The sequence below is a fragment of the Gordonia amarae NBRC 15530 genome, assembly GCF_000241345.1.
Classification (GTDB): domain Bacteria; phylum Actinomycetota; class Actinomycetes; order Mycobacteriales; family Mycobacteriaceae; genus Gordonia; species Gordonia amarae.
The window spans coordinates 1-57671 of the sequence record NZ_BAED01000069.1 but is presented as its reverse complement, the minus strand read 5'-3'; the positions used below and the strand labels follow the sequence as shown (position 1 = coordinate 57671).

Sequence of the window (57671 nt, the reverse complement as noted above, 5' to 3'; positions counted from 1 at the left end):
GGTGTGCGGACTGAACGAGCCGTCGGGTTCGGCGGTGAACTGTGTGAGTCCGACGTTGGAGTCGGTGAAACCGCATCGCCGCATGAAGGTTCCGACGATCTGCCGGCTCATCACCCCGAGCTCGATCAAAGGCCGGTTGCGGTGCGTGCGCACCCCCAGGTTGACCTGCCCGATACCGCCCAGGCCGTACTTGTCGTAGGTGTCGATCAGCAGACCGATCTCCACGCCGTAGCCGGGCGCGAACGGCACCGACGACAGCAGTTCCCTGGTGCCCGCGTACTCGCCACCCAGCGGCTGCAGCACGGCCGTCAGGTCCGGCTTCTGTGACGCCAGCAGCGGACGCGCGACCAGTTCGGTGACCCGGCCACCGCCGTTGGGATCGGAGGAGCCGCCGGTCTTCAGCGGACGCCGGTAGTAGCCCTTCACCAGGTGGATATCGCGATTCATGAGCAGCGGCCCGAGCATCTTGGGCACGAACATCGGGTCGGGGTCAATCAGGTCGGAGTCGACGAAGGCGATCAGGTCGCCGCTGGTGACGGCGATCGAGCGCCACAGCACCTCACCCTTGCCCTTGACAGGTTCGAGTTCGGGAACCGCCTCCTCCCGGCTGATCACGCGAGCCCCGGCCGCCGTCGCCCGCTCCGCGGTGGCGTCCGTGGACCCGGAGTCGAGCACGATCACCTCGTCGACCAGATCCGGATACAGCGGCATGATCGAGGCGATCACGTCGGCGACCGTCTCCTCCTCGTTCAGTGCGGGCAGCACCACCGAGATGGTGCGGCCGTCCTTGGCGGCGACGAGCTCGTCGATCGTCCAGTCGGGCTGTTCCCAGGTGTGTGTGACGGTCCAGTCCCGTTTGGGCTGCCGGTGTCGGCCGGCGCCGGCCACATCGAGGTCTTGTCGCGGCTGCTGATGGCGGTCGGCTTGCGTCGCGCGGTACCACCCGGACGCTTTGCTGGCTTGGTCATGCGAGTCCCCTGACTGTTCGGGCGGGAGCTCTCGTTCCCGCTATGGCAGCGACCATGTCGACCACGCGCCGGGTGGCGGCAACCTCGTGTACGCGAAACATCCTGGCGCCGTCGGCGGCGGCCAGTGCTGTCGCTGCGAGGGTTCCCTCCAGCCGGTCTTGCAGGTCCACACCAAGAGTCTCCCCCACGAAATCCTTGTTGCTCAGCGCCATTAACACTGGCCAGCCCGTATTAACAAGATCTTTCACCCCCCGTAACAACGCCAATCCGTGGAAAGTGTTCTTGCCGAAATCGTGCGTCGGGTCGATAACGATCGAGTCACGGGCCACGCCCGCGGCGAGGGCGCGATCGGCGGCCGTGGTCACCTCGGCGAGCACATCGGCCACCACGTCGTCGTAGGCGACTCGGTGCGGCCGGGTCCGCACCCGCGCGCCGCCGGTGTGCGAACACACGATGCCCGCACCCATCGTCGCGGCCACCGACACCAGCTCCGGATCGGCGCCCGCCCACGTGTCGTTGATCAGGTCGGCGCCCTCGGCGCAGGCCTTGGCGGCCACCTCGGCCCGCCAGGTGTCGACGCTGATGAGGACGTCGGGGTACTGCTCGCGGATCCAGCCGATCATGCCGACCACCCGCTGTGCCTCGGTGGCGGCGTCGACCTCCTCGCCCGGCCCCGCCTTGACGCCGCCGATGTCGATGACGTCGGCGCCCTCGGCGACCACCCGGTGCACCCGCTCCTGCGCGGGTGCATCGGCAAAACTCGCACCCCGGTCGTAGAACGAGTCCGGGGTGCGGTTCACGATGGCCATGACGAGCGCGCGGTCGGTGGCCACCGGACGGCCACAGAGTGTGGGCAGGGTCATGCGCTCCACACTAACGGCACGAGGTGAGCATTCCCTTGGCCACGTCCCGCGGCCGGGGCCGTCAGCCGCGGGGAACCTTGGCGGCCGCGACGTCGGCGGCGTACCCGTCGTAGAACGGGACATATCCCGTGGCCCGGCCGGAAAGCACGAACACCGGATCGGTACCGGTCTCCCCGTACGCCTCGTTGCGCAACTCCACCTTGCGCGTCTTGAACGTGGAGGTGGACTCCAGTTCGTCGACGATCCGCACGAACAGCGGGATCGCGTACGACGGCAGCGCCTCGTAGAGGTGTGCGGCCAGCTTCACCGGATCCAGGCTCTGCCCGTCGCGCAGCTTGACCGCGACCATGCCGGCCTTGCCGTCGGTGCCGGGGATCGCCACACCGTAGGCGACGGCCTGCTCGACCTCCTCGACCAGGTCGACAGCACCCTCGACCTCGGTGGTGGCCACGTTCTCGCCCTTCCACCGGAAGGTGTCGCCGAGCCGGTCGACGAACGAGACATGCGAGAAGCCCTGATCGTGCACGAGGTCGCCGGAGTTGAAGTAGGCGTCGCCGTCCTTGAAGGCGTCGCGGATGACCTTTTTCTCGGTCTCCTTGGCATCGGTGTAGCCGTCGAGCGGGACGCGGTCGCTGATCTGCGCCAGCAGCAGGCCGGTGCCACCCTTGCCCACCTTGGTCAGGCGTCCCTTCGCGTCGCGCTTGGGGCTGCCGTCGTCGTTGTAGTCGACGATCACGTACGGCAGCGGGCAGAAGCCCGCGGTCTTGTCGACGCTGAAGGCGTTGATGAAGGCGATGTTGAGCTCGCTGGCACCGTAGAACTCGACGATCCGGTCGATGCCGAAGCGCTCGGCGAACTCGTCCCAGATGTCCGGGCGCATACCGTTGCCGACGATCAGGCGCACCGAGTGCTTGCGGTCGGTGTCCTTGGGCGGCTGCGCGGCCAGGTAGCGGCAGAGTTCGCCGATGTAGCAGAAGGCGGTGGCCCGGTTGAGGATGACGTCGTCCCAGAACCGGGACGCCGAGAACTTGCGGCCGATGGCGATGCACGCACCGCCGGCCAGGACCGAACCGAGCGACACCGACAGCGCGTTGTTGTGATAGAGCGGCAGCGCGACGTACATGGTGTCGTTGTGGTGCAGCCGCACGCCGAGTCCACCGATGCCCGAGAAGTTGGCCAGCCAGCGGTTGTGGCTCATGACGCTGGCCTTGGGCAGGCCGGTGGTGCCGGAGGTGAAGATGAAGAAGGCGTCGGTGGCGGCCGGCAGTTCCTTGGTGATCGCAGGATCGGTGTCGGGTTTGCCGTCGGCGGCCACGTCGAGCGCGGTGAAGTCGAAGGCCCGCGGCGGCAGCGATGCCGGCGACACCGAGTGGTAGACGTCGGCGCACTCGGGGTCGTACACGAGCACCTTCGCCTTGAGCAGCGACAGGCTGTGCTCGGCGACCTCGCCGAGCTGGTTGTAGTTCATCATTCCGGCGGTGGCGCCGAGCTTGACGGTGGCCAGGATGACGTACAGGTCCGTGGGGCAGTTCTTCGACAGGATCGCGACCACGTCACCGCGGCCGACACCGTTCTCGGTGAGCACAGCCGCGTAGCGGTTGACCAGGCTGTTGGCCTCGCCGTAGGTGGTGGTGGCGCCCTCGAACCGCACGAACGGGCGATCGGGATGGGCCTTCGCCAGGTTCTGGAAGATGTGACCGATGGTCTTCTTCATCTTCGGCGAGCGCAGGATGAGCCCCGGAGCGTGTTTGACGATGCCCGGCACGTCGGGGGCCATCTTCACCAGTCCGCGCGCCAAATCGGCGACCGTGACCGTCTTACGATCGTCCTTGCCCATGTATTTCCGATCTCCCCTAATCCAGGTGCACACTTGTACACCGGCCATCCTAGGACGTGCGCCACGAACCCCCGCACGGGAGTCCCAGGTCGCATCCGGCGCCTCGGCTCCGGTGGTGCAGCTCACCCTACCGGCCGGTAGCAAGCTCCAGCGCACCCACCACCGAATCGGTCACCAGCAGCCGGTCCATCGCGCGCTGCGAGACGAAACCGTCCCGCATCCGGGCGGTCAGCCAGTCCAGCAGGGGCGCGTAGAAACCCTCCGGATCGAGCAGGACCACCGGCTTGTCGTGCATGCCGAGAAAGCCGCCGGTCCATGTCTCGAACAGTTCCTCGAGTGTGCCGACTCCGCCCGGCAGGGTGATGAAGGCGTCGGCCCGCTCGTCCATGAGCTGCTTGCGCTGCCGCATCGTGTCGGTGACGATCAGCTCGTCGGCGCCGGTGTCGGCCACCTCCCGCTCCATCAGCGCGGTGGGGATGATGCCGACCGTGTGAGTACCTCCGGCGCGCGCCGCACGGGCGAGAGCGCCCATCATCGACACATTGCCGCCGCCGGAGATCAGGGTGTGTCCCCCGGCGGCGATTGCCGTGCCCACCTCTGCGGCCAGGTCGAGATAGCGCTGGTCCACCGGCCCCGACGCGCAGTACACGCAGATCGAGATCGGGGCACTCATCGGGTCAGCCGCCCGTCGTCGTCCTTGCCGCACGTCGGGCACGCCGACTTCACGATCTCGACGGCCTCCTCGGCCGTGTCGACGAGGTGCAGCAGATCGATGTCACCGTCGGAGATCATGCCCTCGCCGAGCAGCCGCTCGCGCAACCAGTCGATCAGCCCGCCCCAGTAGTCGCGTCCGACGAGCACGATCGGGAACCGTCCGACCTTCTTGGTCTGCACCAGGGTGAGTGCCTCGAAGAGTTCGTCGAGGGTGCCGAAACCGCCGGGCAGGCAGACGAAGGCCTGCGCGTACTTGACGAACATCGTCTTGCGGACGAAGAAGTACCGGAAGTTCATGCCCACATCGACCCACGGGTTGATGTGCTGTTCGAACGGCAGCTCGATGTTGAGGCCGATCGATTGCGCGCCGGTGTCGTAGGCGCCACGGTTGGCGGCCTCCATCGCCCCCGGACCGCCGCCGGTGATGACCGCGTACCCGGCCTCACCGAGCGCCTGACCGAGACGCACCGCAAGCCGATAGGCCTCGGTGCCGGGTTTGATGCGCGCCGAACCGAACACCGTGACGGCCTCGGCCACATCGCTCATCGCGTCGAAACCGGCGACGAACTCGGACTGGATGCGCAGCACCCGCCACGAGTCACGCACCGTGCGATCGACCCGCAGACCGGGGTCGCGCGGGTCGACCCACGCCAGCAGATGCCGGTCGGTGGTCTCCTCCGACGGATCGCGGCGGAACATGATCGGTCCCGCGTAGTTGGTGGACGTGTCCGGGGTGGGCGGCAGGTCTGGTTGGCTCACGCCGCAACGCTAGCAGCGCCCCCACGATCATCGAGGGCTGATGGAATACGGGCCGGCCGGATCAGGCCGACAGGTAGCCGCGCAGCAGGTCGGCGACCTCGCGGATCTGGCTCACCGGCACCCGCTCGTCGGCGCGGTGCGCCAGGCTCGGATCACCCGGGCCGAGGTTGACCGCGGGAATGCCGAGCGCGGAGAATCGGGACACGTCGGTCCAGCCGAACTTGGCCCGGAACCGGCCCGCCGCCGCCTCGACGAGGGCCGCGGCGGCCGGATGCGCCAGACCCGGCAGCGCGCCGGCCGCCGAGTCGGTGAGTTCGAGCGTGATCAGGCCCGAATCCAGTTGTTCGGCAAAGACTTCCCGCACATGCGCGAGGGCGGCGTCGATACTGCGGTCCGGGGCGAAGCGGAAGTTGACGTCGACGTGCGCGGCGTCGGGGATCACGTTGCCGGCGATCCCGCCGCCGATCGCCACCGCCGACAGGCCCTCGCGGTATTCGCAGCCGTCGATGTCGACGCGGCGCGGCTCGTAGGCGGCCAGCGTGGTGAGCACCCCGCCGAGTTTGTGAATGGCGTTCTCGCCCATCCACGATCGGGCCGAATGCGCGCGGGTTCCGGTGGCGGACAGGCGCACCCGCAGCGTGCCCTGGCAGCCCGCCTCGATCAGGCCCGACGTCGGCTCGCCCAGGATCGCGACGTCGGCGGCCAGCCAGTCCGGCAGGTCACGCTCGATATGCCCGAGGCCGTTGAACTCGGCGGCGATCTCCTCGCAGTCGTAGAACACCAGCGTCAGATCGTGCGCCGGGTTCTCCAGGGTCGCGGCCAGATGCAGGAACACCGCGTCGCCCGACTTCATGTCCGTGGTTCCGCAGCCGTGCAGGAAATCGTCGTCGATACCGTAGTGATCGTCGTGTCCGCTGCTGCGCCGGTGCGGCACATTGCCTGCGATCGGCACGGTGTCGAGATGGCCGGCGAGCAGCACCCGGGTGGGCAGGCCACGGTCGGTGCGGGCCAGGACGCAATTGCCGTGCCGGATCACCTCGAAACCGCTCGTCTGCTCCCGCAGCGCCGCCTCGACGGCGTCGGCGATCAGTGTCTCGTCCTTGGACACGCTCTCGATGTCGACGAGGGCCGCGGTCAGTTCGACGGGGTCGCTGCTCAGATCCAGCTGCGGGATGCTCACGCGTCCACGGTAGTCGTCCCCGGCGTCGCAAACCCCACCGCTGCGGGCCGGCATCGCGATTATTGTCGTGGCGGGGCGTATCGGTGGGGTTTGCGTCGACGACCAGGCCGTAAACTGCACCTCGTGACTGGAGCAATCGCAACTGGTATCGCCACCCTGACCGACGACGGCGCCGTCCTCGACACCTGGTTCCCCGAACCGGCACTCGATGACGAGGTCGCCACCACCGGCACCGAGGTCCTCGACCTCGCCGACATCCCCGCAGACCTCGAGCCGCTGGTCGGCACCGACGAGGCGCGCGGCGTCAAGATCGTCGCGGTGCGCACGTCCATCGCCGACCTCTCCGCCGCCCCCGTCGACGCCCATGACGTGTACCTGCGGCTGCACCTGCTCTCGCACCGGCTGGTGGCCCCGCACGGCATCAACCTCGACGGCCAGTTCGGACTGCTCACCAACGTCGTGTGGACCAACCACGGCCCGTGCGCGGTGGAGGGCTTCGAGAAGACCCGCCTGCGGCTGCGCGCCCGCGGACCGGTCACCGTCACCCACATCGACAAGTTCCCCCGCATGGTCGACTACGTGATTCCCACCGGTGTCCGCATCGGCGACGCCGACCGGGTCCGCCTCGGCGCACACCTGGCATCGGGCACCACCGTCATGCACGAGGGTTTCGTCAACTTCAACGCCGGAACCCTGGGTACCTCGATGGTCGAGGGCCGCATCTCCGCGGGCGTCGTCGTCGGCGACGGCTCTGACGTGGGCGGCGGTGCGTCGACGATGGGCACCCTTTCCGGTGGCGGCAAGGAGATCATCGCCCTCGGTGAGCGTTGCCTGCTCGGCGCCAACTCGGGCTGCGGTATCCCCCTTGGCGACGACTGCGTCATCGAGGCCGGACTGTACGTGACCGCGGGCACCAAGGTGACCGGTCCGGACGGCACCCGGGCCAGCGCCCGGGACTTCGCCGGCGCCTCCAACCTGCTGTTCCGACGCAACAGCGTCACCGGTGCCGTCGAGGTGCTGCCGTGGAAGGGCGACGGCATCGCGCTCAACCACATCCTGCACAAGAACGACTGACCCGCCGGCTGGTTGAGGTGCGCGACCTCGCACCTCAACCGGCGACGGGGCCTACAGGCGTGCTGCCGCCGCCGCGATGCGTTCGTCGGTGGCGGTGAGGGCGATGCGGACGTGCCTGGTGCCGGCCGGGCCGTAGAAGTCGCCGGGGGCGGCGAGAATGCCGCGCTCGGCCAGCCAGTTCTGGGTGGTCCGGGAGTCCTCGCCCCGGCTGGCCCACAGGTACAGACCGGCCTCGGAGTGGTCGACAGTGAATCCAGCCCCCTCGACAGCCGCCTTGAGCACATCGCGGCGGGCCCGATAGCGCTCACGCTGGGCGTCGACGTGCGTGTCGTCGTTCAGGGCTGCGGTCATCGCGGCCTGGATCGGGAACGGCAGCATCAGCCCGGAGTGCTTGCGGACGGCGAGCAATTCGGCGATGAGGTCGCGATCACCGGCGAAGAACCCGGCCCGGTAGGACGCCAGATTCGATACCTTCGACAGCGAGTGGATGGCGAGCAGATCCGTGTGGTCACCGTCGCAGACCCGCGGATCGAGGATCGAGTACGCCTCGCCCTCCCAGGTCAGGCCCAGGTAGCACTCGTCGGACGCGACGATCACATCGCGTGCGCGCGCCCACTCGACCACCTTGCGCAGGTGGTCGATACCCAGCACCTTGCCGGTGGGGTTGGACGGGGAGTTGATGAACAGCAGCGCCGGCCTGGCCGGACCCAGCTGCACCGTCGAATCTGCACGGACGGGGGTGGCGCCGGCCAGCAGCGCGCTCACCTCGTACGTGGGGTAGGCGACCTCTGGGATCACCACGGTGTCACCCGCGCCGAAGCCGAGGATCGACGTCAGGCCGGCGATGGCCTCCTTGGTCCCGATCACCGGCAGGATCTGGTCGGTTCCGAGCTCCGACGCCCCGTAGCGCCTGGTGAGCGCCGCCGCGGCCGCCTCCCGCAGCTCCGTGGTGCCGATCGTCGTGGGATATCCCGGGAACTCCGCTCCTGCGTCGAGGGCGCGGCGGATCAGCGGGTCGACGGGGTCGACCGGTGTGCCCACCGACAGGTCGACGATACCGTCGGGGTGCGCGGCGGCCGTCGCCTTCGCCCCGGCGATGGTGTCCCACGGAAAGTCGGGCAGCGTCGAGCTGACCTTGCGGCGTGAAGCGTTACCCACTGGTTCCCCATTCCCTCAGCCCACGGCGGCACGGGCCACCGGCGCGCCCTGCGACGCCGCTCTCACTCCTCGATCGGCGCGAGCGCGGCGATGAAAGGAGGATCGTAGTCGGTCTTGCCCACCTTGCTGGCGCCGCCCGGCGACCCGAGGTCGTCGAAGAAGTCGGCGTTGGCGCTGACGTACGGTTCCCACTCGTCGGGCACATCATCTTCGTAGAAGATCGCCTCGACCGGACACACCGGTTCGCAGGCACCACAGTCGACACATTCGTCGGGCTGGATGTACAGGCTCCGCCCGCCTTCGTAGATGCAGTCCACCGGGCACTCTTCGACGCAGGCCTTGTCCATGACATCGACGCAAGGCTCCGCGATGATGTAGGTCACCACTATCTCCTTCGCTGCACATTCGTGTCCGCCGCGTGGCGGAGCCGGATGTCCGCTGTGTGGACAGCACCGGTTCGACCGCGGCGGGAGGTGGTCCAAGGGCTGATCGCACCACCTGCGGGTCCTCGTGCGGGCACACCTGTGCCGCTCGAAAAGATCGCGCACCACAGTATCCGCCCTCGACCGGGTGTAAGAAAAACTGACCGTGCCCTAAGCGCCGAGTACCGGCGAGCTGACCAGCGATTTCCCGGATCTGATCGATGATTTCGGGCCGATAAGTAATGCGGATCACAGCGCCGGCGACTTTCGGTGCTTGCGATCAGGGCGCCGCAAACGGTGGCAGGGGCCGCTTCCGCCCGACACAGTGGAGGCCATGACGGCATCCGGAACGATTCGGGCGGGTCTGCCCGCCGTTGTCCGTGACCAGCGTCCGGCGGCAGCCGGAACGCTTCCGCGCGGCTCGCGACCGGCGACCCGGCATCTGCCCACCCGGTTGCGCCCGGCCGATCTGCTGCGCATCGCCGACCAGGGCGCCGCCGACATCCTCGACGGCCGCTACGACGCGCTGTTGCCGTCGCGGTGGGATCGGACCACCCGCTCGGCGACCCGCCTCGAGCGGCGCGACGATCTCGAACTGTGGCTCGTCAGCTGGGTCGACGACGGCCGGTCCGAACTGCACGACCACGCCGGATCTCTCGGCGCGCTCACCGTGATGTCCGGGTCGCTGCGCGAATACCACTGGACGGGCGATGACCTGCGGGTCCGCGTGCTGGGTGCGGGAGACCAGGCGGCCTTCCCGATCGGCTGGGTCCACGACCTGATGCGCGATCCACAGCCCGCCGGCACCGGACCCGGCCCCGCTCCGACCCTCACCGTGCAGGCGTACTCGCCGCCGCTGACGGCGCAGTCGTACTACGAGGTCACCGAACACGGCACGCTGCGGCGCACCCGTACCGAACTCAAGGAGTTACCCGAGTAGAGCTCGTACAGGAACGTCCGTGCACCGGCAGGTTCCGGGCCACCGGCCGGGTGTCGACGGCCAGACCGGTCACCGGATCGGCGAGCGCCTCGACGTGACCGGCGAGACCGTCGTCGATCCAGGTGCCACGATCGAGCACATACGGCGGTTCGGCGGTGATCCGCTCGGTCAGGGTGAACCCGCACCGCGCGGTCAGCTCGGCCAGCGTGTCGAGATTGGGCCACGGCCGTTCCGGGTTGACGTGGTCGGGCGTCAGCGGTGACACCCCGCCCCAGTCGGCGATGCCCGACGCGATCAGCGCCGCGCACTCCTCGTGCGAGACCAGGTTGGGCGGTGCCTGAATGGCCACATCGGGCCCCATCACCACGCGCGCCACGGCGACCGCCGCCAGGAACTCCGACATCTCCGCATCCGGGACGCCACGCATCGCCGTGTCCGGTTTGGCGCGGAAGTTCTGCACGATCACCTCCTGGATGTGCCCGTAGGTGCGGTGGATCTCTGCCATCGCCAGCAGCGATTCCGCTCGTTCCGTGAGGTTCTCACCGATCCCGACGAGGATGCCGGTGGTGAACGGCACCCTCGCCTCGCCGGCGTCGCGCAGCACCCGCAGCCGCACCAGCGGATCCTTGTCGGGGCTGCCGTGATGCGGTTGTCCCTTGTCGGTGAACAGCCGCCGCGCGGTGGTCTCCAACATCATGCCCATCGACGGCGCCACCGGCCGCAACCAGGTCAGCTCGTCGAGCGACATGACGCCCGGATTCAGATGCGGCAGCAGGCCGGTGCGTTCGAGCACCGCCACCGACGCCGCCCGCACGTAGTCGAGTGTCGACGAATATCCCCGCGCGGCAAGCCATTCCCCGGCCTCGGGCCAGCGGTCCTCCGGCCGGTCGCCGAGCGTGAACAGGGCCTCCTTGCAGCCGAGCGCCGCCCCCTGCTGCGCCAGCGCCACCACCTGGTCGAGTTCCAGGTACATGCCGTGGCCCTCGCGGCGCAGTTTGCCGGGAACGGTCACGAACGTGCAGTAGTGGCAGCGGTCCCGGCACAGCCGGGTCAGCGGGATGAACACCTTGCGCGAGTAGGTGATCCGCCCCGCGCGCCCCGCACTCACCAGGCCCTCGTCGCGCAGCCCGGCGGCCACGGACTGCAACTCGACGAGATCGTCACCGCGACACGACAACAGCGTCACCACATCATCGAGGTCCGGCAGCGCACCCGTCGCCGCGGCGTGCCTCGCCGCGGTCAACGCGGTCGTCACCGCCGACCGCGCGGTCACCGGGCACCACCGCCGGGGGTCGCCATCGGCTCACCGGACTCCCCATGGCGCACCGCATACGGCGCCGGGTCGAACGTGCCGTTGCGTTCCCGGAACGACACCGCCGTGCCCGGCCACAGGAGCGTGAGCCGGTTGCTGCGCGAATCGACATACCAGCTGTTACAGCCGGTCAGCCACACCGTCGGCGCGCTGCGCTCATCGATCTCCGCGGTATAGGCGGCCTCCGCCTCCGCGGTCACCTCGATCGACGAAATCGACTGCTCAGCAACATAGTCCAGGGCACCCAGGACATAGTCGAGTTGCGTCTCGATCATGTAGATCGCCGAATTGTGGCCGAGGGCGGCATTCGGGCCGTCCAGGACGAACATATTGGGGAAACCCGCCACCGTCGTCGAGGCGTACGACACCATGCCCGCGGACCAGTGGTCGTCGAGAACCTGACCGTCGCGGCCCCGCACCCGCACCGCCACCGGCGGACGTGTCGCCTCGAATCCCGTGGCCAGCACCAGAACATCGAGATCGTGGGTGGCCCCGCTCGCCGCGCACGCCTTGTTCTCGACGACCGACGTCAACGCGCTCGGCTCGTACACCACGTTCGGCCGTTCGAGCGCCGGAAAATAGTCGTCGCTGAGCAGGATCCGCTTGCAGCCGATCTCGTAGTCGGGTGTCAGTGCCTGTCGCAGCAGCGGATTGGACACCTGCGCGGCCAGATGGCCGAGGGCCAGATCCCGGATCTCATCGATGTCGGGTACCAGCCGCAACCGCTGCGCGAACGCGCGATCGGCGTCGAGGAGCAACTGCTCCCGCAAAGCCCGGGCGTTCCCGGCATCAAGCAACCGCGCCCGCTCCTCCGCGCTGAACTCCCGGTCTTCGCGTGGCACCACATAAGCCGGGGTCCGCGCGAACACGACCAGTTCCTCGGCCAGTTCGGCCAGATGCGGAATGATCTGCACCGCCGACGCGCCGGTGCCCACGACACCGATCCGCTCCCCGCCCGACACCACACCTGGATGCCACTGCGCGGTGTGCACCACCGTGCCCGAAAAGCCGTCCAGACCGTCGATCTCGGGGATATGCGGTTCGGACAGGCGCCCCACCGCCAGCACCAGCATCCGCGCCCGCACCGGACCGCGGTTCGTCGCCAACGACCACCGCGCCGCCTGGGCATCCCACCGCGCGTCGACCAGCTCGCAACCGAGCCTGATGAACGGCGTCAGCCCCTCCTCATCGACGGTGCGCTGCAGGTAGTCCCGGATTTCCGGGCCCCGGGGGAAGCGGGTCGCCCAATCGGCCGGCGGGCGGAACGAGAACGAATACAGATGCGCGGGAATATCACACGCGATTCCCGGGTACACATTGTCGCGCCACGTGCCACCGACCCCGTCGGCCCGTTCCAGCACGACGAACGAGTCCCGGCCGCGGCGCCGCAACTGCGTGGCCATACCGATACCCGCGAATCCGGCACCCACGATCGCCACATCGACGTCCGCCCCATCGATGGCCGCCCCATCGATGTCCGCCACAGTGGAAGCGTTGCCGGGCTTCACTTCCCGTGCACCTGGGGTATCGGTGTCAACAACGCCGCCGACGGGGCTCCGTAGCCGGTGGTGCGCTGCACGGGCGTACGGCCGACCCGGGCCGCGATATCGGCGACCTGCCGGGCCGTCATCACCCGGCCCGCCTCCTGACCGGCCGCCGGCATCAGGGCACCGTCGATCAGCAGCCCACCGATGTCGTCGGCACCGCCCTGCAGGACGTCGATGACGGTGTCCGGGCCGAGCTTGGTCCAGGCCACCTGCACATGCGCGAACCGGCCGAACGTGAGCAGCCGCGCCACCGCGTGCACGGCGCGCGTCTCACGCCGCGAGGCCATCCCGGCCGCCCCGAGGTGCGGCGGGGCCGCCGACGCCAGCATGGGCATCACGATCAGCTCGCTGAAACCGTTGGTGCGGTCCTGGATCTCACCCAGCAGCCGCAGATGCGCGACCACCTGCCGGGGTGTCTCGATATGCCCGTACAGCAGCGTCGACGTGGAGAACAGGCCCACATCGTGCGCGGCCTCGATGGACTCGATCCACTCGGCCACCGGTGGGGCCGTCCCGCCCGACAGGTGGGCTCGCAACTCGTCGTCGAGGATCTGGGCTGCGGTGCCGGGCACCGACCCGAGACCCGCGTCCCGGGCGATGCCGAGGAACTCCGGAATCGGTATGCCCATCCGCGTCGCCGCGTCCCGAACCTCCGGCGGCCGGAACGCGTGCAGGTGCATCTCCGGGGCGACGTCGTGAATCTGCTCGACCAGCCGCAGGTAGCCGTCGTCAGGGGCGTCGGCGGGGATGGGTCCCTGCATGCAGATCTCGGTGGCGCCGAGCTGCCACGCCTCGTCGACGAGCGCGGACAGCTCCGGCACACTGTCGGCACCGCTCGCGATCACCGAGGTGTCGAAGTTGCGGTTGACCACGAACGTCAGCGCAGCGGGGTCTGTGGCGGCCCGGCGCGCCGCGTCGGCGATCGCGCACAACTCGTCGAGTTCGGGGCCGTCGGCGCCGAGCAACGCCACCCACTCGTCGTCGGTGGGCGAAGACGGGTCGGCCGCCACACGGCGCAGCGCCGCACGAACATCCGCCGTCTCGGCCACCGTATCCCGAGCCCACTCACGTAGGACCATGATCACACTCTAGCGATCCGGAGTACCCGCCCCCGAACCCGGACGGGCCACCCCGGCCGACCGGCGGGGACCCGCGGAGACATCAGCCCTGCCTGGTGTTCAGGCGCCCCGACCACAGCGCCACCAAAGGCACCCCGGCACCCACGACCACCAGCAGGAACGTCGGCAGAATGTCCGTTCCGTCGAGCGGGAGCACCTCGTCGCGGCCGGGTCCGGCCATCGCCGCCACCATCAGCGTCAGCAGCCACGCGATGAGCGGTGCCACCCGGCCCGGGCCGCGGGAAAAGCCGGAGGCCAGCCACAGCAGGACCAGATTGGTGAGGCCGACGAGGACGGCCACAACAGGGATCTGCTCGCCGAAGAATCGTTGCGGGGCGAATCCCGCCGACAGCACGCCGACGGCGACCGCCGCGCACGTCAGCAACCCCACCATCACCCGGTCGAACACGACGCTGGGCATCGTCCACGCCTCGGCGACGACGGTCGCGATCCGCGCCGGCCGCACGTTCAGCCGGCCGAAGAAGGTATCCGTGTGTCCGGTGACCGGGCCGTCTGCGGGTGGGTTCGGTTCCGGTGTCCGCACCGCAGCGGCGCGGGGACGATTCTTCGCGGCGCTGCGCCGCTTCTTCTTCTTGGCAGCCACGCGCTCAGTCCAGCCCGGCGAACAGGTCCGTCTCGCGGCCCGGCACATCCGGCCGCGGACCGTCGACCTGCACAAAATGCTCGACAGCGCCGATCGGGGTGAGGATGTTGTTCGACAGCGCGTACTCGGTGCCCGACGGCGCGACGGTCACCTGGGTGGCGTGCGCGGCCAGCGCGGCCACCTTCCGCTCGTACACCGAGCTGACGTCAACCGCCGCGGTGATGACCTCGTCCGGGTAGCGGGGCAGCTCACCGTCGTGCGGCGGGCGCCAGCCCTCGGGCACCCGGCCGGAGGCGGCCGCCAGACCCGATTCCAGCGCGCTGTGCTCGGTCACCGACTCGTACACCTTGACGTCGGTGCCGAGGCGTTCCCGGGCGATCGGGAGGGCCGCCGCCGTCACCTGATGCACCATCACGTGGTCGGGATGGCCGTAGGTGCCGTCGCGGTCATAGGTGACGACGACCTGCGGCGCGAACTCGGTGAGGATGTCCGCCAGCAAGGCCACCGGCTCACCGAACGGCGCCTGCGCCAGCGCCCGCGGGTGTTCCGCCGACGGCGACCCGGCCATCCCCGAATCACGGAAATGCCCGGCACCGCCGAGGAAACGGGGCCGCAGCACCCGGCCGGGCTCACCGGGCGGACTCAGCGCCGCGAGCGCGGTGGTGAGTTCGAAGATGCGGAACCCGCCGAGCTGGTCGGCGCCGCCGTCGGCGACCAGCTGCGCCCACTCGTCCCCGATCACCTCGCCTTCCTCGCCGAGCGTGAACGTCACCACCAGCACCTGCGCTCCCTCGGCGAGGTATTTGGCGATGGTGCCGCCGGTCATGATCGTCTCGTCGTCGGGATGGGCGTGCACCAGCAGCAGCCTGCGTCCCGCCGTCACCGAATCCGCCACACTCGCACCTTCCGCACCGCTCACCGCACAACTCTCTCTGTCACTTCTGGTCCCACAGATCCGCGTCGCCGAAGATTCCCACCTGGATCGGTCCGGTCAACGGCACGCCGGTCACGTGATCGGTCACCCCGACCAGCGACATCTCCTGGTAGATCGGCAAGTACACCGACTGTGCGGCCAGCAGCGGCTCGGCCGTCTCCAGGATCGGCGCCGGGTCCTCCGCCGACAGCACCTCCCGTGCCAGCCGGATCAGCTCGTCATCGCACAGTCCTGAGGTATTGCTGATGTAGTCCGAGTCCGCGTTGCCCCCGGGTGCCCCAGATGAGGACGGCACAGATGAGGACGGGGCAGATGTGGACGGTCCCGGCGTCGGTGCCCCCGAACTCGCGGGTGCGGCCGAGTTGCTCGCAGACGCGGACGCCGACGATGAGGAGGTTTCCGCCGACCCGGACTTGGGTGGGCCGCAATCGACCTGGGAGGCGAACGCAGCGGCCGGCGGCACCCCGACGGCCATCCAGCCGACCACCAGGTCGACCTCCGACTTGGTGAGCGCGGGCCCGTACAGCTCATTGCCCGACAGCAGGCGCGTCCCGGCACGGATACCCATCGCACGCAGCTGATCGACGATGTTCGCGGCCGCCGATGTCGCACGCGGATCACCGGAGATCGCACCGACGCGGATCGTCAGATCTCGACCGTCCTTCTGGAAGGGCGCCACCCCGACCGGCACCGATGCCATGTCCGAGTCGTCGCGTTCGGTGCTGCCGGCGGTCCCCGAAGGCGACGCTCCCGACGGGGAGGCCGGGTCTCCCGACGAAGGCGCCGGTGTTCCGGTAGTCGGCTGTGCCGGGCGTGTCGTGGCCGGGTGTGTGGTCGCCGGGGTCCGCCCGCTCGAACCGGGACTCTGCGACTCCGGAACCTCCGACGACTCGCTTGTCTCCGCCCCGGACTCCTCCTCCGATTCCTCGGTGACCACCGGACCACGCCGGTATCCGGCGCCCACCAGCAACGACTCTATGCGGGCGTTGTCCAGCCGCGGCCTGTCGACCGGTTTGTACCCGGCGTCGGTAGGCGCGTAGACGGTGTTGGCGAATCGGGTGACCACCTCGTCGCCGGCCGCCGCGAAGGTGACGAGCTGCCGGTCGATGGCACCGAGGACCGCCGACCGCACCGGGGTCTCCCGCATCGCCGGGGTCCGCGTGTTGGCGGTGACGGTGAGCGCGCGCGGCACCGGGTTGCGCGAGGTGCGGGTGCCGGGCACCGCCGACAGCTCCGCCTGCGTAGCCGGTCCGCTGGAGAAGTTCACGATCGCCGAGTCGTGGGCACGCACCGACCCGACCATCTGCGGCACTGTCCCGGCCCGGCGCAGCACGATCTGGTCCAGGACCGACGGTGTGGCCCAGTACCGGTCGTTGCGGATCAGCCGCACCTCGTCGCGGGTCTGGTCGATCGAGCGGATGAGGAACGGTCCGGCCGACACCGGCATCCCGCTGTCCATGCCGGTCTCGAAACCGGACGGGGTGCCGCGCAGGACGTGGCTGGGCAGCAGGTCGGTGAACAGTTCACGCCACGCGGGGTAGGCGGCGGCGAAACGCACCTCCACCGTCTTGCCGCCCGAGCTGGTGGCCACAGAGTCGATGAGCCGGTAGCCGGCGGGGGCGACCGCGTTGGGCCTGCGCGCCATCTGCTGCCACAGGTAGCTGAAATCGTCACCGGTCACCGGCAGACCGTCGGACCACTGCGCGTTCTTGTGAATCCGGTAGGTGACGGTGAACGGCTCGGTCTTGGTGACCTCGGCCGAGGTGACGAAATCCTTCTGCAGTTCCCACCGGACGCCGGTGGGCGACTGGACGGGAGCGAACGGGCTCGGCAGCGTCATCGCCGCGATCGCCGTGGTCACCACCCCCTGGTCGGCGGCCAGGTGCGGGTTGAACCCGGCCCCGATCGAGCCGGTGGCGATATAGATGGTCTTGTCGTCGGGATAGGGCACCGGGGTGGCCGGCGGCGCCGTCTCACGGACGGGCGGCGGCGGGTCGGCACTGCATCCGGCCGCCAGCAGCAGCACGGCCGCGAGAGCAGGTAGCACCGCTTTGCGTCGTTCACGCACCCGTCGCTTCTCCTTCGGCGTCATCGGTTCGCACGTGGGCCCAGACCACGTCATCTGACCACTGTGGTGGATCCGGACGCCCATCGCGCCCTGATCCACCACAGTAGGCCGTGCTCACCCCGGAGCCGTCAGCTCACCGACTGGTCACGCGCCTTGGCACGGGAACGCTCACGGGCTCGAGTCGACGAATCCAGGTGCACCTTGCGCACGCGCACCACCTCGGGCGTGACCTCGACGCACTCGTCGGCGGCGCAGAACTCCATCGCGCCCTCGAGGTCGAGTTGCATCGGCTTGGCGAGGGTCTCCATCACGTCGGCCGACGACTGCCGCATGTTGGTGAGCTTCTTCTCCCGGCACACGTTGATGTCGAGGTCCTCGGCGCGCGGGTTGATGCCCACGACGTGGCCCTCGTAACTGTCGTCGCCCGGGTTGACGAAGAAGGTGCCACGGTCGGCGAGCTGGATCATCGCGTACGGGGTGACGCTGCCGGCACGGTCGGACACCAGCGAACCGGTGTGCCGGGCCCGGATCTCGCCGGCCCAGGCGTCGTAGCCGTGGAAGACGGCGTTGGCGATGCCGGTGCCGCGGGTCTCGGTGAGGAAGTCGGTGCGGAAACCGATCAGGCCACGCGAGGGCACGATGAACTCCAGGCGCACCCAGCCGGTGCCGTGGTTGTTCATCTGCTCCATCCGGCCCTTGCGGGCGGCCAGCAGCTGGGTGACCGCGCCCAGGTACTCCTCGGGGACGTCGACGGTCAGGTGCTCGAACGGCTCGTGCACCTTGCCGTCGACCTTGCGGGTGACCACCTGCGGCTTGCCGACGGTCAGCTCGAAACCTTCGCGGCGCATCTGCTCGACGAGGATGGCCAGCGCCAGCTCGCCGCGGCCCTGCACCTCCCACGCGTCGGGTCGGCCGATGTCGAGCACGCGCAGCGAGACGTTGCCGATGAGCTCGGAGTCCAGGCGGCTCTTGACCATGCGTGCGGTCAGCTTGTGCCCGGACACCCGGCCCGCCAGCGGCGAGCTGTTGGTGCCGATGGTCACCGAGATCGCCGGCTCGTCGACGGTGATGCGCGGCAGCGGAACCGGGTTCTCCAGGTCGGCGAGGGTGTCGCCGATCATGATGTCGGGCATGCCGGCGACGGCGACGATGTCACCGGCCACGGCCGATTCGGCGGGCGCGCGGTCGACTCCCACGGTGGCGAGCAGTTCGGTGATCTTGGCGCGCTCGACGACGGCCTCACCGTCGACCTCACGGCACCACGACACCTGCTGGCCCTTGCGCAGCGTCCCGTTGTGGATACGCACCAGCGCGAGCCGGCCCAGGAACGCCGACGCGTCGAGGTTGGTGACGTGCGCCTGCAGCGGTGCCTCGGGATCGCCCTTGGGCGCCGGGACGTATTCCAGCAGCACGTCGAAGAACGGGTCGAGGTTCTCCCCCGCCGGGACGTCGCCGTTGGCGGGCTGTTCGGTGCTGGCGATGCCGGCGCGGCCGGAGGCGTAGAGAACAGGCAGTTCGAGGGCCAGTTCGGCGGCCTCGGCAGCCTCGTCGTCGAGGTCGGAGGCCAGGTCGAGCAGCAGGTCCTGGCTCTCGTCGACGACCTCCTGGATACGGGCGTCGGGACGGTCGGTCTTGTTGACCACCAGGATCACCGGCAGCGACGCGGCCAGTGCCTTGCGCAGCACGAACCGGGTCTGCGGCAGCGGTCCCTCGGAGGCGTCCACCAGCAGGACTACGCCGTCGACCATCGACAGGCCGCGTTCGACCTCGCCGCCGAAGTCGGCGTGGCCGGGCGTGTCGATGACGTTGATGACGAATTCGGTGCCGTCGGGCTGGCGGCGATGCACGGCGGTGTTCTTGGCGAGAATGGTGATGCCCTTCTCGCGTTCGAGGTCACCGGAGTCCATCACCCGGTCGACGAGTTCGGCTCGCTCGCCGAAAACCCCGGACTGGCGGAGCATCGCGTCGACCAGCGTGGTCTTACCATGGTCGACGTGCGCGACGATCGCGACGTTACGGAAGTTGGGGGCAGGGCTCACTGACTCTCTTTCCAGGTGTTGGGCAGTACTGAACCCGCCGGGTGCGGCAGGTCAACCGGCCCATGGTACCGCTTCGGCGTGCTGAGACGCCGCTCACAGGGCAATAGGCAGCCCTCAGTAAGGTAGTGCTAACCTCGATTCATGGGCAAGGTCAACCCCGCCAAGGTCGCGGACCTGAAGGCGAAAAAGAAGTGCTGCCGCAAGAAGACGCGGTGTGTGCGTTGCCCCGTCGTCATCCACAAGATGGGCAAGCTCGACACCCGGCACATGTCCAAGAAGGAACTGAGCCACGCCCTGAAGAAGGCCCGCGCCGCCTGAGTTCAGGCCAGCAGTTCCAGCAGGTCCTCCAGCCAGGTGGTGTCGGCGGGCACCAGCTCACCCGCATCGGCCATCGCCCGTAACCCCGCCGCGTCCACCCACCGCAGAGCCGCATGATCGAGCGCCCGCGGCGCGCCTCCCACCGGCCGGGCTCGCAGCGCCACCAGTTCCAGTTCCACCGACAGCCCGACCGCCGCACCGAACTGCTGCCCGGCCTCGATCGTCATGCCGAGTTCCTCGGCGATCTCCCGTTCCAGCGCGGCCTGCCAGGTCTCCCCGTCCTCCACCTTGCCTCCGGGCAGCTCCCACAGACCGGCAACCTCCGGCGGGTAATTGCGTTGCGCGAGAAGCAGTTTCGCGGACATCTCGTCGATGATCGCCGCCGCCACCACGATCCGGGTCATCGCGGCACCCCCGCGCCGGACTCCCGGCCGGCCCGCTGACCCAGGACCGCCACGCGGCCGGCATGCAGCCGCAACCGCACCGTGGCGCCGGCGACGATCCCGTCCGAGGGCGCCGTCGCCGCGATCACACCGATCTCCCCGGGCAGGTCCGGCCGCACGTCCAGCCGCACCCCGCCGGGCAGCACCGCGGCGTGCAGCACCCGCCCAGTCACCGATCCGTTCCCGATATCGTGTGAGAGCGGTTCCACGACAACAGATTCCGGACGCAGACCCAGCCTGACCCGACCGTCGGGAACGTCGACGGCCACCCGGCCCAGCACACAATCGGCCACATCACCGGCCACCGTGGCATCGAGAACCGTTGTCACACCGAGGAACCGGGCGGCCTCCTCGTCAACGGGCCGGAGCCACAGGCGCGCCGATGTGTCGGTCTGCACGATCTGCCCGTCACGCATCACCGACACCCGGTCGGCCATCAACGCGGCTTCGGTGTGATCGTGGGTGACGATCACCGTAGGCGTGGAGGTTTCACGCACGATCTCGGCGATGTCGACGGCGAGCCGGTCGCGCAGCAGTTTGTCGAGCGCGGCAAGCGGCTCGTCGAGCAGCAGCAGCCGCGGCCGCGGCGCCAGCGCCCGGGCGAGCGCGACCCGCTGCGCCTGCCCGCCGGAGATCTCCCGCACCGAACGCCCCCCGTAGCCGGCGAGCCCGACCAGCTCCAGCATCTCCTCGACCCGGGCCGCGATCTCGCGCCTGCCCCACCGGCGCATCTTCAGCCCGTAGGCGACGTTCGCGGCCACCGAACGACCGTCGAACAACTGCCCGTCCTGGAACACGACCCCGAAGTCGCGCCGGTGCGCGGGCACCCTGGCCAGGTCCTGGCCGTCAAAGCCGATCGTGCCGGCCACCAGCGGTTCGAGTCCGGCGACGGCCCGCAGCAGGGTGGACTTGCCACAGCCCGACGGTCCGAGCAGCGCCGCCACCGGGGCCTGCGGACCGACCGACCAGCTCAGGCCGTCGATCACCACGTCAGCGCCGTAGCGCACCGTGATCGTGTCGATCTCCAGCATCAGATCACCGCCTGCATCTCACGGCTGTCCTTTCCCGCTGCCCGGCGCGTGCGGGTGCCGAGCAGTTCGATAACAGTGACCGCGAGGGCCGTCACCGCGACCAGCAACATCGCCGACGCCATCGCGGTGGCCAGGTTGTCGGCGCCGGGCCGATTGAGGCCCGAGCCGATGAGCACCGGCAGCGTGGTGGTATCGGCCTGCGCCAGGAATCCGGTCGCACCGAACTCACCGAGCGCCATCACGAACGCGAACCCGCCGGCAGCCCCGAGTGACCGCCCGATCGTCGGCAGGTCGACGGTCCAGAACACCCGCCACGGCGACGCCCCGCACACCACCGCCGCCTGCCGCAGCCGGGCCGGCACCGACTCCAACGCCGGCAGCACAACCCGGATCACGAACGGGACGGCGATCAGCGCCTGCACGCACGGGATGACCAGTGGGGACGCGGACACCTCCGCGGGCAGCTCGGCCAGCGCGATCAGATACCCGAACCCCAGCGTCACCGCGCTGACGCCGAGCGGGATCATCGCCAGCACAGTGCCGATCACCGCGAACGGTCCCGACGCCCGGTGCAGCGCGATCGCCCCGAGCGTGCCCACGACCACCGCGATCGCCGTCGCCGACGCGGCGGTGGTCAGCGAGTAGCCGAGCGTGTCCAGGGGACTGATCCCGTTCACCTGCTCACCGAGGCCGCGGTAGCCGCGCAGCGTCCAGTCACCGCCGGCGGTGGGCCGGACCGAACGGATCGCCAGCACCAGCAACGGCCCGACCATCAGCACCAGCGTGTACCCGATCGCCGCGGCCACCGGCAGCCACATCCACCCGTTCGGGCGTCTGCGCCGCGCCGGTGAGCCGGCCGCCCCGGATGCGGCCGGGTCCGAGAAGATCCTGGTCAGCAGCAGCGCACCGATCACGACGACGATCTGCAGCATCGACAGTGCCACCGCCTCCGGGATCCGGAAGTAGCCGATGGCCTGCTGGTAGATCTCGGTCTCCAGCGTCCGCAGCCGGCCGTCACCGAGGATGATGATCACACCGAAACTGGTGGAACAGAACAGGAAGACCAGCGAGGCCGCCGCCCCGACCGCGGGCAGCAGGGGCGGCAGCGACACCGTGACGAACGCCCGCAGCGGACCGGCACCCAGGCAGCGCGCGGCCTCGGCGGCACGGCCTGCCTGCGATCGCAGCGCCGCTCCGACAACCCGGACGAACACCGCGACGTTGAGGAACACGTGGGCCACGAGCACCGCCCAGAATCCCGTTTCGATGCCGAGCCCGGCGAGCGGCCCGCCGAGAACGGCCCGGAACACGATGCCCACCACGACGGTCGGCAACACGAACGGCACCGTCACCGCCACCATCAGCAGCCGCGAACCCGGCAGGTCGACGCGGGCGACGAGCCACACGATCGGTATCGACACGACGGTGACCAGCAGCGTCGAGGCCAGCGCCTGACCGAGGGTGATGCCGAGCAAGCCGACCGCGTCGGTGTTGCGCAGCAGCCCGACGATGCCGGTGCCGTCGGAGGTGCGGGTGGCCCGGTTGATCAGCGCCACGACCGGCCAGCCGAAGAACACCGCGACGAACAGGACCGGGACAAGGGTGATCACCCCGAATCCCCGGCCGCCCGGACCGGGCCGCACCGTCAGCGACCGACGGCGTCTCGCCATTGCTGCAGCCACTGCTCGCGGTTCTTGGCGATGACGGCCGGCGGGATCTTCACCGTCCACGACGGGACGGGCGCGCGGTCCTGCCAGCCGTCGGGCAGCGGTGTGTCCTTCTGCACCGGGTACACGTACATCGACGACGGCAGCTCGCGCTGCACCGTCTGGCTCAGCATGAAGTCGACAACCTTGCGAGCGCCGGCGATGTTCTTGGCGCCCTTGAGGACGCCGACGTATTCGACCTGCCCGAAGCAACTGTCGAGGAGCGCGGAGGTGCCGGGTGTGGCAGCCGGCGACGACGCGTACGACAGCACGATCGGCTTCTGCCCGCGTCCCTCACCCGCCGAGAACAGCTGGTTGTAGGCGATCTCCCAGCCCGAGACGATGGTCGCCTTGTTGGCCACCAGCTTCTTCCAGTACTCTTGCCAGCCCCGCGGATCGGCGTTGACGGTGGTGAGCAGGAATGCCATGCCGGGCGACGAGGTGCCCGGGTCGAGCAGCGCCGACAGATTCGAGTACGTGGGGTCGGTCAGGTCGCGGAAGCTCTTGGGCGGCTCGACGTCGTGCTTCTCGAACCACGAATCGTCGAGGTTGAGGCACACGTCGCCGCGGGTGACGGCGGTCAGCTCGTCCTTCGAGTCCGGGACGGCATAGGTGTCAGCCCCGTCCTTGGCCGCGGGCGACTCGTACGGCTCGAGCGCGCCGTTCTCGATGGGCCGCGAGGCGAAGGTGTTGTCGATGCCGAAGACCACGTCGGCCTTGGGTTTGCCGGGGGTCAGCGAGATGGTGGACGCGAGCGCTCCCGCGTCGCCGGACTTGATCACCTTGAGCGTGATCCCGGTTTCTTTCTTGAAGGTGTCGTACACCGTTTCGGGGAGTTCGAACGAGTCGTGCGTGAGCATCGTGACCTCACCACCGCCGCTGCCGTCGGACGATCCGTCGTCACCGCACGCCGTGAGCCCCGTCCCGACCACCACGCAGACGGCGGCCATCGCCGCCATGGTGACCGTCCGGGACCTGCCGGCTCCCCTGCCCCGCTGCCTTACGCCCAGCCTGCTGCTGACACTCACTGATGTGGTCCTCACGGTCTCTTTTTCACGCCTGACGACTCGCCCGCATCGGCGAGCACATCCGATCTAACCAGGGGAAAGTCGGCCTCCGCGTGTCGCCCGTACGACACCACGCCCACCTTGGAGCATCATCAGTCGCATAAGATAACAATTTTAACACCATTACCATGAGTAACTAAGATGCTGAGGTAGCCTCCTGACTAGTCATCAACCTACGCATGCGTAGAATGTGCGGCGACCTGCCTCGCTCACACCGACCGTTAGGACTCAACACGTGCGCTTGCCAGCCCACCCGTCCCCGCGCAGCCCTCGGCGCGCGGCTCGCCTGGTTCTTGCGGCAACTGCCATCGCGGCCGCAACGTCGCTGACCGTGCCGGCGGCACACGCCGCACCCACCCCCAAGTCGGCGAACAAAATCGACAAGCGGGTCCTGAATTCGATGGGTGTATTCGCACCCGCGATCATCGGCGCCGTGACCACCCCCGGCCCCGACGGCCGCGTCAACGCCGGTCTCATCCGGCAGGCCCGGGCCCTGGCCACCGCGCCGGGCGTGCCCGCCGACGCCGCCAAGATGTGGAACACGGTGATGGACTTCGTCGGCAAGCCCGGCGAGCAGCGGCTGATCGCGGAGCAGAAGCTGGCCGCCAAGAAGGTCGTCCCGGCCCCCGGGACCGACCTGAAGAAGTACGCCAAGAAAAAGGCCGAGAGCGACCCGGTGATCCCGACCGGACCGAACGCCCCGAAGATCCAGGAGTTCCTGTACCCCACCATCGGCATCGGCTGCATGGGCACCTCCGACGGGTTCACCGCGTCCCTGGGCCGTGCGCTCACCACCGCGGGCCCGCAGGAGGCACCCGCGCCCGGACCCAAGACCGGTGAGGCCGGCTACGTGTACACCGCACTCGGCACCGGCCCCGCGGTCAAGAACCCGGCCCAGAAGCTGTGGGTGAGCTGGCTCAACATCGACACCGGACGCAACGGCCGGACCGAGCTCACGCGCAACGAGAAGATCAACGTCGCCGACGGCCCCGGAACGTTCACCGGTATCGCCCGTACCGGCAAGGGCCGCGTGATCTCGACGATCCACGGCACGGTGACCACCAAGAGCAAGGGCAAGGTCGCTTCCTGCGGCATCGCCCCGACGATCGGCCTGGCCATCATCTGACCGGTCCCTGAGACCTCAACGCCGACCACCCCCGGCACTCGCCGGGGGTGGTCGGCGTCTTACGGGACCCGCTCGGTGTTCGAACGCTCCGGGCCGGGGGCGAACACAACGTCGCAAGATCGTCACGGCGCACCGACGGTGGGTTACCACACCGGACGGACGGTGATTCTGTAACATCACTAGTCACATCAGTACCATCGGTAACGCCTGTTACATGTGTGGGCATCCCACGCCCAGACATCCAGGCATGCCACCGTGGGATCGAACGCCGAGGAGAACGCATGTCCGGGCTGCACACACACCGCCACATCCACGCGGTACGCGCCGCGGCGGCCGCCCTCGCCGTGGCTGCGGTAACCGCATTCGCAGTGGTGCCCGCGGGCGCGGCCCACGCGGCACCCCCGGGAACCACGGCCAAGACCACAGCGTCACCGACACTGCCGACCGTGCCCACGAACGCGCGGAAGCAGACCGCCAAGAAGCCCACCTCACCCGGCGCTCGACGGAGTGCGCTGCCCACCCCCGAGGAGATCCAGTCGATCGCGGTGCCGCTCGACCGTGAGCTCGCCGGTGCGGTGCGCATGCTCAAGGCCGCGGGCATCGATCAGATGGCCTTGCAGGCCGCCCAGGTGATCCTCGCCAGCAACGGGCAGCTCACAGCCGAGTCGCTCAACAAAGCGGCGATGAGTGTGTACAACAACATAGGCACATCACGCAGTGGCTACGCGGGCGAACCCGGCAGGCGGCAGGTCCCGGTCCTGCCCACGGTCAAGACGGTCAAGAACACCGGGGCACCGCGCACGACCGGGCAGAACGTGGCCCTGCGCACCCTCACCCCCAAGTCGTCGCCGCTGTGCACCCGGCCCACTTCCGACAACCCGCTCGGACTCGCCACGCCCGTCGGTCAGCCGAGCGGTCTGTGGCCTGTCACCGAATCCCCGCGCACCCTGACCGCCGCCCAGAAGAACTCATCCCTGCCCCGGCTGTCCCTGCCCGCGGGGATCGATCCGCGGCTCATCAACACCGGTGAGGTCGCGTTCGCGCTGATCCCACCCGCGTCCCCGCGGCAGGCGGCCGGAACCCGGACCTCCGTAAAGGCAGGCCCCGTCCAGAAGCTCGTCACCCCGAAGGCCCCCTCCGGACCCGCGAAGACACCGGCCCCGGCGACCGGTCCGCTGCGGATTGCCTGGCTCAACACGACGACGCTGCAGGGCGGCTTCGCCGACCTGGTCACCGACTCGCGCACCGGATCCTGGCTGCGCGCCCTGGCCTCCTCCCACGGCCTCCGGCTGGCCCCCGTGAAGTCGCGGTACGGCACCGAACTCGCCGTCGTCTCACGCGCCGCCGGCGGTGACGAACGCAGTTGCTCATTCGTTCCTGCGGTCAACCTGACCGGCGTGTGAGATCGTCACCCTCCATGGCCCCTTCTTTCCGGAAACCCTCACGCACCACTGTCACCGCCGGAATCTACGCGCTGACCGCCGCCGCTGCCACGGCCGCCGGGGCGAGCGGTAACCGCACGCTCGCCGCGTGGACCAAACCGCTGCCGATGCTGGTGCTCGGTGCGGCCACGGTGCCCGCAGTCCGCGAGCACGGCACAGCACCGGCAGACGCTGCCTTGTTGGCCGGGGCGATCGGATTCTCGGCGGCCGGGGACCGGGCGATGCTGCTGGAGGAGTTCGGTACCGACGACGCCGCGAAGGAACGGCATCTGGCGATCGGCGCCGGCCTGTTCGCGGGTGCGCAGGCGAGCCTGTGCGGATTGCTGGCCCGGCGCGGTGCCCGCGTCCGCGCGAAGACTCTCACCCCGCGGATGGTGCTGCTCGGTGAGTCCGCAGCGATCCTGGCCGTCAAGAACCGGCCCGCGCTCACCGTGCTCGGCCCCTACGGCAACTCGCTCGCCGTCATGTCCGCACTCGCCTCGGACGCCCCGAACCCACAGCCCGCACTGCGCGCCGGCGGCCTGCTGTTCGTGCTCTCCGACCTCGCCATCATCAACCGCCGGTACCTGCTCACCGGCAGGCGCTCGCGGACTGCTGCCGAGGCGTGGGTGCTCGGCTCCTACTTCGCCGCGCAGTGGCTGCTGGTCACGTCGCTGAGCAAGCCGCTGCGCTGACACGCGGATCTGCGGGGTCATTACGATGAGTCCATGGCTGAACCGCACACCGCCCCGCAACTCCACATCGCGCAGGACCCGGTGGCCGACGAGCTGCTGTCCACCGACGCGTTCGCGCTGCTGACCGGGATGCTGCTCGATCAGCAGTTCCCGATGGAACGCGCCTTCGCGGGCCCGGCGAAGATCAAGGAACGTTTCGGCACACTCGACCCGGAGGCGATCGCCGCGGCCGATCCCGAGGCGTTCGCCGATCTCTGCGCCACCCCACCGGCCGTCCATCGGTACGGCAGGTCGATGGCCGGCCGCGTGCAGGCCCTGGCGGCGGCCGTGGTCGCCGACTACGACGGCGACGCCGCGAACATCTGGACGCGGGCCCGCGACGGCCGCGACCTGTTCGCGAGGGTGCACGCGCTGCCCGGCTTCGGCGAGCAGAAGGCCAAGATCTTCGTGGCGCTGCTGGCCAAGCAGCTCGGCGTCAAGCCCTCCGGATGGACGACGGTGACAGGCGACTACAGCAAGAAGGGTTTCCGCTCGGTCGCCGACGTCACCGACCCCGATTCGCTGCAGAAGGTCCGCGACTTCAAGAAGGCGGCGAAGGCCGCGGCCAAGGCCTGAGCATCCTGATCCCGGCGCCCATTCGCGGCGCTCGCGAACGGCGCGCCAGGGTTCCCGGACCGTTTTTGCCGAGCCTCGCGCATCGCCCGCACGGCGTGGCCTAGGGTTTGGTGCTATGGATCTGATTCCCGCCGGCGCCTCCCCACGCACGATCGTCGAACTGCCTTTCCGCATGGGTTTCGCCATCACCGGTGTCGTCTTGACCGCTTCCGAGTCCGCGGTCAACATCGCCCGCGTCACTGCCGACAGTGTGCAGCACGAGATCAATCACTCGCTCGGGTTCGAGGACACCGACGAGCTGGGCGCCGCCCGCACCCCGCTGGCGGTGCTGGCCCAGCTCGCCGAGCTCCTCGGCCCTGACCGCGCGTTCGGGCGCATCCTGGGTCCCGGCGGACCGCTGGAGCGGCTCCTCGTCCACGGCGGTGTGGTCGACCGGCTCGTCGCCAAAGACGGCCTGCTGGAGAAGGCCACCGCCAAGGGCGGTCTGCTCGACCAGCTGACCGAGGAGAACGGCATCCTGATGCGGGTCGCCGCACAGGGCGGTCCCATCGACAGGCTCACCCGCGAGGGCGGCGTGATCGATCAGATCACCGACAACGAGGGCATCCTGGAACGCCTGACCACCGCGGGCGGTGTGCTGGACAAGCTCACCGCCCCCGACGGCGTGCTCGACAAGATCAGCGCCCCCGGCGGCATCCTGGACCGGATGGTCGAGGACGACGGCCTGCTCGAGCAACTCGTCGGCGAGGGCGGCGCGGTCGAACGCGCGATCGCCCCCGGCGGCCCGCTCGACCGGATCGCCGAGCTCACCGAGATGATCGGTCAGCTCGCGCCCACGCTCATCGCCATGCAGGACACCGTCCACGAACTGTCGGAGACCGTCGAGCTTCTCACCGCCAGCGTCGCCCCGCTCGGCGGTCTGGCCGAACGGCTGCCCAAGCGGCTCATGGCCAAACCCCGCACCACCGTCGGCGGAGCGGCCGGTCACGACCACCCCCGGGCCCTGGGCACATCCGCCGCCACCGAAGACGATCATCGGCACTGACCGGGCCCGGTTGCCCGGTCCCCGGCTGCATCGGGCCGGACATCCACGGTCACCCTCGGGACGGCACCTCCGCGGCGATCCGGTCCACCGCCCGGCGCAGCATCGGTACGTAGTTGTCCACGTCGATGATCTCCGGTGATGTGATGACCGACAGCATCACCATCGGTCCCACGCCGATCACGCCGTGGCCGAGCCCCATGTACTCGACCAGGTAGGGAAAACCCGCGCCGAACCGGACCCGGCCGCCGGCCAGGGCCAACTCGGGACGGCTGCCACTCAGCGGCAGTTCGGCCGATTCCGCGTTCACCGAGGACACGACGGTGACGCCGGCAACCCTCTCCGGCCGCGTATGTCTGTCCTGCCGCCGGATCGCCCGATGTACCAACGACGGCGGGAACGCCGCTTCGGCCCGCAACGCGGCCTCAACCATCGGGCCGGGCGTGGTCAGCCGCTTTTGTATTGCGGTCAGGTCCCGGGCGATCAGCACGAGCCGCTCCCCCACATCTTCGGTCTCCGGATGCAGATCGATCGAGGCGTTGCAGCAGTTGTTGTGCGAGCCCGGCCGCGGCGGCAACCCGATCGGGACCACGGCCGTCCGCTCATGGGCGGGGCCGAGCAACTCGTCGAGCGCGAACGAGATCGCGGTCAATGCGGCCGCGGTGGCGCTATACCCGATGGGCAACCACCGGCGGTCCAGTACCAGCACCCGCAGTGTTCGCTCGGGCCCGGGGGAACGGTTGACCTCCGTGGGCACAACACCCACCGGTCCGCTGTTGCCTGAACCGCGCCGGAGCGCCTTGCGGTATTCGCTGAACCACCTCAGCCCCCACCATGCCGACATGGCTGCCAATACCGGAAGCCTCGCCACACCACCGGCCGCCAGCCGCCATCCCGTCAGCCGCGCCCGTCGGGCAGGCCCGGTGCCGCGCGGCGGATCCGTGTGCGCCGCCGGTGCGAACAACCCCAGACAGATCGCCGCGATTGCGCGTCCGTCCGCCAGGGCATGGCTGATCTGCAACGCCAGCACGACCGCATCGCCGTCTTCGTCCGCGTACCCTCGCGGCGCTCCGGAGAGCGGTCCGAAAAGATGTATCCGCCAAGGACATTCGGCCGGATCGACCTGTTCGCCGGTCAGCTCGCCGAGCCTGTCGAGGCATTCCTGCCAGGTACGCACCGGATGCACGGCGAATGCGCCGGGCCCGATGTCGGCACTCACCCAGTGCGGACGGTCGAGATCGCCGGGAACAGTCAGCACCCGCAGACGCAGGTCCGCGACGCCCTGCGCCCGTTCGCGCAACTCGCGAACCACCGCGTCCATCGATACCGGGGCCTCAGGCGCGTCGAAGCAGAGAAGGGTAAAGATGTCGCTCTGTTGCACCTCCGACACCCAATACTCGATGGCGTCGGTCGACGATAATCTCCGCACCGGCGGAAGCTACCACACGACTGCGCACAGCAGAGGTCCGGCATCCGACGCAAATCTGGCGGCACACGCCGTCAGGGATGCAACGGACAGTCGGTCGCGATCCGGTCCAACGCACGGCGCAGCATCCCGAGGTAGGAGTCGGCGTCGACGATCTCCGGTGACGTGGTCACCGAGATCGCCACGGCACGGCCGATGCCGTGCACGCCATGGGTCAATCCCTGCGCCGGGGAGAGCGCCGGAAATCCGGTGGTGAACAGCACCTGCCCGCCGGCCAGGGTGAGGTCGGCGGGGCCCCGATTGACCGATGAGACCACCGTGGCCCCGGTGACCGTGGCGGGCCGGGTCCGCACGTCGAGTTGCCGGACACCCCAGTGCGCGAGGAACGCCGGCGTGGCCGACTCGGCACGGCCGGCGGCTTCGGCCACAGGATCGGGCGCCGACGCCGCCCGCTGCGCGGTGGCCACCTCGTCGGCGATAAGGGCCATCCGCTCCTCCACGTCATCGGTCTCGACATGCAGATCGACGGCCACGTTCCTGAAGTTGTTGCGCACCCCGGGCCGGACGGGTGTGCCGACGGTCAGCTCGGCCGCCCGGTGCGGCGCCGCCCCGAGCAGTTCGTCGAGCGCGAACGAGATCGCGGTCAGCGCAGCGACGGTCACGCTGTGCCCGGCGGGCAAGGACCGGCGATCGAGCACGATGGTCCGCAGCGAGCGCTGCCGGCCCGGTCGCCGGTTGAGATCGGTGACCGGCTGCGGCACAGCGCTTTCCGACGCACTCTCGGTCGCTTCGGCTTTCTGGTATTCGGCGAACGATCGCATACCTTGCCACACCATCGTGCCGACCGACCTCGGCAGGCGCGCCGCACCCAGCGCGGCCAGCCCCCAACCGGACAGAAACGCAACACCTTTCGCAACGCCACGATCATCGCGCGACTCCCCACCGGGCCCGGCGCCGAACAATGCCCGGCCGATGTCCGCGGTGCCGCGCCCGTCGGCGAGAGCGTGACAGATCTGCAGCACGGCCACCACCGCGTGACCACCGGCGGCCTCCGGCAACCGCGGTACACCCGAGACCGGACCGAAAAGGTGTATCCGCCATGCATACTCGGCGGGATCGAGCTGATCGCCGATGAGACCGGCGATGGAGTCCAGGCATCCCTGCCACGTGGCCGCCCGATGCAGGACGATCGACTCCGGACCGGGATCCGCCCGCATCCAGTGCGGACGGTCCAGGTCTCCGGGAATGGCCAGCACCCGCAGCCGCAGGTCATCGACGGCCCGCACCCGGTCCCGCAGTTCGGCGGCGGCCACCGCCAACGGATCCGCCCCCGGCCCCACGCCGAACACATAGACGACGAACTGGTCGCTGGGCAGGATCGCCGATCGCCAGTAGGTGGCAGCGTCGATCGCCGACATCCGCTCCATCAGCCGTCCCTCCCCATCGCCACGGCGCGATTACGAGCTCAGGCTACCGACCCGGTACCTGCGGCGTCCCACCGGAGGATCGTGCGATCACGACGGTCTTGCCGGGTACGGCCTGGAGCCCAGGTCCCACCTGCTGGTCGCCCGCCGGTCCCGGAGCCGCCTGCTGTGGCGGCACCGACTGGGGCGGCATCGGTTGGGGCGGCCCCTGCGGTGGTGCCGGAACCCTCACCTGGACGGTCGGCTGCACCTGTACCGGCGACGGTGCCCCCGGCACCGACTGCGGCCGGGTGCCGTTCAGGACCTGCGGGCCGGCCTGACCCCGCCAGAGGGGCGTCGGCAGCTGTCCCGCCGCGGGTCCGGCCGATGCGGCCGCGGGCGGCTGGGCGCGAATGGCACCCGTACCGCCCTGCCACGGCCCGGGTCCCATGCCACCGCCCGGCATGGCGATAGAAACCCCTTGCGGCATAACCGAACCGGCGGCCACCGCAGGAGGATGTACCGGCTGCGACCGTGCGGCCCGCGCGTGCGCCGAGGCGGGCACGGCGCCGGGCCACGGCACGTGCCCCACGGTCCCGTGCGGATGCTGCCCGTACGGATTCTGGGGTTGCAGCGGCGGCGCCCCGATCGGCATCCCCGGAACCACCGGCGTATTCCGCCGGCGTCGGCGGCGCAGCCACAAAGCCACCAGCACCAGCACGATGACGGCGGCGAGCGCACCCAGCACGGGCCCCAGCCAGATCCACACCGACCGTTGTTCACGCTTTTCCGGTTGCGCCAGAACAACACTGTGCGAGGACAGATAGTCACGCAGGGCCAGATTGTCGGTGATGAAGTTGAAGCTGTCGTTCTCGTCCGGCAGAGAGGTGCCCGACGAGTTGGTGCCGATCACCTCGCCCGCGGAGTTGACGGTGGGGCCGCCGGACATACCGCTGCCCATCGTCGCCGAGACCTCGGTCCGCGTGACCCCGGAATCATCGACCTGCCGCGACGAGACGGTTCCCGTCTTGTAGGACGGCTGCGGAACCTGCCCGTCACCGGCGTTCGACTGCACCGCGCCGGGGAAGCCGACGCTGGTCACAGGGTCACCCGGGGTCGGCGTCTCACCGGACACCACCAGTGCGGGGATCTCCCGCACCGGGGAAATCTTGAGCACGGCATTGTCGCCGGCCTTGAACTCCTGATAGCTCACCACGTCGGCATCGGTCCAGGAGGGCAGGACCTGGGAGTCGCCGGCCGGTTGCCGGACCGACACCTCCACAATCGGCTCGGAGATGGTCTCGCTCCCGCGTACCGGCCAGCTCTCGGCCACCGACTGGCGGTACGCCTGCCTCACCCAGTCCGTGGACTTGCCAAACCTCGCCCCGGCTTCGGTGACCATCTTCAGCCGTAGGGCATTGAGAATCTCCGAATCGGTCCCGTTGACACAATGTCCGGCGGTGGCGATGAACCCCCGGGGATCGACGACATAGCCGGTGCACTGTCCGGTGACGATCACGGTGTCCCACCACACCGTCGGCCGGTCGGGGTCGGTCACCCCGACCTGGCCCATGAACCGGGTCCGGATGAAGACCAGCGACGCACCCACCTTCTCGACGACCGCGGCGTTGCCCTCATCCGCCCGGGCCTCCGAAGCGGCCGGTACGAAGCCCGGTACGGCGAGGCCGGCGAACACCAGCCCCGAGACGACGACCAACTCCACGATCCTGCGCAGCACGCAGCCCCCTCATCCCCGCGCCGATCGGGCGACGCCTCCCCCGGTTACCCCGCAGACACAAGTACGCGACTCGCGCATACCCGGCCCCATTGGCAACAGACCGTACCCGACGGTCTGTCACCTGTCAGCAGCCGACACGACCGCCTGTGGAAAACCACTCGGGGAGATGACCGGAGGCCGCGGGGTCATAGCGGTTGGGGTTTGCCCTTGTCCTCCTCGTCGAGGGCGCTGACCGCGATGCCGTACGGCAGGAAACGCACCTTGCGCTGCGGGTCGGTATTGCGGGCGTTGGCGCGCAGGGCGTCGAGTTCGGTGGCGAACACCTGCTCGACACGGGCACCGCCGTCCTCGTCGACGACGAACACCGCCCACACTCCCGAGCCGGTCTCACCGGCTGTCTCGGGCGCAGGTGCCGGACGCGGACCCCGGGGCGCGAAGCCGGACTCGAACATCGCCGACCACGCCGCGGGTGCGCCCTTGCTCTCGAACAGCCGCCCGACCACCTCGCGCAGCCCCTCGCCCGCCTCACGGGCGAAGCGATCGAAGTCCTCGGGGTCGAATCCGAACGGCCCGTTGTTCCAGTTGTTGCCGGCCATCGCCGCACCTCCTCTGTCGGCCCGATTCTTGCCATCGGCCCAGACCACCAGTGTCCACACCGCGGCGACATACCGCCACCGTCAACGAACCGGGCGCTCTTGCCCGTCGGCGAGACCACCTTCGACCAGGCGCCTGGAATCGTCGATATGCGCGGCCAGCGAGGCCCGTGCGGCGGCCAGATCACCGGCCAGCAGTGCCTCGGCGATCGCCACATGTTCGGCGGTGATCATCTCCGCCCGGCCGGGCGTCGGGTAGTCCAGGAACCACGCGGCCCGGACCTTCTTCTGGATCACCGCCAGCGCCTCGGCGAGCGCCGCGTTTCCCGACGCCGTCAGCAGCGCCCGGTGAAAGGCCTCATCTGCGAGGGCGAAGTCGATGTCGGCGGCGACCGGCACCTCCCGCATCCCCGCCCACCGCTCCAGCTCCGGCCCGAGCACCACCGGGTCGTGTCCGGCCGCCTGCCCGCCACGAACCCGGTCGATCCCCGCGATCTCGATGAGCGCCCGGGCATCGTAGTACTCCGCCAGCCCGTCCAGACGCGGCCGCACGGGATACAGGATGTTGCCGCGCCGCTCGATCAGTCCGTCGGAGATCAGCCGGGCCAGCGCCTCACGCACCGGGGTGCGCGAGGCGCGGTAACGCTCGGCGAGGCGCTCCTCTCCGAGTTTGGTCCCCGGGTCGAACTCCCCCGCTGCGAGATCCCGTCGCATCTCACGATAGATTCGCTGCGACAACGGTTCTCGACGTTGAATCTGATATCTGTCCATGGTCCCCGACATGACGCCCGCCTTTGGAAATCGTCCCCCGAACTCAGATGGCCTGATCAGAAGATCGACCGTTCAGATGGTCATCGCCTCTCGCACCTTCGCCTCGGCGCCGGCACCGCCGGCACCTGTCGACGTGACCCGCCCGCTTTCCAGGACGTAGTACTGTCCGGCGGCACCGAGGGCGAACCCGATGTGCTGCTCCACGAGGAGCACGCCCAGACCGCCCCGCTCGGTCAGCGAGGTGATCGTATGCTCGATCTCCGCCACCACCGACGGCTGAATGCCCTCGGTCGGTTCGTCGAGGATCAGCATCTTCGGTTCGGTGATCAACGCCCGGGCGATGGCGAGTTGTTGCCGCTGGCCACCCGAAAGCAGACCGGCCCGGCGCCCGAGCAGATCCTTGAGCGCCGGAAACAGGTCGAGCATCTCGTCCACCAGTTCCTTGCCACGCTTGCGGCCGTCGGCCACCACCTGCAGATTCTCGGCGGTGGTCAACTGCGGGAAGCTCTGCTGCCCCTGCGGGACATACGCGATCCCGCGCCGGACCCGGCCGCTGGGCCGTAGCGACGAGATATCCTCACCGTCGAACAGGATCTTGCCCGAGGTCGTCTTCACCAGACCGACCGCCGCCCGCAGCAGGGTGGTCTTGCCGGCCCCGTTGTGGCCCATCACCGCGACCACCCCGTCGTCCGGGACCTCCAGGCTCACACCGTGAATCACCTCGGTACGGCCGTATCCGGCCCGCACGTCCTCCAGTACCAGCATGACTACTCCCCTTCCTGAGCGACGTCGACGGCCGAAGCGGTACCGAGGTAGACCTCCTGCACCTTCGGGTTGGCCTGCACCTGTGCGACCGACCCCTCTGCGATCACCTTGCCGCGGGCCAGCACCGACACCGAGGTGGCGAACGAGCGCATGAAGTCCATATCGTGTTCGACGACGACCACCGTCCGCTCACCGCCGATACGGCGCAGCAACTGGCCGGTCTCCTCGCGTTCCTCGCCGCTCATACCGGCCACCGGCTCGTCGAGCAGCAGCACGGAGGCGTTCTGCACCAACAGCATTCCGATCTCCAGCCATTGCTTCTGACCGTGTGCGAGCACCCCTGCCTTGGTCTCGCGGTGGTCGGCCAGGCCGATCGTGTCGAGCACCTCGAGGATGTCGTCGCCGATCTCGGCGGGCCGGCGGCGCAGCATCGTCCAGATCGAACGACCCGCACCCGCGGCGATGTCGAGATTCTGCAACACGGTCAGTTCCTCGAAGACGCTGGCCGTCTGAAATGTCCGGCCGATTCCCAGCCGGGCGATCTGGTGGACCTTCTTGCCCACCAGTTCCACACCCGACTTCTGGATGGAGCCGGTGGATTTCACCAGGCCGGTGATCGCGTCGATGATGGTGGTCTTGCCGGCGCCGTTGGGTCCGATAAGAAAGCGCAGATCGCCCTGCATCAGGGTCAGGTCCACACCGTCGACGGCGTGGAAACCGTCGAATTGCACTCGCAGGTCACGGATCTGCAGGTACTCACTGCTCATGCCGGCGTTGCCGCCCGCCACGGGCTCCGCCTCGGCGGTCTTGGTCACATCGGCGGTCTTGGTCACATCGGCTGCCGGGCTCATAGCGCTTTGGCTCCTTCTGTGGTGGTGGTGCCGGAGTCTGCGGCGACGGTGGCGATGTCGGTGGTGGCCGACGGCGGCTCGGACTTCTTGCGCCGGCGGATCAGCGCACCGAGACCGGCCAGGCCGGCCGGGAAGAATCCGACGACCAGGATGAAGATGAGGCCCTGTGCGTAGGTCCAGCCGGACGGGAAGTTCTCCGACAGGCTCGTCTGCGCCCACGCCACCGCGATGGCGCCCAGCACCGGGCCGAGCAGTGTGGTGCGGCCACCGATGGCCACACCGATGAGGAAGGCGATCGACGGAACGACGCCGATGTCGTTGGGCGAGACGATGCCGACGATCGGCACGAACAGCGCACCCGCGATCGAGGCGAACAACGCGGCCACCGCGTAGGCGATCACCTTGACGTTGGCCGGGTCGTAGCCGAGGAAGCGGACCCGCTCCTCCTGATCACGCACCGCCACCAGCAGTTCCCCGTAGCGGCTGTACATGATCTGCCGGGTGACGGCCACGATCACCAGCAGGGTTCCGGCGGTGATGAAGAACAGCAGTCTGCGGTTGGCCGGGTCATTGAGCGCGAGGCCGAAGAAGCTCCGGAAGTAGTTGAGGCCGTTGCTGCCGCCGGTGGTCTTCTGCTGGCCGACCAACAGGATCGCGAAGGCCGCCACCAGCGCCTGCGACAGGATCGCGAAGTAGGCGCCCTTGACCTTGCGTTTGAACACGCCCAGACCCAGCACCACGGCCACCAGGACCGGTATCACCACGATGCCCACGATCGTCACCACCGGCGAACTGAACGGCACCCAGTAACCGGGCAGCTTGGTCAGACCCGCCGTCTGCATGAAGTCGGGCACGTCCTGCCCGCGCAGCTCGGCGTCGGCGATCTTCAGGTGCATCGCCATCATGTAGGCGCCGAGACCGAAGAACACGCCCTGTCCGAGGGTGAGCATTCCGCCGCGCCCCCAGGCCAGACCGATACCGACGGCGACGATGCCGAAGCACAGGTATTTGCCCAGCTGATTGAGCCGGAAATCCGAGAGCAGCGCGGGGGCGATCGCAAAGAGCACGATCGCGGCGATCGCGAAGCCCGCGTACACCTTCCAGCTTTGTGCCAGATTGTTCCTCACACCAGACTCCTCGTCCGGACCGTGAACAGGCCCTGCGGTTTGATCTGCAACGCGATCACGATGATCACGAACACGATGACCTTGGCCACCGACGCCGTGGTGCTGTACTCGATGAACGAATTGAGCAGGCCCAGAACGAATGCCGCGATTACCGCACCCTTGATCTGGCCGAGTCCGCCAAGAACCACCACCAGGAAGGCATCCACCAGGTAGGTGGTGCCGGTGTTGGCGCTCGTCGAGCCGATCAAGGTGAGCGCCACGCCTGCCACGCCGGCCAGGCCCGACCCCACGAAGAAGGTGGTGATGTCGGTGGTGCGGCTCGAGATGCCGCTCGTCTCAGCGAGATCGCGATGCTGGACCACGGCCCGGATACGGCGGCCGGCCGCGGTGTACTTCATCGCCGCGGCGACGGCGCACACGCAGACCACGGCCAGCAGCATGATGAAGATGCGGGTCTTGGGCACGACGGCGCCGAAGATGTCGTACGAGCCGTCGAGCCAGCCGGGTGCGTCAACGTACACCGCCGGCGCCCCGAAGATGTCGCGGGCGAGCTGTTGCAGCACCAGCCCCACACCGAAGGTCACCAGCAGCGTGTCCAGTGGCCGGTCGTACATGCGCCGGATGAGCGCGACCTCCAGCAGCACACCCATCAGGCCGGCGACGATGAACCCGATGATCAGCGAAACAATCAGCGATACATCGGCATTGGAGACGATGTGCTCCTGCACGGTGTACGCGGTGTATGACCCGGCCATGATGAAGGCGCCGTGCGCCATGTTGATCACGCCCATCTGGCCGAAGGTGAGCGTCAGGCCCAGCGCCGCGAGCAGCAGGATGGATCCGAGGCTCAGACCGGTGAACGTCTGACCTATCAGCGTTTCCACTCCTCTTCCTCTCTACGTCAGTCGCCCGGAGGGCGAACACGGATCGACGGACTCACCCGCCGGAAATGGTTCGGGCCGGCGTGCCACCGGCGCGCCGGCCCGAAGTCCTACGGGTGTTTGCGGGTTATCCCAGGCCCTTGGCCCAGTCGTAGCCCTTGAGGTAGGGATCCGGCTCGATCGGCTTGCCGGAGTCCCACACGGTGTAGATCAGGCCGTCTTTGCGGATCTCACCGATCCGGGCGGTCTTGGTGATGTGGTTGTTCTCCGCGTTGATCGTCACCGTTCCCTCGGGCGCGTCGAAGCTGACGCCACCGGCGGCCTTCTGCACGTCCGGCACCGCGAACGAGTTGGCCTTCTCCACCGACTTCTTCCACAGGAAAACCGAGGTGTACGCGGCTTCCATCGGGTCGGAGGTGGGCTTGCCGGCGCCGTACTTGGCCTTGTACGCCTGGACGAACGCCTTGTTGGCGGGGGTGTCGACGGTCTGGTAGTAGTTCCACGCCGTCAGTTGGCCCTCGATGTTCTGCACACCGATGCCGCCGACCTCTTCCTCGGCGATCGACACCGAGACGACCGGCATCTTCGCGGCGGTCAGTCCGACGTTCTTGTACTCGCGGAAGAAGGCGACGTTGGAGTCGCCGTTGAGCGTGTTGAACACGGCCCCGGCGCCCGACGCGCGCACCTTGTTGACAATGGTGGAGAAGTCGGTCGAGCCGAGCGGGGTGTAGTCCTCGCCCTTGATCTCGATTCCGTTCGCCTTGGCGTATGCCTTGATGATGCGGTTCGCGGTTTGCGGGAAAACATAGTCGCTGCCCACGAGGTACATGGACTTGATTCCCTTTTCCTTCAGGTAATCGAGGGCCGGAACAATCTGCTGATTGGTGGTGGCGCCGGTATAGAAAATATTCTTCGACGATTCCAGGCCCTCATACTGCACGGGGTAGTACAGCAGGGCGTTCTTGTCCTCGAACACCGGCAGCATCGCCTTGCGGCTCGAGGAGGTCCAGCCACCGAACACCGCGGCCACGCAGTCACCGCTGATCAGCTTCTCGGCCTTCTCCGCGAACACCGTCGGCTCCGACGCGCCGTCCTCACCGATCAGGTCGATCTGCTTGCCCAGCACACCACCGGAGGCATTGATCTGATCCACCGCGAGTTTGATCGAATCACGCACTGTGACTTCGGAAATCGCCATCGTTCCCGACAGCGAGTTGAGCGATCCGACTTTGACCTTGGGGCCGGAGGTGTTCACGCACGAGGATGCCGACGTCGAGTTGTCCTCGTCCGCGGAGGCACCGCAGGCGCTCAGCGCCACAGCCACCACCGACAGCGCGGCCGGCAGGGCCAGGGCGAGTCGGCGCGGGTTTCGACGGCGGGACGATGCAGTCCCCGTCGGGAAGTCTGACGGCATAGGGAAGCCTTTCTTGAGCATCACTGATGACACCGGGCATGCGGCGGCCAAAGCAGCGATAAAGAATCTGCCGGCGCCACAAGATCATCGTCGAACACCCGGGGCGGTAAACCGCGTATACAAGGTTTGTATACAAGAGAGAAAGATAGGGGCGGCGTGTTACTGCCATGTGAATCAGGATCAACAACCGGTTTCCGGATCGTTACCAGCAGAATTTCTCGATAGTGCAGAGTATTGGCAATAAAGAGAGGATCCGCCGGCGTTGACACCGGCGGATCCTCTCCAGCACTCCCGCGACGGGCGGACCCGATGCCGTCAGACCTCCCGGCGCCCGGGACAGTCTCACCTGGTCATCGGTCAGTCCATACAGGCTGCCGTTTCCCGAGGAACGCGGCGATGCCCTCCTGCGCGTCGCAGGTGACGGCGTTGCCGGCCATCGTCTCCGACATCATCGTGTAGGCGTCGGGCTCGGCGACGTCGATCTGGGCGTAGAAGGCCCTCTTGCCGATGGACACCGTCGACCGGCTCGACCCCGCGATCCGCAGCGCCAGCTCCCGCACCGCACCCGCCAGCTCCCCCGGTTCGACGACATCGTTGACCAGCCCCCAGTCGGCGGCGGTGGCCGCGTCGATGGCATCACCTGTCAGGAGCATCTTCATCGCACGTTTGCGACCCACCGCCCGGGTGAGCGCCACCATCGGAGTGGAACAGAACAGCCCGATCCGCACGCCAGGAGTACTGAAGGTGGCCTCGGTGGAGGCGATGGCGAGGTCGCAGGTGGCCACGAGCTGACATCCGGCGGCGAACGCGGCGCCGGCCACCTCGGCGATCACCGGACGATCGAGCTCATGGACCGCGGTCATCATCTCCACGCACGTATCGAAGACGGCGCGCTCGTCCTCCAGGGTGCGATCACGCAGTTCCGCCAGGTCGTGCCCGGCGGAGAAGGCCGGCCCGTGCGCACGCACGATCACCACGCGCACGTCGTCGTTCTCCCCCAGCTCACGCAACGCCGAGGTCAGGGCCGTCATCGTGGCCGTCGACAGCGGGTTGCGCCTGCGCGGTGCGTCGAGGGTGATGATGCCGAGCGGCGCCTCGACGACGACCCCGACGGGTTCCGGGGTGACCGCCGCCATACTCACGGGTTCGTTCAACTGCGCCTGGGTGTGATCCACGTTCCATATACCTTTCACCGGTGACTCCGATAACCCCAGTCAACAGGGTATGCACACGGATTACACCTGCCCAGATCGACAGTTTTCCGCCAGATCGCCTATCCGTACCCGAATGCAGAGAAGGCAATCAGTGAAGAATCTGTGAATAAAAACCGGAAATTTGAGTGATTGGATTCACAATTTGATAGTGTTATGCGTCACATTTTGATTTTCAATCCGCATTTACAATCATTGGCAAATATGCGGGATACGCAGGCGATTTACCGAATACCACGGTTGTTATCTGGCTGTTATCAGCCCTCCGCAGGTCACGAACGTGACGTGACCTAGCCGTTATCAACCTCTAATGTCGTCATCGGTCCGAGAATCGCACCGCCCAGCATGGGGCGGACGACAGGAGGAAACGATGACGACCACCATGAAGAAGTTCGCCGCCCGAGCCGGCATCATCGGCGCACTGGCTGCGGTGCCCTTCGGTCTGGCGACCGCCAACGCATCTGCCGCCGGCCACAACTGGGATGCTGTTGCTGCTTGCGAGAGCGGTGGCAACTGGGCGATCAACACCGGTAACGGTTACTACGGCGGCCTGCAGTTCTCGCCGTCGACCTGGGCCGCCAACGGCGGCTACGGCATGGCGAACGAGGCTTCGCGCGAAGAGCAGATCCGCGTCGCCGAGAATGTCCTGCTGAGCCAGGGCCCCGGCGCATGGCCGGTGTGCGGCGCTTACCTGTAAACCACACGCGTTTACCGAGGGAGCATCCGGACGTCCGACGTCCGGGTGCAGCAACCCTCACAGCCACCGGAGGGCGGCCCCGTCATGGGGCCGCCCTCCGGCGTTCTCCGGCCTCTTCCTCGATCAGGCCGGTTGCACCTGCGCCGTCTTGAGCGCCCGCAGCGCGGTCCGCAGCCCCCTGCGCTCACCGGTCACCGGGTCCACCCCGAACTGTGCAGCCGTACCCTTGAGCACGTTGAAGCGCAGCTCAGACGAGGTTTCGGGCGCGTCGTCCGATGTCGCCTTGAGCATGCTGTTGGGCAGCGACAGCTTGAGGATCGTGCGGAATGTCAGCGCGTACTGACTCACGATCGACCCCGTCGTGTACGGCAGGTCGTACTTCTCACACAATGCGCGCACCCGCACACCGATCTCCTCGTACCGGCTGCTCGGCAGGTCCGGATACATGTGATGCTCGATCTGGTGGCTCAGGTTGCCGCTCATGAATCGCATCACCGGCCCCGCGGTGAAATTGGCCGAACCCAGCATCTGCCGCAGATACCAGCGCGCCTGATCCTCATTCTCGTACTCCTCGACGGTGAACTTCTCCGCACCGTCCGGGAAGTGACCGCAGAAGATCACCATGTACGCCCAGTAGTTCCTGATCAGATTGGCGGTGAAGTTCGCCGTGAGGGTGCTGCGCCAGTTCTTCAGCGACAGCGCCGGGAAGATCAGATAGTCCTTGGCGGCCTGCTTACCCACCTTCTTGCCGATGAGCCGCAGGTCCTTGGCCGCCTGAGCGTACGTTTTCTCCTTGTTGCGCAGTTTCTCCGTTTCGAGGTGGTGTAGTGCCACCCCTACCTCGAAGAATGTGCCGAGCAGGAAGTTGTAGATCGGGTTGCCCAGGTGCCGCGGCGCCCATTCCTGGTCGCGGGTCACCCGCAGGATGCCGTAGCCCACGTCATCGTCCATCCCGACGACGTTGGTGAACTTGTGGTGGACGAAGTTGTGCGAATGCTTCCACTGCACCGACGGGCAGGTGTTGTCCCATTCCCAGGTGGTCGAGTGCACCTCGGGATCGTTGAGCCAGTCCCACTGGCCGTGCATCACGTTGTGCCCGAGTTCCATGTTCTCAATGATCTTGCCCGCACCGAGCAGTGCGGTCCCGAGCAGCCAGAGTGGTCTGCGGTTGCTCAGCAGCAGCACCACTCGCCCACCGGCCACCAGTGACCGCTGGATGGTGATGGCCCGGCGGATGTAGCGCGCGTCTTCCTCCCCGCGTGCTGCTTCGATGTCCCGGCGGATCGCGTCGAACTCGGCACCGAGGGTCTCGACGTCGGCTTCCGTCAGGTGTGCGTAGGCGTCGATGTCTGTGATGGCCATAGTTGTCCTAGAGGTCGATCGTGCAGGCGCCGGCGACGGCGCTCACGCAGGTCTGGATGCGGTCACCTTCGCGATGTTCCTCGCCGGTGCGCAGGTCACGGGTGTATCCGGCGGTCAGCTGCACCACGCAGGTCTGGCAGATGCCCATCCGGCAGCCGAACGGCATCTGCACCCCGAGATCCTCGCCGGCTTCGAGCAGCGTCGTGGCACCGTCGAGTTCGGCGGTCCGCCCGGACTTGCCGAAGGTGACGGTGCCGCCCTCCCCACCGTGATCGGTGCGGGCGATGGCGAAACGCTCGATGTGCAGCAGACCCCTCAGACCGTTGCTCTCATAGTGCTTCTCCATGTCGTCGAGCAGGGTGACCGGGCCGCACGACCAGCATTGCCGTTCCCGCCAGTCGGGCACGTGTGCGTCGAGGGCGGCCAGATCGAACTTGCCGTCGGAGCGGGTGGCCTGCAATCGCAGGTGATAGCCGTCGACACCGCTCTGCATCCGCTCGAGTTCGTCCCGGAAGATGACGTCGTCGAGTGTGGGAGCCGAATGGATATGGACGACGTCGGGCATCTGCGACCGCTTGGCCAGGGACCGCAGCATCGACATGACCGGCGTGATGCCACTGCCGGCGGTGACGAACAGGATCTTCGACGGCAGTGGTTCGGGGAGGAAGAAGTCACCCTTGGGTGCGGCCAGCCGGATGATGGTGCCCGGGGTCACGCCCTCGACGAGGTGCGTCGAGAGGAATCCGTCCGGGGTCGCCTTGACGGTGATCGAGATCGTCTTGGCGGTGGTCTCGCCGATGGAGGTCAGCGAGTACGAACGCCAGTGCCACCGGCCGCCGACCTGCAGCCCGATGCCGACGTACTGCCCCGGTTTGTAGGTTTCGGGGAATCCCCACCCGGTCTGGATCCGGACCGTGGCGGTGTCCTCGGTCTCCCGTTTGACCGCGACCACCCGGCCCCGCAGCTCGCGGGCCGACCACAACGGGTTGATCAGGTGCAGGTAGTCGTCGGGGAGCAGCGGCGTGGTCGCGCGCGCCACGAGGCCCCGCACGATGTTGTGCTCGGGGCGCTTGGCGTCGACACCGACCGCAGGTCGCTGGCTCCATTTCAGCAGGTTCACACGGGCGTCCTCACTATCCGGGGCTGCGGATAGTTCAGGACCGTACACCGCAAATGTGCGATACGTCACATATTGCAGAATCCCAACTCTGCGGGTTGCCCTACTGCGCGATGCGGCGCGAGTAGCCGGCGCGGGCGTCGGCGTCGTAGTCGAGGAAGCTGTTGCCGAGTCCGGTCACTCGCCGGATACGCCGCTTGATCCCCGCGGGGATCATCGCGTTGCCGTGCACCCACCCCATACTGCGCGGAGCGGCGACCCGAACACGCGGCCGGGCAACGGTTTTCATTATGATCCGAGCCACCGACTCAGGTTCGATGACCTTCACCACTGCGGTGGTCCGCAATCCGGAAATGAGCCCGGTGCGGGTGAACGTCGGCAACACCGCCGATACCCGCACCCCCTGGGATTCCAGTTCGGCATCGAGCGCCTCCGAGAACTCGATGACACCGGCCTTCACCCCGTTGTAGACGGCGAGTCCGGGCGTGGCCAGCCGGCCGGCCACCGAGGCGATGTTGATGATGTGGCCCGATCCGCGGGCGGCCATCCGGCGCGCGGCGAGCTGCGAACCCGTGTACACGCCGAGCAGGTCGATCTCGACGGTGCGCCGGATGATCGCCGGGTCCAGGTCGAGAAACGCACCGGCGGGCATGATTCCAGCGTTGTTGATGAGGACGTCGATCGGTCCGTGCCGATCCTCCACCTCATCGAGCCAGGCCGCGAAGGACTCGCGGTCGGTGACATCGACGTGACCGCCGGTGATCCCCACGTTCGCCGCCGCCTTGGCCACGGCCTCGGCATCGACATCGCCGATAGCTACCACCGCACCCGATCTGATGAGCAATTGCGCTGTCCACAAACCGATTCCGCGCGCGCCACCAGTGATCGCGACAACCTTGCCGGCCACCGTATGGCCGGCGTCATCGCCGGGCCGCGCCCATCTTTGACTCATCCGGTCCCCACTCCCCTTGTCAGCGCCGGCGGATGTACACCGGCAGATTGTCCTTGGGCACCGGAAGCGAGCTGTAGTCCATGGGGACCTCGTAGCCGTCCGGCACCGACCATTCGAATTCCCGGAGCAGCCGGTGCATCACGGTCTTGATCTCCATCTGGCCGAAGTGCAGGCCGATGCACTTGTGCGCCCCGCCACCGAACGGCACCCACGCCATCCGGTGTCCGCGATCCTCTTCACGTTCGGGCGAAAAGCGGTCGGGATCAAAGGTATCCGGGTTGGTGAAGTAGGCCGGGTCGCGGTGATTGGTCTGCTGCAGCACCGCCACGATCGACCCCTCGGGGATGTGATGCCCCAACACCTGGGTGTCCTTGACCGCCATCCGCGGCAGGGCTGGGACGGGCGGGCACATCCGCAGCGATTCGCGCATGATCAGGTCGAGGTCGGTGAACTTGCCGAGGGTGTCGTAGCCGATCTCGGGTTCCAGTTCGAGCGATTGGGTCCGGGCGCGCTCCTGCCACTGCGGGTTCTTGGCCGTCCAGTACACCATCTGCGACATCGTCATCGTCGAGGTGTCGTGGGCCGCCATCAGCACGAAGATCATGTGGTTGACCACGTCCTCGTCGGTGAACCGGTCACCCTCCTCGCTTTGGGCATGGCACAGCGCGGAGAACAGGTCCGGGGTCTCGCGGGCCCGTTTGGCGTCGATAGTGGCGTAGAAGAATTCCTCGAGCACCTTGCGTGAGCGCAGCCCCTTCCACCAGCGTCCGCCCGGGACGGGTTTGCGGACCAGTGCGGTGCCCGCGGCGACGGTCTCGATGAAGGCCTTGTTGAGCTTGTCCGCCTCATCGCGAGGCAGCTTCACGCCGAGGAAGACCTCAAGTGCCACATCGAGGGTGAGCTGTTTGAGCCAACTGAACATCTCCACCCGCCCGGTGGGCAGCTGATGCACCTGCTCGGCTATCACCGGCTGCATCTCCTGCAGATAGCCCTTGAGCGCGGTGGGCGTGAACGCCGCCTGCAGGATCCGGCGGTGATAACGGTGTTCGTCGAAGTCCATCAGCATGACGCCGCGGTGGAAGAACGGACCGATGAAAAAGCTCCACGCCGGGCCGTTGGCGAAGGCCTTGTCCTTGTTCATCAGGATCTCTTGCGCCCCGTCGGCACCGGAGACGTTGACGATCTTGAGGCCGAAGGCGTTCATGCCGGAGATCGGACCCATCTGGGCGACACGTTTGGCGGTCTTGCCGTACGGGTCCCGGCGCGTGGAGAGCACCTCGATGACGCCCGGAACGTTCGAGCACGGCACGGATTTCAATCCGCTGCCGGCGGGTGCCTCGGCGAGGTAGCTGGTCATCTCGACCTCCTGATGTTGCGGGCTGTGAGTGTTCAGTTGTTGATCGGGCGGGGGTCGACCCCGGTCCGTTCCCATGCCTCGGCCGCCCAGGCGGTGTACAGCTTGTCCACCGGCAGCCTGTTGATGATCGGGTTGAGCGCCCGGATCGCCGCGGTCATGCGGTCGAATCGCTTCTGCATCCGCCGATTCCACGTCAGGTCGCACACGTCGCGCATCTGCTGCGGCAGCGTACCGATGACGAGGGTACGCAGCAGGGCGTTCAGCGGAACGGAGGCGACGCGCCACACCGGCGGCGGCACCTGCCTAGGCCGCGGCAACCCTTTCCGCAGGTAGCCGGTCGCGTACACGATGGTTTTGGTGGGCACGAACCGATCCAGCATGCCGTCCCAGTAGGTGAGGAATTCCTCGTAGGTCTGGGGTTCTGCGCGATCGTCGACGCCGTACAGCGCGTACCAGCGCTTGCTCTCCTCGAAGAGCTGCGCCTTCTCCGCGTGGCTGAGCCGCCGGATGAACGTATCGGTGACGTAGATGACCTGGTCGACGAAGGTGGCGTGCGCCCAATAGAACAGCTCCGGGTTCATCGCGTGGTACGACGACCCGTCGCTGTCGACGGTGCCCTTGATGTTGCGGTGGAAGTCGCGGACCTTGCGCCCCCAGCCGTGCGGGTCGGCGCTGTAAACCGTGCTCATGATGGGCGGCACGGTGCGTTCGGCGCGGCCCTTGAAGTCGGAGAAGATCACCGAGTGGTCCTCGACGCCCTTGGCGAGCTGCTCGATGCAGTTCTCGGTGCCGGCCACCCGCTGGAACCCGAGGATCTGCCGGTTGTCGCCGTAGAACTTCCATACCAGCGAGTGCGGACCGAGTGGCTCGACCTTGTTCATCTCGGCGGTGGACACCGGCATCGGGCGGGCCTCACGGACGCCCTCCTCGAAGGTGCGGGCAGGTGGGCGCCGTGCGGCCCCCTCGTCGGCGATTGCGGCATCGGGGGTGGTGCTGTCGGCGATTGTCATCGACTACTCCCTGGTGTCGGACTCGCCTGAACATCGAACACCCCGATGGCGACCACCCTGCTGTCGAATACCGGGTGCGGAACGCCGGGTCGGGCCTTTGGAATGAATCCGCGAGTTTGTTTCTTTGATGCCAAGGTAGCACGTGATCGACGACACAACCAGCCCCGATTTCCCCCGGACGATGCCGGCCCACCCGGCGTCATCACCTGGGACGGACACCTGGTACAACCCACACATGCATCGGTCACCGCGCCGCACGTCCGGCCTTCTGTTCGCGTCCACCGCCGCGGCACTGGTCGTGGCGGCCGTCGCGGGCACCGCGCCCGCCGCCGCAGCGCCGGGCGATCCGTTCCGGCCCGCGATGCACTACACGCCGGCGCGCAACTGGATGAACGATCCGAACGGCCTCGTCTACCACAACGGCCGGTATCACCTTTTCTACCAACACAATCCGTCCGGTCCCGGGTGGGCGAACATGAGCTGGGGCCACGCGGTCAGCACCGACCTGCGCACGTGGCGCGAACAGCCGATCGCGATCCGCGGCGACCGCGACGCGGAGATCTACTCGGGTTCGGCGGTGGTCGATCACCGCAACACCTCCGGGTTCGGGACCGCGGGCAACCCGCCGATGGTGGCGATCTACACGGCCAGATACCGTAGCGGACGCCAGGCGCAGTCCCTCGCCTACAGCACCGACGACGGCCGGACGTGGACCAAGTATCGCGGCAACCCGGTCCTCGACCGCGGCTCCACGAACTTCCGTGACCCGAAGGTGTTCTGGTACAGCACCGACGGTTCCGGCGGCTACTGGGTGATGACAGCCGTCGAGGCCCTCGACCGCAAGGTCGTGCTGTACCGCTCGGATGACCTGTTGACCTGGCGCCCGCTCAGCGAGTTCGGCCCGGGCAGCGACTACCGGGGCATCTGGGAATGCCCCGACCTGTTCCCGCTGCCGGTGGACGGCAACCCGGGTCGGACGAAATGGGTGCTGGTGGTCAGCCACAACCCGGCGACGGTCGACGTCCTCCCACCGGTGCCGGACATCTCCCCCAGGCTCCTCAAGGGCACCGGCACCCGCTACTTCGTCGGCGATTTCGACGGCACCCGCTTCACCGCCGACGGTCCGCCGAGGTTCGTCGACGACGGCCGCGATTTCTACGCCGGCGTCACCTTCAACGACGCCCCCGCGAACAAGCGGATCATGATGGCGTGGATGAGCAACTGGCTCTACGCGCAGCAGACCCCGACGGGCCGGTGGCGCGGCGCGATGACCCTGCCCCGCGAGCTGAGCCTGCGCACCGTCGCCGGCAGGCCAACGCTGATCTCGGAACCGATTGCCGGACAAGGGCGCACCGTGTACTCACAGCGCGACGTCGCCGTCGGGCCGGACGATGTCACGCTGCCGGTGAGGCCGCGCGCCTACCGGGTTCACGCCGAGTTCCGGCCGGGCACCGCCAGGCGGTTCGGCCTGACCGTCCACAAGTCGGCCGACGGTGCCGAGCGCACCCGGATCAGCTACGACGTTGCCGCCGGCACGCTGTCGGTGGATCGCACCCGATCGGGAAATGTGTTGTTCGGCCCGGTGTTTCCGTCGGTCGAGTCCGTGCGGGTACCGCTGCGTGACGGCAAGTTGTCCCTCGACGTCTACGTCGACGCCTCGTCGGTGGAGGCGTTCGCCCAGGGCGGCTCGCACACCATCACCGACCTGGTCTTCCCCAACCCGGCCAGTAATGACATCTCGGTCGACTCCGCCGGCGGCCAGGCGCGCCTGGACAGCCTGACCGTCACCGCCACCGACTGACTGCGGGGCCGGCCACGCAGCGGTGTGATCGCCCTGCCTGGCCGCGCCGAAAAATCATGCCTCACCTGCGTTGTCGCTGCTGTTTAATGTGCCGATGGACAGCACACCGCAGGAGTACGGCACGGCGCGGCTACGCACCGGTGCCGGCGCCGATTCGGTCGCTTTCACCACCGCCGGCACCGGTCCCCCGCTCCTCGTCGTCCCCGGTTGGCTGACCCATCTCGAACTCAGTTGGGCGGTTGCCCGCCGAGCGGCTGTTCTACGAGGCGCTGGCGCAGGGCCGCACCCTCATCCGGTACGACCGACCCGGTTGCGGCCTGTCCGCCGCCTACGAGGGGCCGCGGACGATGGAATTGGAGCCTCCGAAACTGGAGCAGACCTGAGCGCGATCTGGCTGGCTTATCTGATGGGACTGATCCACACCTGGCTTCGCGGAGCTTTCCAGATCACGTGGTCGTCAGTCGCCTATCACAGTCACGCCGATTTCCGAACCGGCGGCTTTGAGCCGTTTATCCCGTGTCCAGAGGCGTGAGCCGTCACGAATGAGGACCGAACCCAATAGACCCGCATCGACGGCGCTCAGCCCACGTCCCCACAGATGGTGCGCGTCCACAAGATGCAGCAGTTCGTCGTGCGTCATCACGGGAAACTGCGCCAGGTTCCTTAGTAACCCGATGACGACGCCGCGATCGGCTATCGACCCCAGCGCCAGTTCCTCGATGACTGACGGATGGCAACCGACCTGACCATCATCGAGGAATCGCGCGAGTCGCTCATCCGCGGAATGAAGGTGATCTAGACCTCACCCGCTGATCTTGAGCATCCTCCCGATCGTGGCCTGCCACATGGTGTTGCCCGGCCCGATGGTGCCGGTCAGTTCCAGCGGCTCGTCGACCGGGGCGTCGCCGACCCGCAGCGTCCGCACCCGGCGGCCCGTCTCGAAATCGGTGGCGATGTAGTAGACCGGGCCGAGCTGCTGGATTCCCGGTGCGTACGGTCCGTAGCCCAGCGCGTGGATCAGGCCGTCGGCGCGCGACAGCCGGGGCAGGGTGGCGAGCCGGTCGTCGTTCTCCCAGATCCGGCGGCAGCCGGTCGCGGTGACGTCGATACGTGTCGCCCCGCCGGTGAACGCCGCGTTCGCCGGCGAGCTCGGCCCGTCGACGGCCATGGGCGGATACTGGTAGCCGTAGGTGCTCGGGATGACCAGCGAGTCACCCCACGCGAGGATCGAGTTCTCGGTGCCCTGCCCGGAGGAACCGAAGGCCTTCATCGTGCAGATCACCTTTCCGGTATCACTTTGGTACACAATAAGATTCGGATCAACTGCACTGTCGACGATCGCCACCCAGCCGTCACCGCCGGGACCGAAGTAGGTGGGTGTCGTCCCCGAACCCCAGGTGAGTTGACCGGGTTTGCGGGCCGGGCCGCGATCGTAGGTCCGCCGCCACACCGGGTACGGCACACCGTTCTTGCCTGCCCGCATCTCGTACAGCGCATGGGTCGAGAGCACCGACACCCCCGACGGACGCACCGACAGCCCGTTGCCGAGCTTCTCGCCCTTCGGTAACCGCATGGACGCGACCCTGCGGTCCGTGCCGACCGTGCCGATCACCCCGTTCGTCGTGGCGAACCAGACCCGCCCCTGCCAGTCGGGGGCCAGACCGGTCACCGCGTCCCCGGCGGGGATGTGGCGGCTCAGGCCGACGCGATCGTCGACGTACAGTTGCCACCCGTGGGCGGTTTTCCGGTGTGCCACACGCAGAATCGCTTTCGACCCGTCGGCGACGACAACCCGGTCACGGTCGTCGAGGTAGCCGTAGACCCCGCCGAGCAACCCGCCCTTGGTGAGCTGCTCGACGGCCAGGACGGCCGCCGTCCCCGGGTCGAAGAGCACGACGGTGGCGACCGCGACCTGCGGTGGCCGCAGACCCACGAACGCGGTGCACAGCGACAGCACCAGACCGTCAGACCCGACGAACGTCGCCGCGCACGCACCACCCGGGACCGATGACGCCGCGACCCTCGCTGTCCGGCCGGGCCCGGGCAGCGGCGTCGAATCGGTCGAGGCGAGGTCACCGTGCATCAGCGAGGTGCCCGCCGGGCCGACGCCTCTCGTGGGACCGGGTGCGGCGCCCCTGCCACCGGGCGCGGCTGCGACAGGACCCGCGGTGAGCGCACCGAGCCCCAGCACGACAAGCAGCACGACGGCAGCCCACAGACGCTCCAGGCGGTCGCCACGACTCATCAGACAAGACAAACACATCTGAGGCCTCCCGGTGGCGGCACCCGGCACGGAGTTGGTCGCCGTGCCCGCGCCGACCTGGCAGACTGCTGCAGTGCCCGAGACTCCGACGCTGCTGGTCAAATTCGCCGAGGCCGGCGGGGCCTACCTCACGTGGCGGTGGATCCACGACGACGGGCCGGGGCCGTTCGCCGGGATGGCACAGGTCAGTGCGGCGCAGGTCGACGCGGTCCGCGACACACTGGCCCGGGCGGTGCCCGACACGCTGCCCGGTGAATCGGTGGCCGACGGCATCGACCGGGCACTCCTGCGGGGACCGTTCTCGCACCCCGAGTCGACGGCGACGCTGGCCCGGGACCTCGGGCAGGTGCTGCTGTCGGCCGATCTGGTGACGGCACTGCGACAGGCCCCCGCACGGCCGCTGCTGCGTATCCAGCCGAGCGAATCGCTGACGCGGGTGCCGTGGGAGATGCTGCTGGTCGACGACGCCACCACGCTCGACGATCTCGCCGATGTGACGTCGTCCGCGCCGTCGGGCGTTCCCCGGCATCGGGTCGACGGGAACCCCGACGGTCCGGTGGTGGCGGTCATCGATCCGAGGATCCCGGGACAGTCGGTGGCATCCGCGCTCGGGTCGGTGCTCGGCAGGCCCGCCGACGACTCACCCCTTGCCGTGCTCGTCGAGAACACACCCGGGCTCCGGCCGGCGGTGGCCGGTTACCGCGATCTCGCCAGGCGTACCGACATCGACCGGGAATGGTTGTGCCGCACCATGACCGGGGCTTTCCGGCTACTGTATGTGGGTCATGTGAGCGCCGCGGCGGCCACCGGGGAGAGCGTCGACGCGGCGTTGCACCTGTGCTGCACCGACGACAGCGGCGCCCACCGCCCGCTCCGCGTCGACGACCTGCTGACCGGCGACTACCGGTTTCCGCCGCGGACGGCCCTGATCGGCTGCAACTCCGGCGGTGACCTCGCCCACCCCGACGGGATGGGGTTGTCGATGGCCGCGCTCGCCGCCGGTGCCCAGTTGGTGACGGCCACCCGGTGGGCAGTCCCCACGAACCGGGCGCTGAGCCGGGCGGGCGACCTCGGCGATCGTGCGCCGCTGGAGGAACTGGTGCTCGCCGTCGACGCCGCGCACCGTGGCGCTGACCCGGTGGGTCACCTGCGCCAGTGGCAGGCCGAACGCCGTGCACGCTGGTACGACGGCGGCCTTCCCGCCGACACCCCGTTGCTGTGGGCGGCGCTGACCACCACGATCTGACACCGTCCGGCTCAGCAAACCTGTGATCGGTAGCAAGGTCCGGTTCCTAGGTTTGTTCTCAGCGGCCCACCGGGGGCCGGAACGAGAATCAACCTCAGGAGCACATCATGCGTAAGATCCAGTCCCTCGTCGTCGGTGTCGCCTCGATCGGCCTCATGGGCGCCATGAGCGCCTGCGGGGACGACGACTCGTCGACCGGCGCCGTCGCCTCCGGTGGGGAGGCATCGGTGACCATCGAAGGCAAGGCGCTCGACCTCGGGTCCAAGACCGTCGCCTGCACCGAACAGGCCGGAAAGTGGGTCATCGCGATCGGTGACAGCACGGCCGCGGGCGCGGGGACCGGCGTCGGCGCCACCCTGACCACCGGCGACAACCCGGAGGTCGAGGCGGTCGGCCTCGGCTCGGCCGGTGGCCAGGTGCTCGGCTGGGCCAAGGGCACCCCGGGCGGCGAGGCCACAGCCACCAAGGACGGCAAGAAGTACACGATCACCGGCAACGTGACAGCGATCGACACCGCCAATCCGACGGCGCCGTCGAAGAAGTCGTTCGAGATCAAGGTCACCTGCCCGTGATACCGAACGTGTCCCGGCGGCCGCGCCGTCTACCAGGTTTCCACCGCATCCCGATCGTCGACGAGGCCGAATCGCGTTCTCGCGGTGTCGAACGCCTCGGTCAGCACGACGGTCGACGGGGTCAGCAGCAGCGGCGGCGGTGCGGTCGCCACCAGTGACGGCCTGTCGTCGTCCGACGGTGGCAGGCCGTCACCGATCATCAGCTCGGACAGCTCATCTGCCCAGGACCGCTCACGCGGCGTGCGGGCACCGGTGTCCCCGGTGTCCCGCACGCCGCGAGTGGGTATGAAGAATGCTGCGGCACTGCGTAATTCGACGAGTTCAGCGATGACGTCACCGGCCCCGAGCTCGGCCGCCAACGAGAATGCCAGCGAGAACGCCTCCACGCCACGCCCGGCCGCGAAGTGCCTGCGTTGCGCGTGACGGGAGGAGGAAAAACTCGCATGGTGCAGATACACGGCCGCGGCCAGGACCGTCGCCAGGGCCACCCGCAGCGCGGGCTGATTCACCGCCGCACCATGGTGGAACTGGTCGACGTACCGGACCCTGGTCAGGTCGCACTCGGCGGCCATCGTGGGCCGGCTGTGCGCCAGCGCCAGCTCCGCGGCCTCGGCGACGAGCGCACAGGCCTCCTCGTGCCGGGCCGACGCCGTCGCCGGATCGTCCTCGGACAGAGCGCAATCCTGAGTCGCCCCCGACAGTTGCAGCAGGGCCGCGACCAGCGACATCGGCGCGGCTTCCTCGGCCCGGATCGTGTCGACCACGATCTGGTACTGCTCACGGGCACGCCACGGGTCGCTGCCGTGGGCACCGATACCCAGCGCCTTCGCCGACTCCGATCGGTGATGCGGCTCCAGGAGATCTGCGTTGGCCCGCGCGGATTCGGCGTACTCGGCGAACAACGCGGCAGCCCGATCGATGTCCTTGCGGCCCATGGCGATATAGCCCCGCAGATGCGACAGTGCGGCACCGGACTGCACATTGTCGACGACGGCCTCGGCCCGGTCCGCCACCCGCGACGCCGCGTCGTAGTCACCGATCGCGGCGTGTGCCTGGGCCAGATTCACCAGCGCCACCCCGAGCGCGTCCGGGTTGTGCACCGCGCACTCGTCGACGGCCTCCGCCGCGTAACGCAGTGCCCGCGACCATTGTTCACGCTCGGATGCGATGGCCGCGACCGTACACAGGGTGGCGGCCCGGTGCGGGCCGGCGTTCTCGGTGCGCGAGGCCAGTTCCAGTGCGAAGACGCATTCGGAGTCGGCGCCGTCGATGTCCCCGATCACCTGCAATGCCTGACTGCGGTTGAGCCGCACACCCCATTCCTGTTCGTCGAGCCTGCGCTGGTCGGCATCGGTGACATCGATCTCGCGGGCGGCACCGATCAGTTCGACGCAGTGGTCCAGGTGTGCCAGCGCCCCCGTGACGTCGCCGGCGTTCAGGCTCAGCACGTGATCGATGTTGGCGATCCTGAGCTGGGCGTCCATCCGCGATCGCGGGTCGGTGACGGCGTCGGCGACGGCCCGGGCCCGCGTCAGCGTCGCCTGCCAGCGCGCGTCGCCGGTCTGCAGTTGCCCGGCCAGCACCTCCACCAGCCGACGCACCTCGACGGCGTCGTCATCGAGTTCCACCATGGGTTCACGGTAGATTCTGCGGGACAGCCACGCACGTACCCCAGCAGGAAGTGCTCGACCGTGACCACTGCCCGACCGCGCACCGCGGTGATCGACGAGGCCTGGCGCAGGGCCGTCTGCGACACCGTCGCACGACTGGGCACCGACCCGCTGACGGTGATGACCGGCCGCGACGGCGGGCCGCTGGCGCGCACGGTGAAATGCCTGATCGACCCGCTTGTCCTGCGGATACGCGCCAACCCGGCGCTGGGCAGGCCGCTGCTGGAGGCCGGCGCGCAGGCGGAGGCGGCCGAGTTGATCGCCGCCGCCACACCACGGATCGCCGACGCCGCGCTGTGGTTCGCCGAACTGAAACGGCAGCGGCGGGCGGCCGGCATCACCGGCGGCAACATCCAGGAGCAGTACTTTCCCCGCGCCTTCGAACTCGCCGTGGCCTACGGCCCGCCGGGCCCCGACGCCCCGGCGGTGGCGGCGGAGACGATCGACGACATCCACCGGCCGAGCGAGGGACGATCGGTCGACGATCTCACCGCCTACCTCGACCACCATCACGCGGACCTGGATGCCGAGCTGGACCGGGTGTGGGCGGTTGCACCACACGATCGGGCACCACACGATCGGGCACCGGCCGTCGAGAATGCCGCGGCGCTGCTCGGCGCCCTGCTGACCGGCGAGGCGACCGACCGTGCGCGCGATGCCCGGTGGGAGCGGCTGACGGATTCCGGCATTCCCGGCGCTCTGGGCCTCGCGCTGTTCGCCCCCGGATCACCGCTGGCAGATCTCCTCGCTTCCTGTGCGATAGCGGCCGGCGCGGACCCGCCCGCGTTGTCAGCGACGACACCGGCAGCCAGACCCGCGCTGCGCAGCGTGGCCGACGTCCTGCCCCTGGACAGGTCGATCGCCTCCCGGGTGGGCACCACCCTGCGCCGTTCCCGGGACCGCGGCGACCTCCCGGCCATCGACGAAATGGTCACCGCCGAGATCGAACGGTCCCGGGCACCGTGGGCGCTGGACGGACCGGCGTGGCAGGCGGCGATGCTCGTCGGTGTGGTGGTCGCGGCCCAGTTGCATCCGCTGGAACCGCAGCCGTGTGTGCACGACGTCGCCGCCGACCTGTCCCGGCGGCTGGCCGCGCAGGCACATATCGCGTACACGCGCCGGTACCTGCTTTCCGATATCGCCGTCACCGCCGGGCTCGCCGATGACCTGGCGGCGTTCTGGCGGCCGTACCTGAACCGGCTGTGGGTGCGGCTGCACGGCAGGTCGGTTACCGAACCTGACACCGGCACAGCCGAATTCGATTCGGCAGCACTGCTGGAACTTCTCGACGGGATCGCCCGCTCCGTCAGCTACGACCAGCGTTCCCGCATCCGCGCGGCCATCGAGAAGGCAGGCCGATGAAGATCTCCACCGCACCCGCCGCCGCACGACTGCCCTGGCTGACGCTCGCACTGGAAGCGGCCGGCGGTACATTCACCTGGGCGCTGGACGACCCACCCGGTTCCGGCCCGCACCTGCACCTCTGGGCGCCCGGCGAGGCGGACTGGTTGTGGCGCATCATCGGCGAGCAGGCGCACGCCGCCACCCTGCGCGATCTGACCAGCCGGCATGACATCGATGTCCCGGTGAGCGCACCCGCCGAACTCGCCCTGCTGTACCGGCTCGCATGGGGACATTGGCTGCGCCGGTGGTGGCCGGCGAGTGCGGCCGACGGCATCGACCCGCTCCCTGCCCTCGTCCTCGACGCCGAGGTCGCCGCACTCACCGCCGACTGCGAGATGTACTTCGGCGACACCGGTTTTGACGGCGACCCGAACGCGGTACTCGGCGCATACGACGACGCCGACATCGCGGCGCTGGCTCTGCATCCACGCCCCGACGTCCGGGATCTCCACGCTCGTCTGCGCGAGTTCGACACCGGGGAACAGGAGCCGGTCCCGGCGGCATCGGGGGATCCCGGCGACTACGCGCTGGCGGCCGGCCCCGGAACCGCCACCGAATCCGGCGGGGGCATCGCCCGGGGCCTGGCGTCGGTGCCGTGGGAGTCGGTACCCGCGCACACCTTCGACGCCGCGGAGAACACGATCGCCTGGTCGGTCGACGCCGCACCCGATGTGGTCGCCGACGTCACCGTCGCACTGCTGCCCGGCCGGACCGCCGCACCCGTTCGGGTCGCGCTCTCGCTGCACGATCCCGCCTTCGAGGCGCAGGCGACGCTCGCCCCCGACGGACGGCTGCCGATCCCGTTGCCGCTCACCGCCACCGAGGCATGGGGCGCCGACTGGTCGGCGCTGGTGGTCACCGTCGGCGGCGTCGACGCCCGCGACTCCCGGGAGCAGCGCGAGCAGGTCCGCGCCCTGGTGCGCGAGCGCATCGAGGGCGGCACCGGACTCACCGGCCTGTTCGTCGCCGAACAGATCGTCGCCGACAACGCCTACTGACCGTCAGACGTGCGCCGGTCCCGTCATGATCCGGACGATCT

At 68.5% G+C, this 57671-nt stretch carries 51 protein-coding genes and 2 pseudogenes (1 of these 53 running past the window's edge); 15 read left to right on the top strand and 38 right to left on the bottom strand.

The features are described 5' to 3' along the window. The 6 genes and pseudogenes from GOAMR_RS20380 to dapE all read right to left on the bottom strand — a co-directional run. Positions 1-968: pseudogene (locus tag GOAMR_RS20380) on the bottom strand (glucosyl-3-phosphoglycerate synthase); it reaches 81 nt to the left of the window's first position. Next, positions 965-1831: a dihydropteroate synthase gene (gene folP, locus GOAMR_RS20375; RefSeq protein WP_005192429.1), complete on the bottom strand. Its 867-nt coding sequence runs from the start codon at positions 1829-1831 to the stop codon at positions 965-967. Before folP ends, GOAMR_RS20380 begins: the two are co-directional and overlap by 4 nt. Before the next feature lie 61 nt (positions 1832-1892). Beyond that, on the bottom strand, positions 1893-3668 hold the full coding sequence (locus tag GOAMR_RS20370) for a long-chain-acyl-CoA synthetase (RefSeq protein WP_005192427.1): 1776 nt from the start codon (positions 3666-3668) through the stop codon (positions 1893-1895). Between the two features lie 127 nt (positions 3669-3795). Further along, positions 3796-4341 carry an LOG family protein gene (locus GOAMR_RS20365; RefSeq protein ID WP_005192425.1) on the bottom strand — a complete coding sequence of 182 codons (546 nt, stop codon included), beginning with the start codon at positions 4339-4341 and terminating at the stop codon, positions 3796-3798. Further along, entirely contained in the window at positions 4338-5081 is a 744-nt protein-coding gene (locus tag GOAMR_RS20360; RefSeq protein ID WP_083837042.1) for an LOG family protein, read from the bottom strand. Before GOAMR_RS20360 ends, GOAMR_RS20365 begins: the two co-directional genes overlap by 4 nt. A 121-nt stretch (positions 5082-5202) precedes the next feature. Next, on the bottom strand, positions 5203-6321 hold the full coding sequence (dapE, locus tag GOAMR_RS20355) for a succinyl-diaminopimelate desuccinylase (RefSeq protein ID WP_040515968.1): 1119 nt from the start codon (positions 6319-6321) through the stop codon (positions 5203-5205). A gap of 123 nt (positions 6322-6444) precedes the next feature. Between dapE and dapD the strand changes: the two genes are divergently transcribed. Next, the gene (dapD, locus tag GOAMR_RS20350) at positions 6445-7395 is read left to right on the top strand and encodes a 2,3,4,5-tetrahydropyridine-2,6-dicarboxylate N-succinyltransferase (protein ID WP_005192420.1); all 951 of its coding nucleotides are present in this window, start codon (positions 6445-6447) and stop codon (positions 7393-7395) included. A 51-nt stretch (positions 7396-7446) separates the two neighbouring features. Here dapD and dapC read toward each other — a convergent pair whose 3' ends face one another. Together dapC and fdxA are read right to left on the bottom strand one after the other, a co-directional pair. Next, the gene (gene dapC, locus GOAMR_RS20345) at positions 7447-8553 is read right to left on the bottom strand and encodes a succinyldiaminopimelate transaminase (RefSeq protein WP_005192418.1); all 1107 of its coding nucleotides are present in this window, start codon (positions 8551-8553) and stop codon (positions 7447-7449) included. A gap of 62 nt (positions 8554-8615) precedes the next feature. Continuing rightward, positions 8616-8939: a ferredoxin gene (gene fdxA / locus GOAMR_RS20340; RefSeq protein ID WP_170319196.1), complete on the bottom strand. Its 324-nt coding sequence runs from the start codon at positions 8937-8939 to the stop codon at positions 8616-8618. 370 nt (positions 8940-9309) lie between these two features. Here fdxA and GOAMR_RS20335 point away from each other — a divergent pair, with 370 nt between their 5' ends. Then, positions 9310-9915: a cupin domain-containing protein gene (locus GOAMR_RS20335; RefSeq protein WP_005192416.1), complete on the top strand. Its 606-nt coding sequence runs from the start codon at positions 9310-9312 to the stop codon at positions 9913-9915. On the opposite strand, the gene cofG is transcribed toward GOAMR_RS20335, so the two are convergent. The 7 genes from cofG to typA all read right to left on the bottom strand — a co-directional run bounded on the left by cofG (position 9896) and on the right by typA (position 19537). Further along, positions 9896-11188 carry a 7,8-didemethyl-8-hydroxy-5-deazariboflavin synthase CofG gene (cofG, locus tag GOAMR_RS20330; RefSeq protein WP_005192415.1) on the bottom strand — a complete coding sequence of 431 codons (1293 nt, stop codon included), beginning with the start codon at positions 11186-11188 and terminating at the stop codon, positions 9896-9898. The genes GOAMR_RS20335 and cofG overlap by 20 nt on opposite strands. Beyond that, a complete protein-coding gene (locus GOAMR_RS20325) occupies positions 11185-12702 on the bottom strand; it encodes a flavin-containing monooxygenase (protein ID WP_050942830.1) in 1518 nt (505 codons plus the stop codon). Before GOAMR_RS20325 ends, cofG begins: the two co-directional genes overlap by 4 nt. Before the next feature lie 29 nt (positions 12703-12731). After that, a complete protein-coding gene (locus GOAMR_RS20320) occupies positions 12732-13853 on the bottom strand; it encodes a hypothetical protein (protein WP_005192413.1) in 1122 nt (373 codons plus the stop codon). An 82-nt stretch (positions 13854-13935) separates the two neighbouring features. Then, entirely contained in the window at positions 13936-14496 is a 561-nt protein-coding gene (locus GOAMR_RS20315) for a hypothetical protein (RefSeq protein WP_005192412.1), read from the bottom strand. Between the two features lie 4 nt (positions 14497-14500). After that, a complete protein-coding gene (gene mshB, locus GOAMR_RS20310) occupies positions 14501-15415 on the bottom strand; it encodes an N-acetyl-1-D-myo-inositol-2-amino-2-deoxy-alpha-D-glucopyranoside deacetylase (RefSeq protein WP_005192411.1) in 915 nt (304 codons plus the stop codon). Between the two features lie 16 nt (positions 15416-15431). Then, the gene (locus tag GOAMR_RS20305) at positions 15432-17522 is read right to left on the bottom strand and encodes an ABC transporter family substrate-binding protein (RefSeq protein WP_050942824.1); all 2091 of its coding nucleotides are present in this window, start codon (positions 17520-17522) and stop codon (positions 15432-15434) included. 104 nt (positions 17523-17626) lie between these two features. After that, positions 17627-19537 (bottom strand): translational GTPase TypA, encoded by a 1911-nt coding sequence (typA, locus tag GOAMR_RS20300; protein ID WP_005192409.1) that lies wholly within the window; start codon positions 19535-19537, stop codon positions 17627-17629. A 141-nt stretch (positions 19538-19678) separates the two neighbouring features. On the opposite strand from typA, the gene GOAMR_RS25240 reads away from it, so the two are divergent. Beyond that, the gene (locus GOAMR_RS25240) at positions 19679-19855 is read left to right on the top strand and encodes a hypothetical protein (RefSeq protein ID WP_005192408.1); all 177 of its coding nucleotides are present in this window, start codon (positions 19679-19681) and stop codon (positions 19853-19855) included. Between the two features lie 2 nt (positions 19856-19857). On the opposite strand, the gene GOAMR_RS20295 is transcribed toward GOAMR_RS25240, so the two are convergent. From GOAMR_RS20295 to GOAMR_RS20280, 4 genes are read right to left on the bottom strand one after another with little or no spacing between them, the layout of a single operon-like run. Next, positions 19858-20259: a (deoxy)nucleoside triphosphate pyrophosphohydrolase gene (locus tag GOAMR_RS20295; RefSeq protein ID WP_005192407.1), complete on the bottom strand. Its 402-nt coding sequence runs from the start codon at positions 20257-20259 to the stop codon at positions 19858-19860. Continuing rightward, positions 20256-21329: an ABC transporter ATP-binding protein gene (locus GOAMR_RS20290; protein WP_005192406.1), complete on the bottom strand. Its 1074-nt coding sequence runs from the start codon at positions 21327-21329 to the stop codon at positions 20256-20258. The genes GOAMR_RS20295 and GOAMR_RS20290 overlap by 4 nt, the downstream gene beginning before the upstream one ends. Beyond that, positions 21329-22999, bottom strand: coding sequence for an ABC transporter permease (locus GOAMR_RS20285; RefSeq protein ID WP_083837040.1), 1671 nt, complete (start codon positions 22997-22999; stop codon positions 21329-21331). The genes GOAMR_RS20290 and GOAMR_RS20285 overlap by 1 nt, the downstream gene beginning before the upstream one ends. After that, entirely contained in the window at positions 22975-24063 is a 1089-nt protein-coding gene (locus GOAMR_RS20280) for a thiamine ABC transporter substrate-binding protein (RefSeq protein WP_050942823.1), read from the bottom strand. Before GOAMR_RS20280 ends, GOAMR_RS20285 begins: the two co-directional genes overlap by 25 nt. A gap of 274 nt (positions 24064-24337) precedes the next feature. Here GOAMR_RS20280 and GOAMR_RS20275 point away from each other — a divergent pair, with 274 nt between their 5' ends. The 5 genes from GOAMR_RS20275 to GOAMR_RS20255 all read left to right on the top strand — a co-directional run bounded on the left by GOAMR_RS20275 (position 24338) and on the right by GOAMR_RS20255 (position 29004). Beyond that, a complete protein-coding gene (locus tag GOAMR_RS20275; protein WP_005192403.1) occupies positions 24338-25228 on the top strand; it encodes an Rv1157c family protein in 891 nt (296 codons plus the stop codon). 281 nt (positions 25229-25509) lie between these two features. After that, complete coding sequence (locus GOAMR_RS20270; RefSeq protein ID WP_005192401.1) at positions 25510-26631, top strand: hypothetical protein; 1122 nt, start codon at positions 25510-25512, stop codon at positions 26629-26631. Between the two features lie 14 nt (positions 26632-26645). Beyond that, positions 26646-27344 (top strand): lysoplasmalogenase family protein, encoded by a 699-nt coding sequence (locus tag GOAMR_RS20265; protein WP_005192399.1) that lies wholly within the window; start codon positions 26646-26648, stop codon positions 27342-27344. Between the two features lie 33 nt (positions 27345-27377). Continuing rightward, positions 27378-27959 (top strand): HhH-GPD-type base excision DNA repair protein, encoded by a 582-nt coding sequence (locus GOAMR_RS20260; protein ID WP_005192396.1) that lies wholly within the window; start codon positions 27378-27380, stop codon positions 27957-27959. A gap of 115 nt (positions 27960-28074) precedes the next feature. Beyond that, the gene (locus GOAMR_RS20255) at positions 28075-29004 is read left to right on the top strand and encodes a hypothetical protein (RefSeq protein ID WP_005192394.1); all 930 of its coding nucleotides are present in this window, start codon (positions 28075-28077) and stop codon (positions 29002-29004) included. Positions 29005-29053: 49 nt separating this feature from the next. On the opposite strand, the gene GOAMR_RS20250 is transcribed toward GOAMR_RS20255, so the two are convergent. The 11 genes from GOAMR_RS20250 to GOAMR_RS20200 all read right to left on the bottom strand — a co-directional run bounded on the left by GOAMR_RS20250 (position 29054) and on the right by GOAMR_RS20200 (position 41145). After that, positions 29054-30430, bottom strand: coding sequence for a WS/DGAT/MGAT family O-acyltransferase (locus GOAMR_RS20250; RefSeq protein ID WP_005192392.1), 1377 nt, complete (start codon positions 30428-30430; stop codon positions 29054-29056). A gap of 71 nt (positions 30431-30501) precedes the next feature. Beyond that, on the bottom strand, positions 30502-31854 hold the full coding sequence (locus GOAMR_RS20245; RefSeq protein ID WP_005192391.1) for a WS/DGAT domain-containing protein: 1353 nt from the start codon (positions 31852-31854) through the stop codon (positions 30502-30504). Positions 31855-31897: 43 nt separating this feature from the next. After that, positions 31898-33568 (bottom strand): S1 family peptidase, encoded by a 1671-nt coding sequence (locus GOAMR_RS20240; protein WP_005192389.1) that lies wholly within the window; start codon positions 33566-33568, stop codon positions 31898-31900. A gap of 185 nt (positions 33569-33753) precedes the next feature. Further along, the gene (locus GOAMR_RS20235) at positions 33754-34164 is read right to left on the bottom strand and encodes an Rv0313 family protein (protein ID WP_005192387.1); all 411 of its coding nucleotides are present in this window, start codon (positions 34162-34164) and stop codon (positions 33754-33756) included. An 81-nt stretch (positions 34165-34245) separates the two neighbouring features. Further along, a complete protein-coding gene (locus tag GOAMR_RS20230) occupies positions 34246-34932 on the bottom strand; it encodes a GntR family transcriptional regulator (RefSeq protein WP_050942829.1) in 687 nt (228 codons plus the stop codon). A 72-nt stretch (positions 34933-35004) separates the two neighbouring features. After that, a complete protein-coding gene (gene urtE / locus GOAMR_RS20225; protein ID WP_005192383.1) occupies positions 35005-35697 on the bottom strand; it encodes an urea ABC transporter ATP-binding subunit UrtE in 693 nt (230 codons plus the stop codon). 2 nt (positions 35698-35699) lie between these two features. Then, the gene (gene urtD, locus GOAMR_RS20220; protein ID WP_005192381.1) at positions 35700-36548 is read right to left on the bottom strand and encodes an urea ABC transporter ATP-binding protein UrtD; all 849 of its coding nucleotides are present in this window, start codon (positions 36546-36548) and stop codon (positions 35700-35702) included. Continuing rightward, complete coding sequence (urtC, locus tag GOAMR_RS20215; protein WP_005192378.1) at positions 36545-37675, bottom strand: urea ABC transporter permease subunit UrtC; 1131 nt, start codon at positions 37673-37675, stop codon at positions 36545-36547. Before urtC ends, urtD begins: the two co-directional genes overlap by 4 nt. Further along, positions 37672-38559 carry an urea ABC transporter permease subunit UrtB gene (gene urtB, locus GOAMR_RS20210; protein WP_005192376.1) on the bottom strand — a complete coding sequence of 296 codons (888 nt, stop codon included), beginning with the start codon at positions 38557-38559 and terminating at the stop codon, positions 37672-37674. The genes urtC and urtB overlap by 4 nt, the downstream gene beginning before the upstream one ends. A 124-nt stretch (positions 38560-38683) precedes the next feature. Beyond that, on the bottom strand, positions 38684-39970 hold the full coding sequence (urtA, locus tag GOAMR_RS20205) for an urea ABC transporter substrate-binding protein (RefSeq protein WP_040515928.1): 1287 nt from the start codon (positions 39968-39970) through the stop codon (positions 38684-38686). A gap of 350 nt (positions 39971-40320) precedes the next feature. Then, positions 40321-41145 carry an enoyl-CoA hydratase gene (locus tag GOAMR_RS20200; RefSeq protein ID WP_005192372.1) on the bottom strand — a complete coding sequence of 275 codons (825 nt, stop codon included), beginning with the start codon at positions 41143-41145 and terminating at the stop codon, positions 40321-40323. Positions 41146-41551: 406 nt separating this feature from the next. Here GOAMR_RS20200 and GOAMR_RS20195 point away from each other — a divergent pair, with 406 nt between their 5' ends. Further along, on the top strand, positions 41552-41878 hold the full coding sequence (locus GOAMR_RS20195) for a transglycosylase family protein (RefSeq protein WP_005192370.1): 327 nt from the start codon (positions 41552-41554) through the stop codon (positions 41876-41878). A gap of 123 nt (positions 41879-42001) precedes the next feature. On the opposite strand, the gene GOAMR_RS20190 is transcribed toward GOAMR_RS20195, so the two are convergent. From GOAMR_RS20190 to GOAMR_RS20170, 5 genes are all read right to left on the bottom strand, one after another. Then, positions 42002-43240 (bottom strand): fatty acid desaturase family protein, encoded by a 1239-nt coding sequence (locus GOAMR_RS20190; protein WP_005192368.1) that lies wholly within the window; start codon positions 43238-43240, stop codon positions 42002-42004. A gap of 7 nt (positions 43241-43247) precedes the next feature. After that, positions 43248-44360, bottom strand: a complete 1113-nt coding sequence (locus tag GOAMR_RS20185; RefSeq protein WP_005192366.1) for a ferredoxin reductase — start codon at positions 44358-44360, stop codon at positions 43248-43250. A 100-nt stretch (positions 44361-44460) separates the two neighbouring features. Then, entirely contained in the window at positions 44461-45309 is an 849-nt protein-coding gene (locus tag GOAMR_RS20180; RefSeq protein WP_005192364.1) for an SDR family oxidoreductase, read from the bottom strand. Positions 45310-45328: 19 nt separating this feature from the next. Beyond that, on the bottom strand, positions 45329-46666 hold the full coding sequence (locus GOAMR_RS20175) for a cytochrome P450 (protein ID WP_005192361.1): 1338 nt from the start codon (positions 46664-46666) through the stop codon (positions 45329-45331). Between the two features lie 32 nt (positions 46667-46698). Beyond that, positions 46699-47676, bottom strand: a complete 978-nt coding sequence (locus GOAMR_RS20170; protein ID WP_005192360.1) for an oxygenase MpaB family protein — start codon at positions 47674-47676, stop codon at positions 46699-46701. Positions 47677-47911: 235 nt separating this feature from the next. On the opposite strand from GOAMR_RS20170, the gene GOAMR_RS20165 reads away from it, so the two are divergent. Beyond that, positions 47912-49477 (top strand): glycoside hydrolase family 32 protein, encoded by a 1566-nt coding sequence (locus GOAMR_RS20165; protein WP_083837039.1) that lies wholly within the window; start codon positions 47912-47914, stop codon positions 49475-49477. Positions 49478-49716: 239 nt separating this feature from the next. Continuing rightward, on the top strand, positions 49717-49860 hold the full coding sequence (locus GOAMR_RS25390) for an alpha/beta fold hydrolase (RefSeq protein WP_211599647.1): 144 nt from the start codon (positions 49717-49719) through the stop codon (positions 49858-49860). A gap of 74 nt (positions 49861-49934) precedes the next feature. On the opposite strand, the pseudogene GOAMR_RS25820 reads toward GOAMR_RS25390, so the two are convergent. Beyond that, positions 49935-50276: pseudogene (locus GOAMR_RS25820) on the bottom strand (type II toxin-antitoxin system VapC family toxin); the annotation flags it as partial. A gap of 3 nt (positions 50277-50279) precedes the next feature. Next, a complete protein-coding gene (locus GOAMR_RS20160; RefSeq protein ID WP_005192355.1) occupies positions 50280-51722 on the bottom strand; it encodes a hypothetical protein in 1443 nt (480 codons plus the stop codon). A 91-nt stretch (positions 51723-51813) separates the two neighbouring features. On the opposite strand from GOAMR_RS20160, the gene GOAMR_RS20155 reads away from it, so the two are divergent. Then, on the top strand, positions 51814-52986 hold the full coding sequence (locus GOAMR_RS20155) for a CHAT domain-containing protein (RefSeq protein WP_040515954.1): 1173 nt from the start codon (positions 51814-51816) through the stop codon (positions 52984-52986). A gap of 107 nt (positions 52987-53093) precedes the next feature. Next, a complete protein-coding gene (locus GOAMR_RS20150; protein ID WP_005192353.1) occupies positions 53094-53558 on the top strand; it encodes a lipoprotein LpqH in 465 nt (154 codons plus the stop codon). Positions 53559-53587: 29 nt separating this feature from the next. Here the strand turns inward: GOAMR_RS20150 and GOAMR_RS20145 are convergent, their stop codons facing one another. Beyond that, positions 53588-55189: a tetratricopeptide repeat protein gene (locus GOAMR_RS20145; protein ID WP_005192352.1), complete on the bottom strand. Its 1602-nt coding sequence runs from the start codon at positions 55187-55189 to the stop codon at positions 53588-53590. Between the two features lie 60 nt (positions 55190-55249). Between GOAMR_RS20145 and GOAMR_RS20140 the strand changes: the two genes are divergently transcribed. Together GOAMR_RS20140 and GOAMR_RS20135 are read left to right on the top strand one after the other, a co-directional pair. After that, on the top strand, positions 55250-56590 hold the full coding sequence (locus tag GOAMR_RS20140; RefSeq protein WP_005192351.1) for a hypothetical protein: 1341 nt from the start codon (positions 55250-55252) through the stop codon (positions 56588-56590). Beyond that, on the top strand, positions 56587-57630 hold the full coding sequence (locus GOAMR_RS20135; RefSeq protein ID WP_005192350.1) for a hypothetical protein: 1044 nt from the start codon (positions 56587-56589) through the stop codon (positions 57628-57630). The genes GOAMR_RS20140 and GOAMR_RS20135 overlap by 4 nt, the downstream gene beginning before the upstream one ends. Positions 57631-57671 lie beyond the last annotated feature (41 nt).

What these genes read in the sequence shown, in the direction of transcription:
- GOAMR_RS20170 (WP_005192360.1), bottom strand. Translation starts at nt 47,676, where the DNA reads ATGACAATCGCCGACAGCACCACCCCCGATGCCGCAATCGCCGACGAG.
- GOAMR_RS20255 (WP_005192394.1), top strand. Translation starts at nt 28,075, where the DNA reads ATGGATCTGATTCCCGCCGGCGCCTCCCCACGCACGATCGTCGAACTG.
- GOAMR_RS20245 (WP_005192391.1), bottom strand. Translation starts at nt 31,854, where the DNA reads ATGGAGCGGATGTCGGCGATCGACGCTGCCACCTACTGGCGATCGGCG.
- GOAMR_RS20295 (WP_005192407.1), bottom strand. Translation starts at nt 20,259, where the DNA reads ATGACCCGGATCGTGGTGGCGGCGGCGATCATCGACGAGATGTCCGCG.
- urtD (WP_005192381.1), bottom strand. Translation starts at nt 36,548, where the DNA reads ATGAGCCCGGCAGCCGATGTGACCAAGACCGCCGATGTGACCAAGACC.
- GOAMR_RS25240 (WP_005192408.1), top strand. Translation starts at nt 19,679, where the DNA reads ATGGGCAAGGTCAACCCCGCCAAGGTCGCGGACCTGAAGGCGAAAAAG.
- GOAMR_RS20335 (WP_005192416.1), top strand. Translation starts at nt 9,310, where the DNA reads ATGACGGCATCCGGAACGATTCGGGCGGGTCTGCCCGCCGTTGTCCGT.
- GOAMR_RS20175 (WP_005192361.1), bottom strand. Translation starts at nt 46,666, where the DNA reads ATGACCAGCTACCTCGCCGAGGCACCCGCCGGCAGCGGATTGAAATCC.
- GOAMR_RS20260 (WP_005192396.1), top strand. Translation starts at nt 27,378, where the DNA reads ATGGCTGAACCGCACACCGCCCCGCAACTCCACATCGCGCAGGACCCG.
- GOAMR_RS20360 (WP_083837042.1), bottom strand. Translation starts at nt 5,081, where the DNA reads ATGTTCCGCCGCGATCCGTCGGAGGAGACCACCGACCGGCATCTGCTG.
- GOAMR_RS20145 (WP_005192352.1), bottom strand. Translation starts at nt 55,189, where the DNA reads ATGGTGGAACTCGATGACGACGCCGTCGAGGTGCGTCGGCTGGTGGAG.
- GOAMR_RS20235 (WP_005192387.1), bottom strand. Translation starts at nt 34,164, where the DNA reads ATGGCCGGCAACAACTGGAACAACGGGCCGTTCGGATTCGACCCCGAG.
- GOAMR_RS20370 (WP_005192427.1), bottom strand. Translation starts at nt 3,668, where the DNA reads ATGGGCAAGGACGATCGTAAGACGGTCACGGTCGCCGATTTGGCGCGC.
- GOAMR_RS20270 (WP_005192401.1), top strand. Translation starts at nt 25,510, where the DNA reads ATGTCCGGGCTGCACACACACCGCCACATCCACGCGGTACGCGCCGCG.
- GOAMR_RS20195 (WP_005192370.1), top strand. Translation starts at nt 41,552, where the DNA reads ATGACGACCACCATGAAGAAGTTCGCCGCCCGAGCCGGCATCATCGGC.
- GOAMR_RS20230 (WP_050942829.1), bottom strand. Translation starts at nt 34,932, where the DNA reads ATGGACAGATATCAGATTCAACGTCGAGAACCGTTGTCGCAGCGAATC.
- GOAMR_RS20135 (WP_005192350.1), top strand. Translation starts at nt 56,587, where the DNA reads ATGAAGATCTCCACCGCACCCGCCGCCGCACGACTGCCCTGGCTGACG.
- GOAMR_RS20285 (WP_083837040.1), bottom strand. Translation starts at nt 22,999, where the DNA reads ATGGCGAGACGCCGTCGGTCGCTGACGGTGCGGCCCGGTCCGGGCGGC.
- urtE (WP_005192383.1), bottom strand. Translation starts at nt 35,697, where the DNA reads ATGCTGGTACTGGAGGACGTGCGGGCCGGATACGGCCGTACCGAGGTG.
- GOAMR_RS20305 (WP_050942824.1), bottom strand. Translation starts at nt 17,522, where the DNA reads ATGACGCCGAAGGAGAAGCGACGGGTGCGTGAACGACGCAAAGCGGTG.
- urtA (WP_040515928.1), bottom strand. Translation starts at nt 39,970, where the DNA reads ATGCCGTCAGACTTCCCGACGGGGACTGCATCGTCCCGCCGTCGAAAC.
- GOAMR_RS20190 (WP_005192368.1), bottom strand. Translation starts at nt 43,240, where the DNA reads ATGGCCATCACAGACATCGACGCCTACGCACACCTGACGGAAGCCGAC.
- folP (WP_005192429.1), bottom strand. Translation starts at nt 1,831, where the DNA reads ATGACCCTGCCCACACTCTGTGGCCGTCCGGTGGCCACCGACCGCGCG.
- GOAMR_RS20265 (WP_005192399.1), top strand. Translation starts at nt 26,646, where the DNA reads ATGGCCCCTTCTTTCCGGAAACCCTCACGCACCACTGTCACCGCCGGA.
- GOAMR_RS20150 (WP_005192353.1), top strand. Translation starts at nt 53,094, where the DNA reads ATGCGTAAGATCCAGTCCCTCGTCGTCGGTGTCGCCTCGATCGGCCTC.
- GOAMR_RS20160 (WP_005192355.1), bottom strand. Translation starts at nt 51,722, where the DNA reads ATGAGTCGTGGCGACCGCCTGGAGCGTCTGTGGGCTGCCGTCGTGCTG.
- GOAMR_RS20290 (WP_005192406.1), bottom strand. Translation starts at nt 21,329, where the DNA reads ATGCTGGAGATCGACACGATCACGGTGCGCTACGGCGCTGACGTGGTG.
- GOAMR_RS20165 (WP_083837039.1), top strand. Translation starts at nt 47,912, where the DNA reads ATGCATCGGTCACCGCGCCGCACGTCCGGCCTTCTGTTCGCGTCCACC.
- GOAMR_RS20365 (WP_005192425.1), bottom strand. Translation starts at nt 4,341, where the DNA reads ATGAGTGCCCCGATCTCGATCTGCGTGTACTGCGCGTCGGGGCCGGTG.
- GOAMR_RS20180 (WP_005192364.1), bottom strand. Translation starts at nt 45,309, where the DNA reads ATGAGTCAAAGATGGGCGCGGCCCGGCGATGACGCCGGCCATACGGTG.
- GOAMR_RS20320 (WP_005192413.1), bottom strand. Translation starts at nt 13,853, where the DNA reads ATGGTCCTACGTGAGTGGGCTCGGGATACGGTGGCCGAGACGGCGGAT.